This is a genomic window from Alistipes sp. AM16-43, from assembly GCF_003435745.1.
Taxonomy (GTDB): Bacteria; Bacteroidota; Bacteroidia; order Bacteroidales; family Rikenellaceae; genus Alistipes; species Alistipes onderdonkii.
This window is the reverse complement of record NZ_QTUQ01000006.1, coordinates 46,430-100,767: the sequence shown is the minus strand read 5'-3', so window position 1 is coordinate 100,767 and position 54,338 is coordinate 46,430. Positions and strand designations below refer to the sequence as shown.

General features: G+C 53.0%; 66 protein-coding genes (1 of these 66 cut by a window edge). 40 read left to right on the top strand and 26 right to left on the bottom strand.

Annotation, left to right across the window (positions count from 1 at the left end; genetic code table 11):
* Window positions 1-274: the 5' end (the start) of a M23 family metallopeptidase gene (locus DW189_RS11740; RefSeq protein ID WP_117508326.1), read on the bottom strand. It extends 725 nt beyond the left edge of the window; the window shows 274 of its 999 coding nt (coding positions 1-274); its start codon is at window positions 272-274; its stop codon lies off the left edge, out of view.
* A 99-nt stretch (window positions 275-373) separates the two neighbouring features.
* Here DW189_RS11740 and alaS point away from each other — a divergent pair, with 99 nt between their 5' ends.
* The 3 genes from alaS to DW189_RS11725 all read left to right on the top strand — a co-directional run bounded on the left by alaS (window position 374) and on the right by DW189_RS11725 (window position 6,077).
* Window positions 374-2,995, top strand: a complete 2,622-nt coding sequence (alaS, locus tag DW189_RS11735) for an alanine--tRNA ligase (protein WP_117508325.1) — start codon at window positions 374-376, stop codon at window positions 2,993-2,995.
* A gap of 25 nt (window positions 2,996-3,020) precedes the next feature.
* Window positions 3,021-4,547, top strand: coding sequence for a 2,3-bisphosphoglycerate-independent phosphoglycerate mutase (gene gpmI, locus DW189_RS11730; RefSeq protein WP_117508324.1), 1,527 nt, complete (start codon window positions 3,021-3,023; stop codon window positions 4,545-4,547).
* A 246-nt stretch (window positions 4,548-4,793) separates the two neighbouring features.
* On the top strand, window positions 4,794-6,077 hold the full coding sequence (locus tag DW189_RS11725) for a phage integrase SAM-like domain-containing protein (protein ID WP_117508323.1): 1,284 nt from the start codon (window positions 4,794-4,796) through the stop codon (window positions 6,075-6,077).
* Between the two features lie 201 nt (window positions 6,078-6,278).
* On the opposite strand, the gene DW189_RS14270 is transcribed toward DW189_RS11725, so the two are convergent.
* From DW189_RS14270 to DW189_RS11720, 3 genes are read right to left on the bottom strand one after another with little or no spacing between them, the layout of a single operon-like run.
* Window positions 6,279-6,761 carry a hypothetical protein gene (locus tag DW189_RS14270; protein ID WP_141417972.1) on the bottom strand — a complete coding sequence of 161 codons (483 nt, stop codon included), beginning with the start codon at window positions 6,759-6,761 and terminating at the stop codon, window positions 6,279-6,281.
* Window positions 6,758-7,585, bottom strand: coding sequence for a hypothetical protein (locus DW189_RS14265; protein ID WP_141417973.1), 828 nt, complete (start codon window positions 7,583-7,585; stop codon window positions 6,758-6,760). Before DW189_RS14265 ends, DW189_RS14270 begins: the two co-directional genes overlap by 4 nt.
* Window positions 7,586-7,617: 32 nt before the next feature.
* Window positions 7,618-8,637: a hypothetical protein gene (locus DW189_RS11720; protein ID WP_117508322.1), complete on the bottom strand. Its 1,020-nt coding sequence runs from the start codon at window positions 8,635-8,637 to the stop codon at window positions 7,618-7,620.
* A 259-nt stretch (window positions 8,638-8,896) separates the two neighbouring features.
* On the opposite strand from DW189_RS11720, the gene DW189_RS11715 reads away from it, so the two are divergent.
* On the top strand, window positions 8,897-9,169 hold the full coding sequence (locus DW189_RS11715; RefSeq protein ID WP_117508321.1) for an HU family DNA-binding protein: 273 nt from the start codon (window positions 8,897-8,899) through the stop codon (window positions 9,167-9,169).
* A gap of 121 nt (window positions 9,170-9,290) precedes the next feature.
* Here DW189_RS11715 and DW189_RS11710 read toward each other — a convergent pair whose 3' ends face one another.
* The 4 genes from DW189_RS11710 to DW189_RS11695 all read right to left on the bottom strand — a co-directional run bounded on the left by DW189_RS11710 (window position 9,291) and on the right by DW189_RS11695 (window position 13,401).
* Window positions 9,291-10,310, bottom strand: coding sequence for a hypothetical protein (locus tag DW189_RS11710; protein ID WP_117508320.1), 1,020 nt, complete (start codon window positions 10,308-10,310; stop codon window positions 9,291-9,293).
* 5 nt (window positions 10,311-10,315) lie between these two features.
* On the bottom strand, window positions 10,316-11,902 hold the full coding sequence (locus DW189_RS11705) for a phage terminase large subunit (RefSeq protein WP_117508319.1): 1,587 nt from the start codon (window positions 11,900-11,902) through the stop codon (window positions 10,316-10,318).
* Complete coding sequence (locus tag DW189_RS11700) at window positions 11,902-12,336, bottom strand: DUF5675 family protein (RefSeq protein WP_117508318.1); 435 nt, start codon at window positions 12,334-12,336, stop codon at window positions 11,902-11,904. Before DW189_RS11700 ends, DW189_RS11705 begins: the two co-directional genes overlap by 1 nt.
* Before the next feature lie 243 nt (window positions 12,337-12,579).
* Complete coding sequence (locus DW189_RS11695) at window positions 12,580-13,401, bottom strand: SOS response-associated peptidase (protein WP_117508317.1); 822 nt, start codon at window positions 13,399-13,401, stop codon at window positions 12,580-12,582.
* 101 nt (window positions 13,402-13,502) lie between these two features.
* Between DW189_RS11695 and DW189_RS11690 the strand changes: the two genes are divergently transcribed.
* On the top strand, window positions 13,503-14,252 hold the full coding sequence (locus tag DW189_RS11690; RefSeq protein ID WP_117508316.1) for a hypothetical protein: 750 nt from the start codon (window positions 13,503-13,505) through the stop codon (window positions 14,250-14,252).
* A gap of 5 nt (window positions 14,253-14,257) precedes the next feature.
* Here the strand turns inward: DW189_RS11690 and DW189_RS11685 are convergent, their stop codons facing one another.
* A complete protein-coding gene (locus DW189_RS11685; RefSeq protein WP_117508315.1) occupies window positions 14,258-15,583 on the bottom strand; it encodes a Y-family DNA polymerase in 1,326 nt (441 codons plus the stop codon).
* Window positions 15,580-16,464, bottom strand: a complete 885-nt coding sequence (locus tag DW189_RS11680) for a LexA family protein (protein WP_117508314.1) — start codon at window positions 16,462-16,464, stop codon at window positions 15,580-15,582. The genes DW189_RS11685 and DW189_RS11680 overlap by 4 nt, the downstream gene beginning before the upstream one ends.
* A gap of 416 nt (window positions 16,465-16,880) precedes the next feature.
* Here DW189_RS11680 and DW189_RS11675 point away from each other — a divergent pair, with 416 nt between their 5' ends.
* From DW189_RS11675 to DW189_RS11620, 15 genes are all read left to right on the top strand, one after another.
* Window positions 16,881-18,524: a tetratricopeptide repeat protein gene (locus DW189_RS11675; RefSeq protein WP_117508313.1), complete on the top strand. Its 1,644-nt coding sequence runs from the start codon at window positions 16,881-16,883 to the stop codon at window positions 18,522-18,524.
* Between the two features lie 225 nt (window positions 18,525-18,749).
* Window positions 18,750-19,130, top strand: a complete 381-nt coding sequence (locus tag DW189_RS11670) for a hypothetical protein (RefSeq protein WP_117508312.1) — start codon at window positions 18,750-18,752, stop codon at window positions 19,128-19,130.
* Window positions 19,131-19,369: 239 nt separating this feature from the next.
* Window positions 19,370-19,576, top strand: a complete 207-nt coding sequence (locus DW189_RS14260; protein WP_141417974.1) for a hypothetical protein — start codon at window positions 19,370-19,372, stop codon at window positions 19,574-19,576.
* 31 nt (window positions 19,577-19,607) lie between these two features.
* Complete coding sequence (locus DW189_RS14255; RefSeq protein WP_141417975.1) at window positions 19,608-19,790, top strand: hypothetical protein; 183 nt, start codon at window positions 19,608-19,610, stop codon at window positions 19,788-19,790.
* Window positions 19,791-19,801: 11 nt separating this feature from the next.
* Window positions 19,802-20,164: a hypothetical protein gene (locus tag DW189_RS11665; protein WP_117508311.1), complete on the top strand. Its 363-nt coding sequence runs from the start codon at window positions 19,802-19,804 to the stop codon at window positions 20,162-20,164.
* A 100-nt stretch (window positions 20,165-20,264) separates the two neighbouring features.
* Complete coding sequence (locus DW189_RS11660) at window positions 20,265-20,900, top strand: hypothetical protein (RefSeq protein ID WP_117508310.1); 636 nt, start codon at window positions 20,265-20,267, stop codon at window positions 20,898-20,900.
* A gap of 1 nt (window position 20,901) precedes the next feature.
* Window positions 20,902-21,423 carry a TlpA family protein disulfide reductase gene (locus DW189_RS11655; RefSeq protein WP_117508309.1) on the top strand — a complete coding sequence of 174 codons (522 nt, stop codon included), beginning with the start codon at window positions 20,902-20,904 and terminating at the stop codon, window positions 21,421-21,423.
* Window positions 21,416-23,575, top strand: a complete 2,160-nt coding sequence (locus tag DW189_RS11650; RefSeq protein WP_117508308.1) for a peptidase domain-containing ABC transporter — start codon at window positions 21,416-21,418, stop codon at window positions 23,573-23,575. Before DW189_RS11655 ends, DW189_RS11650 begins: the two co-directional genes overlap by 8 nt.
* Before the next feature lie 252 nt (window positions 23,576-23,827).
* Window positions 23,828-24,007 (top strand): hypothetical protein, encoded by a 180-nt coding sequence (locus DW189_RS14475; protein ID WP_162508154.1) that lies wholly within the window; start codon window positions 23,828-23,830, stop codon window positions 24,005-24,007.
* Window positions 24,004-24,423, top strand: coding sequence for a DUF2059 domain-containing protein (locus tag DW189_RS11645; RefSeq protein WP_162508155.1), 420 nt, complete (start codon window positions 24,004-24,006; stop codon window positions 24,421-24,423). The genes DW189_RS14475 and DW189_RS11645 overlap by 4 nt, the downstream gene beginning before the upstream one ends.
* Before the next feature lie 6 nt (window positions 24,424-24,429).
* Window positions 24,430-25,680: an ABC transporter permease gene (locus DW189_RS11640; protein ID WP_117508306.1), complete on the top strand. Its 1,251-nt coding sequence runs from the start codon at window positions 24,430-24,432 to the stop codon at window positions 25,678-25,680.
* 11 nt (window positions 25,681-25,691) lie between these two features.
* Window positions 25,692-25,940, top strand: coding sequence for a hypothetical protein (locus tag DW189_RS11635; RefSeq protein WP_117508305.1), 249 nt, complete (start codon window positions 25,692-25,694; stop codon window positions 25,938-25,940).
* A 48-nt stretch (window positions 25,941-25,988) separates the two neighbouring features.
* Entirely contained in the window at window positions 25,989-26,777 is a 789-nt protein-coding gene (locus DW189_RS11630) for an efflux RND transporter periplasmic adaptor subunit (protein WP_141417977.1), read from the top strand.
* Window positions 26,770-27,432 (top strand): ABC transporter ATP-binding protein, encoded by a 663-nt coding sequence (locus tag DW189_RS11625; protein WP_117508303.1) that lies wholly within the window; start codon window positions 26,770-26,772, stop codon window positions 27,430-27,432. Before DW189_RS11630 ends, DW189_RS11625 begins: the two co-directional genes overlap by 8 nt.
* Entirely contained in the window at window positions 27,426-28,817 is a 1,392-nt protein-coding gene (locus tag DW189_RS11620) for a TolC family protein (RefSeq protein ID WP_117508302.1), read from the top strand. The genes DW189_RS11625 and DW189_RS11620 overlap by 7 nt, the downstream gene beginning before the upstream one ends.
* Here the strand turns inward: DW189_RS11620 and DW189_RS11615 are convergent.
* From DW189_RS11615 to DW189_RS11585, 8 genes are read right to left on the bottom strand one after another with little or no spacing between them, the layout of a single operon-like run.
* A complete protein-coding gene (locus tag DW189_RS11615; RefSeq protein WP_232045545.1) occupies window positions 28,740-29,423 on the bottom strand; it encodes a DUF6549 family protein in 684 nt (227 codons plus the stop codon). The two genes, DW189_RS11620 and DW189_RS11615, sit on opposite strands and share 78 nt — an antisense overlap.
* A complete protein-coding gene (locus tag DW189_RS11610; protein ID WP_117508301.1) occupies window positions 29,416-29,619 on the bottom strand; it encodes a hypothetical protein in 204 nt (67 codons plus the stop codon). The genes DW189_RS11615 and DW189_RS11610 overlap by 8 nt, the downstream gene beginning before the upstream one ends.
* Before the next feature lie 20 nt (window positions 29,620-29,639).
* Window positions 29,640-30,095 carry a lysozyme gene (locus tag DW189_RS11605; protein WP_232045546.1) on the bottom strand — a complete coding sequence of 152 codons (456 nt, stop codon included), beginning with the start codon at window positions 30,093-30,095 and terminating at the stop codon, window positions 29,640-29,642.
* Entirely contained in the window at window positions 30,092-30,382 is a 291-nt protein-coding gene (locus DW189_RS11600) for a hypothetical protein (protein ID WP_117508300.1), read from the bottom strand. The genes DW189_RS11605 and DW189_RS11600 overlap by 4 nt, the downstream gene beginning before the upstream one ends.
* Window positions 30,383-30,386: 4 nt before the next feature.
* Entirely contained in the window at window positions 30,387-30,542 is a 156-nt protein-coding gene (locus DW189_RS14470) for a hypothetical protein (RefSeq protein ID WP_162508156.1), read from the bottom strand.
* Window positions 30,520-31,002: a hypothetical protein gene (locus DW189_RS11595; RefSeq protein ID WP_232045547.1), complete on the bottom strand. Its 483-nt coding sequence runs from the start codon at window positions 31,000-31,002 to the stop codon at window positions 30,520-30,522. The genes DW189_RS14470 and DW189_RS11595 overlap by 23 nt, the downstream gene beginning before the upstream one ends.
* 20 nt (window positions 31,003-31,022) lie before the next feature.
* Window positions 31,023-31,313 (bottom strand): hypothetical protein, encoded by a 291-nt coding sequence (locus tag DW189_RS11590; RefSeq protein ID WP_117508298.1) that lies wholly within the window; start codon window positions 31,311-31,313, stop codon window positions 31,023-31,025.
* A 4-nt stretch (window positions 31,314-31,317) separates the two neighbouring features.
* Window positions 31,318-31,854, bottom strand: a complete 537-nt coding sequence (locus DW189_RS11585; protein ID WP_117508297.1) for an exonuclease domain-containing protein — start codon at window positions 31,852-31,854, stop codon at window positions 31,318-31,320.
* On the opposite strand from DW189_RS11585, the gene DW189_RS11580 reads away from it, so the two are divergent.
* The 10 genes from DW189_RS11580 to DW189_RS11535 all read left to right on the top strand — a co-directional run bounded on the left by DW189_RS11580 (window position 31,835) and on the right by DW189_RS11535 (window position 37,185).
* Window positions 31,835-32,179 (top strand): hypothetical protein, encoded by a 345-nt coding sequence (locus DW189_RS11580; protein ID WP_232045550.1) that lies wholly within the window; start codon window positions 31,835-31,837, stop codon window positions 32,177-32,179. The genes DW189_RS11585 and DW189_RS11580 overlap by 20 nt on opposite strands.
* A gap of 12 nt (window positions 32,180-32,191) precedes the next feature.
* Complete coding sequence (locus tag DW189_RS11575) at window positions 32,192-32,893, top strand: hypothetical protein (RefSeq protein ID WP_117508296.1); 702 nt, start codon at window positions 32,192-32,194, stop codon at window positions 32,891-32,893.
* A 71-nt stretch (window positions 32,894-32,964) separates the two neighbouring features.
* On the top strand, window positions 32,965-33,468 hold the full coding sequence (locus DW189_RS11570) for a hypothetical protein (RefSeq protein WP_117508295.1): 504 nt from the start codon (window positions 32,965-32,967) through the stop codon (window positions 33,466-33,468).
* A gap of 11 nt (window positions 33,469-33,479) precedes the next feature.
* On the top strand, window positions 33,480-34,394 hold the full coding sequence (locus tag DW189_RS11565) for a hypothetical protein (RefSeq protein ID WP_117508294.1): 915 nt from the start codon (window positions 33,480-33,482) through the stop codon (window positions 34,392-34,394).
* Window positions 34,391-34,882 (top strand): hypothetical protein, encoded by a 492-nt coding sequence (locus tag DW189_RS11560; RefSeq protein WP_117508293.1) that lies wholly within the window; start codon window positions 34,391-34,393, stop codon window positions 34,880-34,882. The genes DW189_RS11565 and DW189_RS11560 overlap by 4 nt, the downstream gene beginning before the upstream one ends.
* 4 nt (window positions 34,883-34,886) lie before the next feature.
* Window positions 34,887-35,135, top strand: coding sequence for a hypothetical protein (locus tag DW189_RS11555; protein ID WP_141417978.1), 249 nt, complete (start codon window positions 34,887-34,889; stop codon window positions 35,133-35,135).
* 22 nt (window positions 35,136-35,157) lie between these two features.
* A complete protein-coding gene (locus DW189_RS11550; protein WP_117508291.1) occupies window positions 35,158-35,589 on the top strand; it encodes a hypothetical protein in 432 nt (143 codons plus the stop codon).
* Window positions 35,582-35,812, top strand: coding sequence for a hypothetical protein (locus DW189_RS11545; RefSeq protein ID WP_117508290.1), 231 nt, complete (start codon window positions 35,582-35,584; stop codon window positions 35,810-35,812). The genes DW189_RS11550 and DW189_RS11545 overlap by 8 nt, the downstream gene beginning before the upstream one ends.
* Before the next feature lie 12 nt (window positions 35,813-35,824).
* Window positions 35,825-36,490, top strand: a complete 666-nt coding sequence (locus DW189_RS11540; protein WP_117508289.1) for a hypothetical protein — start codon at window positions 35,825-35,827, stop codon at window positions 36,488-36,490.
* Window positions 36,491-36,657: 167 nt separating this feature from the next.
* Window positions 36,658-37,185, top strand: a complete 528-nt coding sequence (locus DW189_RS11535; protein WP_117508288.1) for a hypothetical protein — start codon at window positions 36,658-36,660, stop codon at window positions 37,183-37,185.
* A 98-nt stretch (window positions 37,186-37,283) separates the two neighbouring features.
* Here the strand turns inward: DW189_RS11535 and DW189_RS14645 are convergent, their stop codons facing one another.
* Together DW189_RS14645 and DW189_RS11525 are read right to left on the bottom strand one after the other, a co-directional pair.
* A complete protein-coding gene (locus DW189_RS14645; RefSeq protein ID WP_259295440.1) occupies window positions 37,284-37,418 on the bottom strand; it encodes a hypothetical protein in 135 nt (44 codons plus the stop codon).
* 348 nt (window positions 37,419-37,766) lie between these two features.
* Window positions 37,767-38,222, bottom strand: coding sequence for a YbjN domain-containing protein (locus DW189_RS11525; protein ID WP_117508287.1), 456 nt, complete (start codon window positions 38,220-38,222; stop codon window positions 37,767-37,769).
* A 230-nt stretch (window positions 38,223-38,452) separates the two neighbouring features.
* Here DW189_RS11525 and DW189_RS11520 point away from each other — a divergent pair, with 230 nt between their 5' ends.
* Together DW189_RS11520 and DW189_RS11515 are read left to right on the top strand one after the other, a co-directional pair.
* On the top strand, window positions 38,453-38,968 hold the full coding sequence (locus DW189_RS11520) for a TlpA family protein disulfide reductase (protein ID WP_082426749.1): 516 nt from the start codon (window positions 38,453-38,455) through the stop codon (window positions 38,966-38,968).
* Window positions 38,965-39,822, top strand: a complete 858-nt coding sequence (locus tag DW189_RS11515; RefSeq protein ID WP_117508285.1) for a hypothetical protein — start codon at window positions 38,965-38,967, stop codon at window positions 39,820-39,822. The genes DW189_RS11520 and DW189_RS11515 overlap by 4 nt, the downstream gene beginning before the upstream one ends.
* 139 nt (window positions 39,823-39,961) lie before the next feature.
* On the opposite strand, the gene DW189_RS11510 is transcribed toward DW189_RS11515, so the two are convergent.
* Genes DW189_RS11510 through DW189_RS11490 form a run of 5 tightly spaced genes read right to left on the bottom strand, consistent with a single transcriptional unit; the run spans window position 39,962 to window position 43,663 of the window.
* Entirely contained in the window at window positions 39,962-40,831 is an 870-nt protein-coding gene (locus DW189_RS11510; protein WP_055204387.1) for an SPL family radical SAM protein, read from the bottom strand.
* 7 nt (window positions 40,832-40,838) lie between these two features.
* Window positions 40,839-41,384: a prolyl-tRNA synthetase associated domain-containing protein gene (locus DW189_RS11505; protein ID WP_117508284.1), complete on the bottom strand. Its 546-nt coding sequence runs from the start codon at window positions 41,382-41,384 to the stop codon at window positions 40,839-40,841.
* A gap of 2 nt (window positions 41,385-41,386) precedes the next feature.
* Complete coding sequence (locus tag DW189_RS11500; protein ID WP_117508283.1) at window positions 41,387-42,328, bottom strand: NAD(P)-dependent oxidoreductase; 942 nt, start codon at window positions 42,326-42,328, stop codon at window positions 41,387-41,389.
* A gap of 26 nt (window positions 42,329-42,354) precedes the next feature.
* Window positions 42,355-43,077, bottom strand: coding sequence for a ThiF family adenylyltransferase (locus DW189_RS11495; RefSeq protein ID WP_117508282.1), 723 nt, complete (start codon window positions 43,075-43,077; stop codon window positions 42,355-42,357).
* Window positions 43,070-43,663, bottom strand: coding sequence for a TatD family hydrolase (locus tag DW189_RS11490; protein ID WP_117508281.1), 594 nt, complete (start codon window positions 43,661-43,663; stop codon window positions 43,070-43,072). The genes DW189_RS11495 and DW189_RS11490 overlap by 8 nt, the downstream gene beginning before the upstream one ends.
* Before the next feature lie 174 nt (window positions 43,664-43,837).
* Between DW189_RS11490 and DW189_RS11485 the strand changes: the two genes are divergently transcribed.
* The 7 genes from DW189_RS11485 (at window position 43,838) to DW189_RS11455 (ending at window position 52,395) form a co-directional block, all read left to right on the top strand.
* Window positions 43,838-45,193 carry a Na(+)-translocating NADH-quinone reductase subunit A gene (locus DW189_RS11485; RefSeq protein WP_022331693.1) on the top strand — a complete coding sequence of 452 codons (1,356 nt, stop codon included), beginning with the start codon at window positions 43,838-43,840 and terminating at the stop codon, window positions 45,191-45,193.
* Between the two features lie 2 nt (window positions 45,194-45,195).
* Window positions 45,196-46,344, top strand: coding sequence for an NADH:ubiquinone reductase (Na(+)-transporting) subunit B (locus tag DW189_RS11480; RefSeq protein ID WP_117508280.1), 1,149 nt, complete (start codon window positions 45,196-45,198; stop codon window positions 46,342-46,344).
* Window positions 46,345-46,353: 9 nt separating this feature from the next.
* Entirely contained in the window at window positions 46,354-47,223 is an 870-nt protein-coding gene (locus DW189_RS11475) for a Na(+)-translocating NADH:ubiquinone reductase subunit C (RefSeq protein WP_018697115.1), read from the top strand.
* Window positions 47,216-47,872 carry an NADH:ubiquinone reductase (Na(+)-transporting) subunit D gene (locus DW189_RS11470; RefSeq protein ID WP_055212431.1) on the top strand — a complete coding sequence of 219 codons (657 nt, stop codon included), beginning with the start codon at window positions 47,216-47,218 and terminating at the stop codon, window positions 47,870-47,872. Before DW189_RS11475 ends, DW189_RS11470 begins: the two co-directional genes overlap by 8 nt.
* Before the next feature lie 11 nt (window positions 47,873-47,883).
* A complete protein-coding gene (gene nqrE / locus DW189_RS11465; protein WP_018697113.1) occupies window positions 47,884-48,504 on the top strand; it encodes an NADH:ubiquinone reductase (Na(+)-transporting) subunit E in 621 nt (206 codons plus the stop codon).
* 22 nt (window positions 48,505-48,526) lie between these two features.
* Window positions 48,527-49,789 (top strand): NADH:ubiquinone reductase (Na(+)-transporting) subunit F, encoded by a 1,263-nt coding sequence (nqrF, locus tag DW189_RS11460; RefSeq protein ID WP_117508279.1) that lies wholly within the window; start codon window positions 48,527-48,529, stop codon window positions 49,787-49,789.
* A 389-nt stretch (window positions 49,790-50,178) separates the two neighbouring features.
* Complete coding sequence (locus DW189_RS11455; protein WP_117508278.1) at window positions 50,179-52,395, top strand: sodium-translocating pyrophosphatase; 2,217 nt, start codon at window positions 50,179-50,181, stop codon at window positions 52,393-52,395.
* Window positions 52,396-52,467: 72 nt separating this feature from the next.
* On the opposite strand, the gene DW189_RS11450 is transcribed toward DW189_RS11455, so the two are convergent.
* Complete coding sequence (locus DW189_RS11450; protein ID WP_032134486.1) at window positions 52,468-53,511, bottom strand: DUF2776 family protein; 1,044 nt, start codon at window positions 53,509-53,511, stop codon at window positions 52,468-52,470.
* Between the two features lie 69 nt (window positions 53,512-53,580).
* On the opposite strand from DW189_RS11450, the gene DW189_RS11445 reads away from it, so the two are divergent.
* Window positions 53,581-54,177, top strand: a complete 597-nt coding sequence (locus DW189_RS11445; protein ID WP_117508277.1) for an HAD family hydrolase — start codon at window positions 53,581-53,583, stop codon at window positions 54,175-54,177.
* Window positions 54,178-54,338 lie beyond the last annotated feature (161 nt).

Sequence of the window (54,338 nt, the reverse complement as noted above, 5' to 3'; positions counted from 1 at the left end):
CCACGCGCCGCTGCGAGGTGCGGATGCGGTCTTGCAGGATGCGGTACTTGATGACCAGGTCGCGGTTGTCGCGGATGATGCGGTACATCTTGGGGGTGTAGAAGAAGTACGAGAAGAGCACGTTGGCGATCGAGACGAGGATGAAGCCGATGAGTATTTTCCGGATCAGGCGGTAGGTGCGCAGGCGGAAAGGTGCCGTGACCACGTCGCGCGTCAGCGCCTGCGCTTCCTGTGTCAGCGCCTGCGTGTCGAATCTCTGCCCTTTTTGCTTCATTGCGGAAAAAACTCCGGTTAATAGGATGCAAATTTAACTTTAATTGTGTAATTTTGCAACCCGAAATCACAAACGTGGAAATCGGATAAAATCTTATATATGGAATCGAATAAAATTCGCCGGGCCTTTCTGGACTTCTTCGAGAGCAAGGGCCATGTGATCGTGCCCTCGGCACCGATGGTCGTCAAGGGGGATCCCACGCTGATGTTTACCAACGCGGGCATGAACCAGTTCAAGGATATCTTCCTGGGCAATGCGCCCCGCAAATATCCGCGTGCGGCCGACACCCAGAAGTGCCTGCGCGTTTCGGGCAAGCACAACGACCTGGAGGAGGTGGGGCATGACACCTACCACCATACGATGTTCGAGATGCTGGGCAACTGGTCTTATGGCGATTACTTCAAGAAAGAGGCGATCGAATGGGCGTGGGAGTTGCTCCACGGCGTCTACAAACTTCCCGCCGACCGCATGTACGCCACGGTTTTCGAAGGCTCCGAGGAGGACGGCGTGCCGTTCGACCAGGAGGCCTACGACTACTGGAAGCAGTTCCTGCCCGAAGACCATATCATCCGCGGCAACAAGCACGACAATTTCTGGGAGATGGGCGAGACCGGCCCCTGCGGCCCCTGCTCGGAGATTCATTTCGACCTGCGCGACGAGGCGGAGATCGCCGCCGAGCCCGGGCGCGGGATGGTCAATGAGGGCCACCCGCAGGTGATCGAGATCTGGAACCTCGTGTTCATGCAGTTCAACCGCAAGGCCAACGGCTCGCTGGAGGAGCTTCCTGCGCGCAACGTCGATACCGGCATGGGCTTCGAGCGCCTCTGCATGATCCTCCAGGGCAAGAAATCGAACTACGACACCGACGTGTTCCAGCCTACGATCCAGCGTATTTCGCAGCTTTCGGGCAAGACCTACGGCGCCGACGCGAAGTGCGACGTGGCGATGCGCGTCATCGCCGACCACCTGCGTGCCATCGCCTTCTCGATCGCCGACGGGCAGTTGCCGTCGAACGTCAAGGCCGGCTACGTCATCCGCCGCATCCTGCGCCGCGCCGTGCGCTACGGCTATACCTACCTCGGCTTCACGGAACCTACGATCTGCAAGCTCGTTGCGGGGCTCGTGGAGCAGATGGGGGGCCAGTTCCCCGAACTGAAGGCCCAGCAGGCGCTGATCGAAAAGGTCATCGAGGAGGAGGAGGCCTCGTTCCTGCGTACGCTGGCCACGGGCATCAGCCTGCTGGACGGCGTGGTCGAAAAGACCAAGAAAGAGGGCCGCGAACTGATTTCGGGCAAGAACGCCTTCGAGCTTTACGATACGTTCGGGTTCCCGATCGACCTGACGGAGCTCATCGCCCGCGAACAGGGCGTCGGCGTCGACCTGGCAGCCTTTGAAACCGAGTTGCAGGCGCAGAAGGAGCGTTCGCGCAACGCTGCGGCCGTCGATACCGACGACTGGGTGGAGCTGTTCCCCATTCGCGAGAGCGTCTTCACGGGCTACGACACGCTGACCGAGCGGGTGAAGATCGCCCGTTACCGCCGCGTGACCTCCAAAGGCAAGACCTCCTACCAGCTGGTCTTCGACCGCACGCCGTTCTACGGCAACTCGGGCGGCCAGATCGGCGACATCGGCTATATCGAGAATGCCAACGAGCGCATCGCCGTCGTGGCTACCGAAAAGGAAAACGGACTGATTATCCATATCGTCAAGGAGCTTCCCGAAAACCCTGCGGCCGAGTTCACGGCCGTCGTGGACGCTGCCAAACGCCAGGCCGCGGCCAACAACCATACTGCGACGCACCTCATGCACGAGGCGCTGCGCAAGGTGCTGGGATCGCACGTCGAGCAAAAGGGTTCGATGGTGACGCCCGAGATCCTGCGCTTCGACTTTTCGCATTTCCAGAAGATGACTCCCGCCGAGCTGCGCCAGGTCGAGATGCTCGTCAACCGCGCCGTCCGCGCCAACTATCCGTTGGAGGAGAACCGCGAGGCCACCAAGGAGGAGGCCGAGAAATGCGGTGCCATGATGCTCTTCGGCGAGAAGTACGGCGATCGGGTGCGCATGGTGCGCTTCGGTACGTCGGTCGAGCTCTGCGGCGGTACGCACACCAGCGCCACGGGTAACATCGGGTTCTTCAAGATACTGACCGAGAGCGCTATCTCGGCCGGCGTGCGCCGCATCGAAGCCGTCACGGGCGAACAGGCCGAGAAGATCATCTACGCCGCCGAGGATACGATGCGCGACATCAGCGAATACCTCCACAACCCGCAGGTGCTGCAGGCCGTAAAGAAAATGTTCGAGAGCAACGAGACGCTTTCGAAGGAGGTCGAGGCCATGCGCCGCGAGCAGGTCGCCCAGTGGGCCGAGAAGATCATCTCCTCGACGCCCGAGCGCCACGGGGTGCAGCTCATCGCCACGCAGACCGACCGTACGCCCGAGTTCGTCAAAGACCTGGCCTATAACCTGCGTGCCCGCTCCCCGAAGCTGGTGTTCGTGCAGGGGGCGGTCAACGACGGCAAACCCATGCTGACGGTGATGCTCGGCGACGAGATCACGGCCCAGGGCGTGAACGCCGGTGCCGTGGTGCGCGAGGCTGCGAAGCTGATGCAGGGCGGCGGCGGCGGACAGGCGTTCTTCGCCACGGCGGGCGGCAAGAACCCCGACGGGCTGCAGGCCGCCATCGACAAGGCCGTGGAGCTGATTATGGCCCAGGTAAAGTAAAAGAATAGTTAAAAACCGGATAATTATGAATAACAAGGTATTACTGATGATCCTCGACGGCTGGGGCAACGGCCGCCACGACAAGGCCGATGTCATTTCGACCGTCCATCCCGAATATATCTCGGCCATGACGGCGAAATATCCCCATGCCGAGCTGCGCACCGACGGCGGGAACGTCGGACTGCCCGACGGCCAGATGGGCAATTCGGAGGTCGGGCACCTCAATATCGGCGCCGGCCGCGTGGTCTACCAGGATCTGGTGAAGATCAACCGCGCCTGCCGCGACAATTCGATCCTGGAGAACCCCGAGGTCAAGGCGGCGTTCGAACATGCCAAAAAGAACGGCGTGAACATGCATTTCATGGGCCTCGTGTCGGACGGCGGCGTGCACTCGTCGCTCGAGCACCTTTTCAAGCTGTGCGACATCTCGGCGGCCTACGGTCTCGAAAATACCTTCGTGCACTGCTTCATGGACGGCCGCGACACCGACCCGCACAGCGGCAAGGGGTTCGTCGCTGACCTTGAGAAGCACCTCGCGGCCACGACGGGCAAGATCGCCACGGTGATCGGACGTTACTATGCGATGGATCGCGACAAGCGCTGGGAACGTGTCAAGGTAGCCTACGACGCGCTGGTCAGCGGCATCGGCGAGCGTTCGTCGGACATGGTCGAGGCCGTCCAGAAATCCTATGACGAGGGCGTTACGGACGAGTTCATCAAGCCTTTCGTGCGCATCGACGAGAACGGGCAGCCCGTCGGCATGATCCGCCCCAACGATGTGGTGGTCTTTTTCAACTACCGCAACGACCGCGCCAAGGAGCTGACCATTGTGCTGACGCAGGAGGACATGCCCGCCGAGGGGATGCACACCCTGCCCCTCTACTATTGCTGCATGACCCCCTACGATGCCAAGTTCACGGGGCTGCACATCCTCTTCGACAAGGAGAACGTGCCCAACACCATCGGCGAGTTCGTTTCGAAGCAGGGCTTGCGGCAGCTGCGCATCGCCGAGACCGAGAAATATGCCCACGTGACGTTCTTCCTGAACGGCGGCCGCGAAGCGGAGTTCGCGGGCGAAGACCGTATTCTGGTCGCGTCGCCCAAGGTGGCTACCTACGACCTGCAACCCGAGATGAGCGCCCCGGAAGTCGCTGATAAACTGGTTGCTGCGCTCGGCGAGCGGAAGTTCGACTTTATCTGCCTGAATTTCGCCAACGGCGACATGGTCGGCCATACGGGCGTCTACGATGCCATCGTGAAGGCCGTGAAGGCCGTCGACGGGTGTGTCGCCAAAGTTGTCGAGGCTGCTAAGGAGAACGGTTACGAGGTCGTCATGATCGCCGATCACGGCAATGCCGACAACGCCGTCAATGCCGACGGTACGCCCAATACGGCGCATTCGCTCAACCCCGTGCCCATCGTGGTCGTTTCCGACCGCGTGAAGTCGGTGCACGACGGCATCCTGGCCGACGTGGCCCCGACGGTGCTCAGGTTGATGGGGCTGGAGCAGCCCGCCGAAATGACCGGCAAGGCGCTCGTGGAGATGAAATAACCGGAATCCCGGTAACTGAAAAATCCCGCTTCGTACTGGGTCGGCGTTTTTTAGGTAATGACAGAGAATAGTTCTACTATTCATTGATTGACAGCATATTAGTTGTTTTTGCGCGAACGGATTATTTGTCCATTCCAAACAATTTGCCGGGGACGGGGCTATTTCATGTAGCCTGTTTTGCAGTCCTACATGCTCTCAGATGAGCATCTGCCGAGCACTGACAAATTGGGCGCAAAAGCAACTAATATGTTTTCTATCAAAGTCAAGGGTAAGCCAAACCCGAAGAATTCGAATCTGGTTAAACTTGAGCTGGTCTTTTTCCAGACAGATTATCCGCGTGTCACCAAAGTTCTCGACATCACAGGACAGTACAAGGACTGGGATGAACGGTCACAAACCTTTCGCAACGGCAGTCCGGACGCCTACTCCAAGAACAGGAGCCTGAGCGAGGTCTGCATGCGTTATCAGCGTGTGGCGGAGGAGTGGACAGTATCCGGTCTCTTTTGGTCTCCGGTGGAATTGTCCCACTGTTTCGATCGTCAGCAATCCGCTGTTCGGCAGGATATCCGTATCTGGACGGTAAGCCAGCTCATCGATGAACGAATTACGTATTTCGACAGCAAGGATCGCATCAAAAACGGGCAGATTATTTTGAGCAGCAGCAATGCCCGGAAATATGAAAAATTCCATCGTTCGTTGAAAGCCTTTGTTTCTGCAGTCTATGGGAAAAGCCTGTCATCCTATTTCTTTAAGGATATCGATGCGAAATTTCTCACCGACTATGCGTTTTATTTGAAGCGCCGAGGTGCGGAGAATGGCAACCAGGGATGCTTAGTTTCTCACCTTCGGCTGTTACGCGCCTTGTGCAATTATGCCGCTAAACTCGGAATGCCGGGAGCAGGCATTACAGCATTCGATTCATTGGGCGACATGATCAAATGGCCTGAGACAACCTCCCGCGCCGTATCGGCAAAAACGATCGCATTACTTGAAAACATCGATCGGAGTCTGTTTTCCGCAAAGGAGCAACTGCATCTGGATCTGTTCCGGTTCAGCTACTATACGGGAGGAATGGCTAATGTGGATGTATGTAACCTGACCTGGGATTGCGTTCAGGAAGATAAGATTGTCTACGAACGCATTAAATTTCCGAAGACCGCCAAACCGCTTCTCACCCCCCCCCAGTCGAGGGCCTTGCTCCGAAAATACAAGGGAACGGGCTCTGGAAATTATGTCTTCCCGGTTTTCACGCGCAAACACACCGATTCGGTAAAACGCTATACGCGAGTGCATCAAATTTCAAACCTGGTTACCCGAACGCTTACTAAAGCCTGCCGCATTCTGAAGATCAAAGAGCATGTAACCTGGTATTCGGCCCGGGGCAGTTTTATCTCACGAATGGTCGATGACGGTAATTCCCCGTATGCCGTAGCCGAGATGGCCGGGAACAGTCCGATGACGATCTGGAAGAACTACTACAAAAATACCGAGCGGGAGAAGTTGGCCGAGCGGACGAGGGCTGTATTATAGGCTCTGCCATCATGTAACAAAACAAGGCGCAAGGATTTATTTTCCTGCGCCTTTGTTTTTGAGTAAGTAGCTTCAAAACCACATTCCGGGTGTACACACTTGGATAAGCGTACAGCAAAGCGGAAAAATCAATGCTTTCTTCTCATATTATCGTTTTCTTATATGTCGCCTGTCTAGTAAGATGTAACTTCCAATTATAAATTAGGGCAATTCAATGTCTGGAGTTAGCATAACTTTATAAGTAAAGGACAAGCCTTTCCCTCCCTTGGGTTGATTCTCTCGATTAAAAAATCTGCTATACGGCTGACATTCCATCCATACGAGGAATTTATCTGAACAGGTTTTCCAAATACACCGATCATAAGAATTATTTAAACTCTGTTTATTTGATAAGTATACTTGTTTAGGAGTTCCTTTGTGATAGATAATACTTCCGATATATATCTTTATTGGAGTCAAAGTAGTCGTTGTATCACTCACTTCGTTATCAAAATGCACACCAACTGATACGACAACCTCCAGAGAATCGGTAATACATTTACACGGGATTTCTATCTTCAATCGTTGCCGAGACTCATTAACCGGAATAAGCAAAGGATATTGATCTGAATTCGATTGCTCCTGGCCACAAACCTTAGCTATCAATATTGTAAACAGGATAAAAAGAATAAGTCTGGTTTTCATCGTCTAAAATTTGGGTGAAATTTTGATAAAATAGATTTTATTTTGCCCCCTCCATATGGTACCGGCAAGGTTCGCATATTGTTATAGGCTCCTGTGCTATTCACATAAGCACCAGTTTGAAAATTATTAATCGCCTGCACCATTGAAGGTTGTGAATATCCGTCCCATTGCAAACTGCGAAATGCAGATTCATAAGCCTGTCCAGCTGGAGTATCTTGTCCCATAGGAGTCATAGAACCTCCGCCACCATTGTCGAAGCTCCAATTTGTTGCAACAGAATTACCAAAAACCATTGCTTCAACTTCATTAAATACAGATCGGCCTCCTTGTCCTAACTCATGTTGCACCCCGTGAAAAAACTCATGGGCTGCTGTTTCAATATTTGCAAAGTTTACAGCACCTCCGAACTTCACAGCGAAAATAGTTCCTCCGCCATCCATATTTCTTCTGAATGCACCCGCAGCAGCATCAATGCTCGAATTTTGATTCAATACATTAAAAGCATTCTCGGAGCCAATAAGTACGTCCATCATTGCATTACCACCATAGGCATAAACAGCATTTAAATTTCCAACCATATTGGCAACAAACGAATTTGTTCCTTTGTACTCCATATTGGCAGTGTAAAGCATTTTTTGGTCATTACCATCGTCATCTTGATAGTAGATCCAGACCTCCTCCCCATTAGGGTCAATAAATCGTACCGGATTATTCAAGCAGTACGCATACGGACTCACCGGATGGTATGCGTATGCCAAATCTATAGAAAATAATGATGCAATGCAAATAATCGCAGTCAAAATAAGAAATCGCTTTGTTTTCATAATATGAATGTTTTGAGTGGTTTATGTACTGGTTAAAGTTTTATTCCTCCGGTTTCTTCGAGTATTTTCTTCGCCTCTTCATTTTTCCGGTCGAGCCGCTCGAAATACTCCTCGCCTAGTTGTTCCCAGCCCATAGCAAGCAACTGCTCGTATAACTCTTTGGATTTCTTTTCGAGGGACAGAACATATTCATCCACCTTTCCCCCGGTGCTTTCCAAATACCGGCCTATTGCGATGTCGAGAGACTTACCCATAGTTATCAGGGTATTGTAGTGCCGTGGATAATATTCAAACGACTTGGATGAACATACCCGGGTGAAGTCGTCATACACCCCATATTTGACGGTATAGGCGAACGCTAAATCGGAAAGTTGCGCGGCAACCGTTTCCCGGTCGGTCAGCGGATGGAGATAAACCTTGTTGTGCAGCGCTTTTTCGTTTATCTCGAATTTATCGACGTAGTAGAATTCCGGTGTATATTGATGGGTGGTCAGCTCCACATTCACCCAATCTTCAGGAAAAAGGTTGTCTGCATTCGGGTATCGTATAAAGGTATGGATCGGCGCATAGGCAATATATGCCTCGGCGCCGATAGCTTCGGACAGAATCTTATAATAGTAAGGCAAGGAACGGCATTGCCCCTTATGTGTTCGGAGCAATTTGCTGACAAATTGTTGGGTGAAATCCTGCGTACTATCCATGTCGTTATGGTCATAAATGAACGGTTTATGACCGTTACCCGACCAGGGATTAAAGAAATATTCGATAATGGCCATATTCTTACCGGTCTTGTACTTATCCAGTCCATTTGATTTCATAAAACCATGTAAGAAAATGACGGCAGAATCTATTTTACTACAAAACCAGTCATAATCGAGATTTCCGTCGAGGTACGCCCATTCTGCAAGGAATACGGCGCGTTTTATGCTCAGGGAGGATTTCCCGTCGAGCATATCCGCGATTTCGGCGTAGGCCGTTTCATAGCGGGAGATGTCCGGATGTTGGGCTTGAACAGTCGATTGCTGGACAAGAAAGAAAAGCAGGAAGAGCAATGTTTTTTCATGTCGTAGAGAGGGTTATCCTTGTTATCAAAGATAACACTTAATTTCTTGGGTGCGACAAAAGTTATACATTACAAAAGTTTTGTAATTGACTGTCAGTCAATATAGGATAAAGAAAAAATTGTTGACAAATACTTTCAGGGGGGGGCGGTTAAAATGTCCGGTTTAAGGGATAATCGAAGGGCTATTGTTAAGTAAGAATTTATATTTAACTTCTTTCCTACGACAATAAATCAAAAAATAAGATACTATGACAAAACAAGATGTTGTATCGGAGATCGCAAAATCTACCGGCTACGAAAAGGCGGTCGTGTCGACCGTTGTTGAAGCATTCATGGAAAGCGTGAAAAACTCGATGATTAAGAAAGAGGATGTTTTTCTTCGTCAGTTCGGTACTTTCGTAGTTAAGAAACGGGCGCGGAAAGTTGCGCGTAACATTTCGAAGAACACGACTATCGTGATTCCGGAGCACGACATTCATGCGTTCAAGCCTTCAAAAAGTTTTGCCGCGAAGGTAAAATAATCCGCCAGAATGAGAAAAGAGCCAACCGATTGTTGGCCCTTTCCTTTGTTCACGTTTGCTTTCGACTTTGTTTTTTCCTCCCTTTTTTGAAACTCTTTAGAGAAAAAGGTGGCAAACAAAATTATGTCAGCCACGGATTCTTGTAGGGGTCGTAATCGGTCTGGAAAGTCGCCATCTGCCAGTCCATAACCGGTTGCTTGTCCCGGGCGAGTTTTCGGGGAATCTGCGGATTTAGCCGCAGCTTGGCAGCATCGTTCAACCATTTCATCGAGTCCTCGTAATCGCGCATGCGAACCACCGAGACGTTGTTCGGAGCGATCAGCTTCGTAAGTTCATAGATCGCCAGCCGGAGCATGTGCTTTTTGAGGTTGTAGTTGCGCGGATCGTGCAGTGCGAGGTTCACGCCCGGTGCCGGAATGTCGGCATTCACGTCCATCTCCGGAAGGAACACTTCCCCGCCATAGACCACATAATCGTGCCCCGACAGCTCGTAGGCATTGTACTCCGGCGCGTAATCGGCAATCTCACCCCAACAGTCGGATTTATCCGGTGAAAGATTGTTGTCGAAACCTGCATCTGTCATCAACGTATAGAAAGTTCCGTTGTAGATTACCGCATCCCACAGCGTATAGGTTATTGGTTGCCAGCCCTGCACTTCGACCTTGCTCCACCCTTCGACGCCCGGGATGCGGATTTCTCCGAACTTGTAGCCATGCTCCCGGCGGCAGGTGTAAACCATGTTGTTATATAATACCTCGTCGCCCGGGTAGTAGGTTCCGAACTGGGAGTAAGACTTCAATCCTGGTTGCTCCTGATTGCAGAACGGATTCTCGGCCCAATGAGGTTCATTCGCCGGTGCTGTATATCCGCTGACGGCACGGATGACCTCGTGGATCTGCCCGTCATAATAGATATGCACACCCACGGGATAGGTAATGCACCGGTCGTATGGGGCAATGTATTTCCCCTTGGCCAACTCCTGTTCGACCTCGTAGTTCTCGGAGAGCCGCTCCACGAGGGACTTCTCGGCGGACTCCTCGGCCTGCAGGAAGCGTTCTTCGTTGCCGCGCGTTAGCTGCGCGAGGGCTTCCGGTGTGATCAGCCCCAGATAGTCGTTGTTGTTGAGAAAACGTCTGTACATACTTCCTAATAGTTGAAACCTTCCTGAATAGTTGCCGTCGAGATCACATAGCCCGCCGTGTCGCCGCTCTTGTATTTATACCAACTTTCGCGCAGGTAGTAGCACAAGAGGTAGTCGAGGCAGTCTGACAAATGACCGTAGCGCTCGTATTTCACGCCCGTCTTGGGGTCGGTGGTTTTCTGCTTCGACTTGCTCCCGTCCTCGTTTTTGAGCTGGTAGATCAGATCCTCGGTGAGCTTGCGGCATTTGATGTCGATGGCGACCTCCCAGCCGTTGTAGCCGTCGAAGAGCTCGTTGACGAACTCGCAGCGGGTCACCTGCGGAGGCTGTTTCTTCAAGAGCTTGACACGAGGGCGTAAGACACCTCCGCCGAACGTATCGACGATCACCGTAAAGTTGTTTACGCCGTCCTCGCTCGTTGTCGAACGTTGCAGCCCCGATGGGTCGCCCGTCACGTCCACGCCGCCGATGTGCTTGTCGCGGTATAGTTTCGCGCGGAGCTTGCGGGCCAATGCCGGGGTGTTGTTTTCCTTGTCCTCGGGGCGGCCCAATACCTCTTCCAGGATGTAGACCTTCCTGGCTTCGTAGTCGATCTGGGCCGTAAGCACCGACATGCGGGGTGCAACATTGAAGTCCCAGACAGTAATGAGCGGCCTGGTCGGATCGTAAACCTTCTCCCGCAATCCTGTCACCAAATGGCGCACCCCGTCGAAGCGGTGGTATACGGCCATGTCGTTGGCCTCGACAAAATCCCAGTTGCCGTACAGCAGGCGCTCCTTGGTGGCCTGGTCGCGAATCTTGTTCAGGGCCGCTTCGTAGGTCTGGCGAAAGGCGATATTGAGGTTGTCGAAGACTGAGAACGGAACGTAGGCTTCGCCTTCCCGGCAGACTACTTTGTCTCCGTTCTCGTCCTGCACGAAACGCGAGCGCACCCAGTTGACCGTGGGGTTCGTGGTCATAAGCATCCGCGGTACCATGAACGTTTCGTGTGTGCGCCACCTCAGACGCGAGAACAGCACCTCGATAGCCCGCTCGGAAATCTCCGACACCTCGTCCACCAATGCGACGGTATACTCCGAAGAGCCGAAGCGCTCGAAGTTCGGATCGCTGGGAATGTCGGCCATCTCCTTCATGATGATAATGCTGTCATTCCAAAAGGTAAGCGTCCCTTCGAGGTTGTTGATCTTGTAGTTCACATCCACCCGTAGGCCCCAATCTTTGAGAATCGACTTAATGGTATTCCATGTCGACTCCTTCAACGATTTGAGCGTCTTACGCGCCACCACGGCCGGGATATTACCGAAGCGGATGCAACTGCTTATCAGCCACACGCTGCCGATGTAGGATTTACCTCCGCCGGCGGCTCCCCCGCCCAGGATCAACTGAGGAAGATCTTGTGTGCGGCATTGTTTGCATTGTGGTTTGAATTGAGGATTGTGCTGTGCGTCGTACCCGATGAGAACCTGTTCTATCTCACCGCCGCAGTGCGGGCAGTAGTTGGGCTGGAGGAGTTTCCATAACTCGAACTGCCGGGGTGAGAGTGAAAATTCGATTTTAAGGTTCCGGGGCGCTTTTAGGCGATTGGCTGCCATCAGCAGATCGTGATAGTCATCTCGTTCTCTTTCTCCAATAGGGCATTTAGCTTATCGGACACAGCCCGCGATTCGAGAACTTTGCCTTTGACCTTGTTATGTCCAACGAGGATGCAGCCGGCAGTGTCACCGGGGTCATTGCCCGAATGGATCAGCACCCCCAGGAAATGCGGCACATCATGCAGCAGGGGTAATACCCGTTTGAAGCGGGGGCTGAATTGCATCGTTACCTTATAGGTTCCGGCGGGTATAGCCGTGCGGGCATAGACTTTCTCGGGACAGGCGCAGAGAATGCCTTCGGATGTATTGGGGCAGGATGCGGGGAGTGTGCGAACCGGGTCTTCGAGCGTGTCGCAGAAATAGTGTCCGTCGATATAAAGTTTGCCGATGGTATAGTCGGGTCCCCTGAAAATGCGGTTTAGTGTTAGGTTCATCTTCGGTATCGTTTTATACCGAAGAATAGCTTGGGAAAACGATCGGAGTTTACCGGTTGTCGCTTACTACGAATAGTCGGCCGATAGATGAAATATCCGGACTTAATACTGCCTTGTTATATATTCGGGGAGGGCGAGAATAGCAAGCCGATTATATCGCTATATACAGGTTCTGCAACCTGACAATGCGTCCGTGAAAACGCACGGTCATCAACAGTTACCCAGATACCAGCAGTTCTTCAATTATAATCCGATATTTTGCTGTTCTGCAACCGGCTCGACGATACCTTCGTCGTAAGGGTTCCCATAGTTGAACTTCTGCCTTACGGGCCAGGCCCTCATCTCCTCTTCGGGGTAAACTGTCAGAAGCGCGGCAACGTCCCCCTCCGTTACGATAGCCGGATCGAGCCATAGCTGCTCCTGCTCCGGGGTGAGTATCTTCGGCATCCGGAAAGGATTGTTGCCGCCGTTGTGGATCTTCCGCATCATGGCGTTCGCTGCGGTTGTTATCAGCACGAACGACTGCACTTTTTCCCCACTCTGCGGATTCGTCCACTCGTCCCATAGCCCGGCGATCGAGAAAATTTCCTGATCCTTCAAAGTCGTATAGTAGTACTGCGCCTTTCCGTCGGGCAGTCTGTGCGGCTCGAAGAATCCGGTTACGGGGATGATGCACCGGTTATGCGGCCAAAGCATCCGCCACGGCCACTTCTCGAAAAGGGTTTCGGCCCTTGCGTTCTTGAACAGGTTTTCCCGGTCGAAGCGTTCAACATCTTCTCTCTTCGCCGTCTGCGGAATCAGTCCCCACTGCATCACCTGAAGCTCGTCGCTGCCGGAAACGATCACGCAGTGCGGCTCGGCATAAGCCGGAATGACGTATATATCCTCGGCCAGCCGAATATCGTACACACTGACCTTGTGTTTCGGATCGGCTTCCTGCTTAGCACGCTCCGTCTGTTCCTGTTCGGCGAGGATCTGACGCGCGGCTTCGATAATATCCAGCTGCTTGCCGTATCTTTTGGCCACGGCCGCAGCATTTGCTGATAAAGATGTAAAAAAGCACATAATCTTGTTTTTCAAAAGAGTGTGACAAACTTTGTGCCTTCGTCATATCATTGAGGCGATTGGTCATGTAATAGGGACAGTCATTACAACGTTTATTGATTGTGAAAAATACAACTCTTTTCCGCAAAGTCCTCTGGTTCGAAAACCGGGGTCGTTTCGACATCGACTACTTCGAGATGCTGCAACCGCGCCGGGAGGTGTCGCATAAGCCGCGCTACAAGAGCGGTGTGTTTCGCTCCGACAAATGCGGCCGGGAAATCCAGTACGAATCCGGACTGGAGCTAGAATTCATCATGGAGTTGGAACGCAGCGGGGAGGTTTCATTCTACTGGGAGCAGCCCGCCGCAATCCCCTATTGGCGTGGAAAACTCAAAACCCGCACCTATCCCGATTTCGGAATCTACCTCAAATCCGGGCATTTCATCCTCGCCGAGATCAAGCCCCTGGGCGACATGCTCGACCACCGGGTGCAGGCCAAAGCCGAGGGGATCATGGATTTTTGCAGCCGGCACGGCTTCGGGTTCCTTCTCACGGACGGCAGGCACACCCCTGTGCATCTGCTCCGTGGGCGAGTGAACCGAAGGTTGGAAAAACAGCTTAAAGCGGCTTTGGCCACAAACCCGATCCGGGCGGATCAATACAAGGCGATCAAAGAAAGCTGTGAAGCCACTCCGAGCCAGCTCTATCGGGCCATCATCCGCCTCGACCTGAAATATTCGTCCCGCCGTTTCAAACTGCAGTGCGGAAACCAAAGCCCGATCTTCCGGCAGGTCTATTTCGAGCAGAAAAAGTACGACGACCTGTTCGAAGAGCGGTTCCCGTCCCTGTTCGGGCCAGGCATCAAGTCCTGATGTAGTTACAGGGTAATGTCGATCCGATCGCTCCATTTGGTCGTGGGGCATTTCGAAAGCATCTCGCGCCGCAGGCGGGTGTTGTTGCGCCCTGTAAGCTCCGCGCCTAATACTATAAGACGGCTATCGAGGTTCAGCGGCCCGTTCACTTCGTCCACCGCCGCCTGCAAGCGCCGCAGTTGTTCCATATCGGGCCTTTGATGGAACATGTTGAGCTGCACAGCCTCGGCCGGGATCAGGTCGGAGAGGGTGACCGTTGCCCGCTTGAACACGTAGGGACGTTCGCCCGGCGCATAGTGCGGCCAGATCGCACGCAGGATCGTCAGGGCATAAGGGATCATCTCGAAGGTGTTGTCCGTCGGCACGGGAAACTCGATCTGGTAGCCGCGGAACGTCTGGCGCTGGTATTCGTTGAACGGGTTGGTTTCGATGCCGACGTAGATGCGCCGGGCATAGGAGTGCTGGTTGCGGAGCTTGCGGGCCGAGGAACTGAGGTAACGGATCACGGCGGCTTTCACCTCGTTGAAATCAGAGGTCATTTTCCCGAATGCCCGCGACGTGCATATCTCCTGCTTGTCCGGCGGCGCCAGCTCCAGACTGATGCAGGGGGTTCCGTTCATCTCGCGCCATAGGCGGTCGCCCACTACGGTCATGTTCTTGCGCACCCACTCGCGGGGCAGGACGGAGAAGTCGTAAGCCGTGCGGACACCCATTGCCGTCAGCCGCTTTTCGTACCGCCGGCCGATGCCCCACACATCGCCGATCGGCAGTTTTTTTAACGCCTCCGTGCGCTTCTCCTCCGTGTCGATAATATAGAGTCCCCGGCGTGCGTCGTCCGTCTTGGCGAGTTTGTTGGCCGCCTTTGCCAGCACCTTTGTCGGGGCGATGCCCAGGCAGATTGGGATGCCGATCCCGCGTCGGGTGGTGCGGATGATGTCGCGCCCGAGCTTCTCGAAGTCGAAGCCTTCCATGCCCGTGAAATCGAGGAAGGCTTCGTCGATGCTGTATATTTCGAGGTTGGGGACGTACGAGGCCCAAATACTGTGCATCCGGTTGCTCATGTCGCCGTACAGTTCATAATTGGACGAGAACGTGACGATACCGGGTTCCCGGATGGTGTCGGCAATCTGGAACAGCGCATCGCCCATCTTGACGTATTTCTTTGCTAATCTGTTCATTGCTATCGCACAGCCGTCGTTGTTCGAGGCCACGATAATGGGCTTTCCATAGAGCCACGGCTGCACGGATTCCTCACAGGAACAATAGAAAGAATTTCCGTCAGCAAGACCTACCATCTGCCGGGGATTCAGGGGCAATAGTTTCTGACTCATTTCTTACCTCCCTTCTTTACCCTTAATTGCCGGATGGAGTGCGTAACGATGCCCCAGAGCAGGCGTTCATTATCGTCGGTGATGCGGAGCGGGGCGAAGTCCTTGTTGCCGGGCATCAGCCAGACCTCCCCGTTGTCGCGCACCTCGACGTATTTCATGGTGAAGCCGTCGGGCGTGACGCATACGGCCAGGTCGCCCCACCGGGGTTCGAGCATCCGGTCGACGATCACCGAATCGCTGTCCTCGATGTCGTCGTCGATCAGAGAGATTCCTTTCACCCTGCCGAAGAACGTGCTCACGGGATTGGGGATCAACTCTTCGTTCAGGTCGAGCAGCCCTTCGACGGGAACATAGTTCTCCGGGAAATACGAGGCTTTGATAGCCCGCCGCTCGAACAGCGCGGGTTGTTCCTTCTGAGGCAGGCGCTCGATGAGCCGGGTGCGTCGTTTTTTGAACCGCCGGACTTTGATGACGACCGTAACGATACCCAGCACCCTCGCTTCGGTATCGCCGTCGACCGGAAGCGTTTCGTCCGTTCCGCCCCCGTGGAGCCACACCTCGCGTCCCTTGCGGCGGACGTACTTGAGCACCCGCTCGCCGCAGACCTCGCAGAGCGCCAGGTCGCCGGAGCGCGGCGCAAGGCTCGTGTCGAACAGGATACTATCGCCCTGCTCCAGTTCTTCCTCGACCATATAGTAATCCCGCACACGGGCATAGTAGGTCGCACCCGGATTGAGTATGAGAACTTCGTTCAGGTCGATGCGGTCACCAATATAGTCCGTGGCCGGCGAGGGGAACCCCGCGGGGATTCCCTCGCTCACGTAGGGCACGGAGCTGACTTTCGACGTGACGAGTCCGTATATATCGAAATGACTGTTCATAGGTACGGTTCTGGCGCAGGGGTACTGTGGCAGCACGCAATGTCTTAGGACATTGTGTAGTCATTTCAACAATATTTAAGTCGGTAGTAGTTCGGCGTTTGCCGGATGTGTAAGAAATATAAAGTTGCGTCTTATCCTCAGTACCCTTCTGCGGAGGCTACATGTAAGAGGAACAGAAAATATCGTGCCTATGTTGCATGGAGAGGCGGTTCAGGCGAGGATAGCTGTTAATGCATAAACTTTCTTCGGGCAGGTACACGGAATACCTTTGGATGTGTCGGAGCAGAACGCCGAAAGTGTTCGTACCGGATCTTTGAGCGAACACACCATCATTTAAGAAAATGCTGGTAAAACTTTTATAATATGAGTGAGATTAGAAGCATTTTTTCGTATATTTGAGAATAAACCTAAGTATTATGCGTCGAATACTTTTGTATGTTCTCTATACTTTGCTCTCAACGAGTTGTTCTACATTCTCTGGAATACCAGAAATTATTATTCATGCGGAAGAATTAATGCCACAGAATCCTGATAGTGCTTTATTTCTTCTCGGCTCTCTCAACACCGGGAATATCAATTCACAAAAAATCCGCGCGAAATATGCCGTTGTTTATTCTCAGGCACTCGATAAAAATTATATTGACGAGACAAATGATTCACTAATTACTATTGCCGTCAAATACTATAAAAAACATGGGAATATAAAAGAGAAGTTCATGTCATTGTATTATCTTGGACGTATACAATATAATGCAGGACATTATACCCGTGCAATGTTATCGTATATGGAGGCAATCCCCTTAATAGAACAATTGGATGACGATTACCTATCGGGGCTTTTATTTTCTCAGATAAGCCAGATATATGCCAATAATTTCGAGTATGCGAATTCCTTAAATGCAGCCGAAGAAGCTTATAAGTATTTTTTACGAACAAAATATGTTTCTCATCAACATTATGCTTTGTTGGATATAGGGTTGGCATACGCAAATAATGGACAGAAGGATAAAAGCATTGATATTCTAAATCAGGTCGTTCAACTTGCCCGGGAAAATGCAGACACGATTTTGTTGGCTTCCTGTCTGAGTAACCTTGCTTTGCAATCGATCGAATCGAGAGACTGTGAAAAAACGAAAAAACTATACCACGAAAAAGCATCAGTTCTTGGTGAACCATTGGATATGAGAGATAATGCTTGTCTGGCCTATGTTTATGCCCTGGAAAGCAAAAGAGACAGCGTTAGTTATTATATGAATAAAGCATGGCCTTTGGCTTGCGACAAGATTGATACCGTTGCGCTTTTCTTCCGTTCTTTCCAAATTGAGAAGGTAAGGGGAAATTATCGATTAGCGCTTGAGAATCTCGAAAAAAGTGTTCAGATTCAGGATAGTATAGTGCGCGAGACACTTCAACAATCCGTGGTTTCGGCACAGAAAGATTATTTTCTCAACCTTTCTGATTTTAGGGCCTTCAAACTCAAAACTGAAAAACGATTATGGATCTTGGCTTTTGCCTTCCTTATATTCATTGTAATAGTTGCTATTACCTATCTCCATCGGAGATTACAACAGAAAAATCTCGAGATCAGTAAGTATATGAATATGACCTTTGAGATTCAAGACACTCTACGAAATCATGACACACAAATGTCGCAATTAATCCAGCGCCTTTTTAATGATAAATTCGAACTTATCGATAAATTAGGTTGTACATATTATGAACGCCAAAATACTCCGGCCGAGAAGGAAGCTATCTTTAACGCCGTTAAGTCAGCCATTCAGGACTTAGGTTCGGATAAGAAGACAAAAATGGATTTGGAACGTATCGTCGACGCATGCAACAATAATGTCATGTTCAAGATAAGGGAGCAAATGCCGAATTTAAAAGAATCGGATTATGAATTGCTCTGCTATTTCTTCGCCAGATTTTCCTATCGGGCAATCAGTATCTTTACACAAGATAAAGTCGAAAATATCTATAATAAAAAGTCGCGTTTAAAATCCCGGATTTCAAATTCCGAACCGCGAGACATGCAATTATTTTTAGAGATGCTTGGTTAAGTCTCTGATTATCAATACATCTATCAAACACCCCCCCCCGTGCATATTTAATGCGCTGATATTCAGTGTATTAAATGTTTGATAGATTTTTCCCGTCCATTACATTGATAATGTATTGATTATTAATATTTTAATCGCCAGTTTGGATGGAATTTTTTGATAGGATATGTGTGCTTACGGATTCAAAAAATAGTAATTTTGGATAAATCCCAAACCACACAAGCCATGAAAAAAATCATTCTCATTTGCTGTACGCTTTTTCTCTTCTCGAATGTATGGTCCGCCGCAATGTTAGACGGGAAAGCGAAAGAAACAACTGTTTTTATTGCTCTTATCAAAATATACAAAGGACCGCGACCGCGCAGTATGGAGTTTGTCCCTTCCTGCGAATATGTGGGTACCGTCGGTAGTCTGAAAATCGACTTCGGGTATAATCCCGGACAATATACCGTATTGGTCGTCAATGGAATGACTGGAGAACAGTGGTTCGAGATGGGTGATACCGATAAGATGGAAATGGACATATCTGGTGATCCCGGTAATTATTCGATTGACATAGAAACAGAATCGGGAGATACATTCACCGGTAACTTCACGCTCCAATAGGGATTACGGGATAATCCTTCATTGGATTTGGGCTTGCAACCCAAGCCCAATGAAAAAGCCTTCTCTCAAGAGAAGAAAAACCGAGTTGGAAGCTCACAAGTTTAACCAAACCGAAAGAAGGCACTTCAAAGATAGTAATTTTTCAGAAAGTTCAATGCGGATTTTTTGAAATGGCAGTCTGGCAACCTGTCATACCCAAAGTTGTCAAACAACCAACTAAAATTTCAAATCTTACGATTATGAAAACGATGAATTTGGAACAAATGGAGCGGGTGGTTGGAGGAGCCTACTCTACTGGTAAGTGTGTTGCAGGTATGGTTTCTACAACCATTGCCTGGGCCGGGTTGGTTTGTGCTACAGGTGGCGCATTTGCCCTTTTTGCCGTTGCTGCTTTAGGGTTTGGCACCTCCATGAGTGGCACAGCCGAAAGTTGTGGGTGGTGGTAACCCAAGTTAGTAATTCAATAAAGAATTCAATATGAAAACATTATCAATTAACCAAATGTCTGACATTTCAGCAGGCGGTTGTGGCTGGCAGTGGGCCGGTCTAGGTGTTGCTTATGCTGGTCTTTTCGTCGCTGGCGCATTAAGCGGTGGATTTGGATGGGCTGTTGGCGGCTACATGCTCGCCATTGTTGATCTCGGAATTTGCGCAATGTAAACTCAAAAAAAATGACACGCCAAAAAAGAATAGCTATTGGGGGGATAATAATATTTATTGTTATTATTCTATTTTGTATAGATTACTCTAAAAGTATTCTGCAGAATAAAATGTTTGCATTAATGCTTGGACTCTCTTTATTAGGGCTTGTTTGTATTTTCATGTCATCCCATTGGGTGATTAAACAAAATCGGCGGCTTTTATTGGCAAAAATTGTCCTGATGTTATCCGTGGCAATGATATGTGTGGGAGTTGTGTTAATGATTGTAGAACATGATTTCAAATCATATTTTTTAATGATTTTAGCAATGATGTTTACTGCTATCAGTATGATTGGGAATATATGTAACTTCTACAAGCAAAAACAAAAATAGCATTCTTCGAATAGTGTCATTATGTATTTTAACTGCTGTACATTTTATCTCAAATGTACAGCAGTTAATTAAAAAATCCAATGAATTGATCCGGAATTATATGAAGACATTCCTGAATGTTTACTCGTTAAATATGCTATTTATTCTCTTTAGCTTTATCTTGATAATAACATATCTTCAACAAGAGTATATTGTTATACCACACCTCAGCAATATGCCTATGGTGGATGAGACACTAAAAGCTAAGATATTTGAGGGCTATTACAAACACCGTTGGCTAATGTATCTGATTCCTCTTGCAATCTTGTTGATCCGAGTTTCATTAGTTGGGATGTGTTTATTCCTCGGCAGTTTTTTTATTGAACGTCAGCAGGAGATTAAATATGCAGATGGCTGGAATGTCGCATTAAAATCGGATATTATTTTAATTCTTTCAAGCGTAATGGTCTGTACTATTGCTGTTATGTTTGGAGCGGAACAAGCTGAGGTAGTGGGACGATATTGTTCATTAGCCTTCCTTGTAGATCCGAATATCACTGAACAATGGCTGTTGGTGCCGATAGCCGCACTGAATATTTTCGAGGTAGTCTATTGGTTCTTTATGGCCAAATTGGTGGCAGTGCAAAGCGGAAGCGGTTATTGGAGCTCATTCAAATTCGTGTTGTCTACTTATGGCGTCGGCTACCTGTTTTATATCGTTTTTCTGATGTTCCTGCTGCTCTATCTGACCAACTAAAATGAAGAAGAAAATAATATTGCTAACCCTTGCCCTGATTGCGACGGCGATCGTCGCACTCTTCGTCATTCAGATTGTCAAGTATAACCGCAAACTGGCTCCGATCCGATCTTTGCCCAAGGTCGAATTGCTGACATTGGATAGCCTTGCGTATAATACGAAAATGCTGGCGAACACCGGAAAGCCGAGCATCATCGTCTGCTTTCACCCGGAATGCGATTTTTGTGGAATGGAAGCCGATGAACTTATCAAACATTACAAAGATTTAGGCGATGTGAACCTGCTGTTCGTCACGTTCGCTTCAAAAGAGGAAACGACTGCGTTTCTGGAACAGCATCCGCTCGACGCCATTCCTAATGCGAAGGTGTTGCTCGACACCAACTTCGATTTTTTCATCACCTTCGACGTGGAATCCCCACCGATGAGTTTTATATATGACTGCAATCAGCAACTCGTGAAACGACATAAAGGAACGGTTGCCGTAGATCAACTCAAACAATACCTGGCTAAATGCCATGAATAAGAAACACATACATAGCTTGCACGTCAAACAGCACGATTCGTCGGATTGTGGTGTCGCCTGTCTGTTATCGCTGATTCGTTATTACGGCGGAGATTCGACGATTCAACACCTGCGGGAGATCAGCGGTACATCGCAGACCGGAACGACATTGCTCGGACTCTATCAAGCTGCAAATGCGATCGGGTTTAAAGCTGAAGGAGCGGAGGCAAACGGCATTACGGATCTTATTGAGCATGGAAAACCGACGATCCTTGCTGTTTTGATAGACGATAATTTCGAGCATTACATTGTATGCTACGGGTTTGAAAACGGACAATTTGTGATCGGCGATCCGGCGAGCGGTGTGGAGTTGTACGCACCGGAGAAACTGGGGGAAATCTGGACTAAAAAATGTCTGTTGTTGGAGCCGACTGAAAAATTTACCCTAAAGTCGGATATTCGCCAACGGAAACAGCAATGGCTGAAGAACCTACTGCGTGAGGATGCCGGAATACTTACTGCAAGTGTAGTCATCGGAATCGTTCTTTCTGTGCTGGGCATGGTGATGGCGGTCTTTTCGCAGAAATTGGTCGATGAAGTACTTCCGGCGCACGATACACGTAAACTGATTGTCGGATTGGTATTGGTGTTTGTGTTGTTGCAAGCGCGGGTATTTATCAGCGCCTTACGCAGTAAATTGCTCATCACGCAGAGCCGTGATTTCAACAACCGCATCATCGATTTCTTTTATAATAGGTTGCTGAATCTACCCAAAGTATTCTTCGATATGCGGAAAATCGGTGATATGGTAGCCCGGTTGAACGATACGCGACGCATACAGACGGTTATAAGTTCTTTGGCTGGCGATACGATTATCAACGTGTTGATGGTCGTCGTGTCGCTTGTCTTTCTTGCCATCTACTCGTGGCAGATCGCTCTGATCGCCTTTTTGTGTATGCCCGTATTTTTCTGGGTGATATACCGACACAATGCGACCATTATCGCTCAACAGCGTGAGGTTATGGCAGGTTATGCCATGACGGAAAGCAACTTTATCAGCACGATCAATGGCATTGCGGCGATCAAGAACTTCAACCGGCAATCCATTTTCCAGAAGATCAACCAACTGCTCTATGCAGTTTTTCAAGGAAAGGTTTTCGATTTGGGGAAAACGCAAATTCGTATCGGGGTGCTTTCTGGTGTGGCAAGTGTCGTCATTATGTTGGGACTGATTGCGTATAGTTCGTTTCAGGTATTTAACAATACACTTTCTATCGGCGAATTGATGGCGGTTGTTGGAATTACCGGCTCGCTGTTCCCGGCCGTGGCAAGTCTTGCTTTGATAACGATCCCGATTAATGAGGCAAAGGTCGCCTTCGACCGCATGTTCGAGGTTGTCGGAATAAACGAACCCGGAAAAGAGAATTATAGCGTGAGTATGCCCGATGCTGTACATTCGTTGGAAGTCGATAAACTTTCATTTCGCTTTGTCGGCCGCAAGAAACTGCTTGACACAATCTCAATGCGCTTTGAGCGAGGTGCAGTTTCATGTATTGTCGGGGAAAGCGGTTGCGGAAAAAGTACATTGTGTCAAATACTTCAACGATTCTATTCACCAGAGACCGGAACAATCCGTCTCGACCAGACAGACATCGAAGCCTATTCTTCGGAACAATGGACGCAGATGGTTTCCGTCGTCCCGCAGGAAGTTTATATCTATAATGGAACTGTACTCGACAACATCTGCTTCGGGGCTATTCCGAAAGACATAAACGAGGTTTTCGAATTTTGCAAATACTACGGACTCGACAAGTTTATTGCGGAGTTGCCGCAGGGATTGATGACACAGGTCGGAGAAGAAGGTATCAACCTGTCAGGCGGCCAGAAGCAGCTCATCGCCTTTGCCCGCGCATTATACAAACCCTCGCAAATTCTTTTGCTCGATGAAATGACGGCAGCAATGGATCGAAGGACGGAACGAACTATCTGCGATCTGTTGGTGCAGCTTAAAAACGAGCATATTATCGTGTTTGTAACCCATCGTCTGGAAACCGCAAAAAAAATCGGGGACATCATTTATGTTATTGCCGACGGGCATATTCAAGCTGCGGGGACACACGAGGAGATGATGCGGACAAAAAACTTTTACAGCGACTATTGGATAAACAGTTAATGGAGCCTGTCAAAAAACTCCTACAATATTAATTTCTTAATTTTACGTATTATGAAAACTTTAAGTTTTGAACAGATGCAGAACGTCAACGGAAGTATGTCTTCCTCTTGTGCATGGGGGCTTGCAGGTACGCTTGTGCTGTGCGGAAGTGCCTTAGCATGTATGTCGAACCCGTTCACATGGTGGGCTGCTGCAGAATTTACTTTTGCAGCAGCAAGTTCTATGGCAGGCGTAATGGATTGTGCGAGATAAATGGTACGCTACTTATTTTCTTTAATAGCGTTGTTTTTTGGGATTAGTGCAACCCTTTATGCCATTTTTGTTTTATGCAAACAATTTGCAGAAAAAGATGGCTTAATCATTTTGTGCATTGGTATTGGATTCATTGCTATTGGAGGAAGAGAACTTTATCAAAAATTGCGAACCAAATGAAGAAGTTTATTTTTCTGATTGCTATTGCAATCGGCTCCATGGTCTGTACGGCTGCCAGGGCACAGACCACTAAAGAGGCTTATAAGCAGGAACTTCGCACCTACATGGAATCCAGCGGCTCGACGGCTTCGTTCGACACGATGGTCAACCAGCTCTTCATGATGGCGGGCGGCATTCCGGCAGAAAAGAAAGCGGAAATCCGCACGCAGGCATTCGACAAGTTGGTCGATCTGATGACTCCCGTTTACCAGAAAAATATTACACTGGAGGATCTGAAAGAGATTAATAAATTCTATCAAACTCCTGCCGGGAAACGAATTTCCGGGGCACAACCCAAGATCGCCGTTGAATCGACGCAGGTAGGACAGCAATGGGGAATGTGGCTGCAATCTGCAATCCAGACCGCGGCAAAGTAACCTGTTATGTTTCAGTCCGAAGCTATCCGGGAGGTTTTCAATTCCATCCGCCAAAATAAAATTAGAACGATTTTGGCCGGATTCGGGGTTGCATGGGGTATTTTTATTCTCGTCATACTGCTCGGTGTGGGGCAAGGTTTTCAGAACGGCGTAATGAGTATGTTCGACATCTTCGCCCAAAAGAGTATGTATGTTTACGGCAACCGGACTTCACTGAAATACAGGAATATGAAAGAAGGTATGGAGGTGCTTTTCGACAAAGAGTATCTCCATGCCTTGCATAAGCGATATGCTGCCATTAATGCTATATCGCCTGAAATTATGCAGCCTAATATGGGTATAACCTATAAAGAAAAAAATACGTTTGCTACAATTACCGGTGTGGAGTCTGATTATTTTCATATCAAGTTATTACAGCCCAAATCCGGCGGCCGGTTATTCAATGCATTCGATATCCGTCAAGGACGTGATGTCGTTATTATCGGGGAAGGTATTGAGCAGACATTATTTGGCAAGAAAAGCTCATTGGGGTGCAATGTCAATATCGGTGGGACTATCTTCAAAATCGTCGGGGTGTTGAAAAGCGATAATCTTTTTTCTATCCAGGAGCGCAACTCGGTTTATATTCCATTCGGCTCTTTTACTCGCAATATTACCAAAAATGCGCATTTCAATTCCTTCTGCATGATGCTTAATTCCCGGACAGACACACGTAAATTCGAAACCGAACTAAAATATTATATTGCTTATAAATCCGGATTTGATATTGAGGATACGCAAGCTGTCTTCATCGCCAATATAGAAGCACAGACTTCGAGTTTCGAAAGTCTGTTCAATGGTCTGAAAATATTGATCTGGGGCATCGGCATTTGCTTTTTATTAAGCGGCATTGTCGGTATCTGTAACATCATGTTAATCATCGTAAAAGAACGTACGAATGAGATCGGCATCCGCAAAGCTGTCGGAGCGTTGCCGACGACTATTATCAATCTTGTGCTGTCCGAAGCCGTAACCATTACCATGCTGGCCGGGGTTATAGGCATTATACTGGGTACAGGCGTTCTCTATTTAATCGATTTGGCTGTTCAATCCTTGGCGGATACATCTGTTATGGCTCAAACTTCAATCGATATACCGATCATCCTTTTCGCCGTTTTAGTACTGGTTTTATCTGGTATTATTGCAGGTCTGTTCCCTGCTATAAAGGCAGCTCAAATCATGCCGGTCGATGCCATACGCTATGAAAACAGAGGATAAACACTACTAATATGAAAATTTTTAATACGATAGCTGTTACCGTTTTTTTAGTTGTTGTAGGCGTCATAGCCTATAATGTCATATCTGATTCACATCGGAAATATTACGTAACGACAAGTCCGTCTAAACAGCGTGTTGAAAACAAACTTTTCATCCCTGGCAGTGTTTATCCGATCAAAGAGATTGAAATAAAATCTCAACTTTCGGGAGTAATCGATGAACTCTATGTGAAAATCGGAGATGAAGTGCATCAAGGCTGACCAATAGCAACAATCCGGTTGGTCCCGAACTCTTCAGATATTGAACAGTTGGAAAATAACCTTAAAATCACACGTATCGAATACGAAGCACAAAAGATCGACTACGAGCGGAACAAACAGCTTTATTCTCAGCGAACTATATCAAAAGTGGATATGGAGGCTTCGGAAAAGGCTTACTTTGTAAGTGAGGAAAAATATCGTTCGGCACAAAATCAACTCAATATTCTTCGTCGGGGTTATGCTTCCTCCAAAGACATCTCGAATACGGTCAAATCGAGTACTGATGGGATAATTATAGATATTCCTGTCGAAGTGGGTTCTTCGATCATCGAGCGTAATAACTATAATGTCGGCACAACGATCGCAGTCCTTGCCGAGATGAATCGCTTTATCTTTCGGGCTCAAATTGATGAGCAATATCTCAAATACATTTCCCTCGGAACAAAAATGAGGCTCACGTTCAACGCCTACGACTCATTAACTGTTGATGCGGCAGTAACGAAAATTGCAGCAAAGGGTACGGAAACAACCGGAATCGTCAAATTCGCAGTAGATGCAGAATTCGATATTACCCCTAAAATGCCCGTGATACGTTCCGGATACTCCGCCACTGCCGAGGTGCTGTTACAGCAGGCGGAAAATGTATTGACACTTCCTGAAAAGTGCCTGACATTCCGGCAGGATTCAATCTGCGTTTATGTCCTGGATTCCTTAACGAATAAACCGGTACAACGGCTTGTTAAAACGGGTATTTCCGATGGAAGTCTGATTGAAATCGTGGAGGGGCTTACCCTTAACGAGAAAGTCATAACCAATTATTCTGACCCAGATGATTGAGTTGAAAAATATCAGAAAATCGTACACAACGCAATACACCCGTCTTGATGTCCTAAAAGGGGTGAACCTCTCTGTTTCAGATGGAGAAATCGTATCCATAATGGGATCATCAGGTTCGGGGAAATCCACGCTTCTGAATATCCTCGGATTATTGGATAATTATGATGAGGGCGCGTATTATCTCGACGATAAACTCATGCGAGACCTTTCGGATATTGATGCAGCATATTATCGCAACCGAATGCTGGGGTTTGTGTTTCAGTCTGCTAATTTGATTACCTATAAAAACATTGTGGAAAATGTCGCTCTCCCGCTTTTGTACCGGGGTGAGAAAAAACAGGCGAGAAACAAATTGGCCATGGAGTGTCTCGATCGGCTTGGCCTGAAAGAATGGTCGACACATTATCCTAATGAACTGTCCGGCGGACAACGGCAGCGTGTAGCGATTGCAAGAGCAATTATAACCGATCCGAAAATTCTCCTGGCTGATGAACCTACGGGGCAGTTGGATTCCTCTACCTCAGAAGAAGTGTTGAGTATATTAAAGGGTATCAATCAAGATCTTGGTACTACGGTTATAATTGTTACTCATGAACAGTATATCGCTGAAAAAACAGATCGGATAATTCACATTAAAGATGGGGTGATATGCTGAAAAAAATATGTAGTTTGGTTGTAGTCGGCCTTCTGATTGGAACCTTTCGTTTGCAAGGACAGACCGTATGGACATTGGAGCAATGTATCTCCCATGCACAATCCCATAATGTGTCAATAAAACAGCAGGAATTGGATATTCAGGATGCGCAGATTGCATTGCAACAGTCCAAACTCGACTACATCCCGTCGTTGGGGGTAAATAGCGGCTATAACCTTTCCATGGGACGGGTGCTTGACCCCACGACCTATGAATTTATCGAGAACAATACCGTACAGGATTTCAATGCTTCGGCTTCGCTATCTACGGAACTGTTCGCTGGTTTTAAAAAATTATATGCCAAGCGCCGTGCCGCTCTCAATTTGCAATCGGTACTCAATGGAATTGAAAAAGCAAAAAACGATCTCGCCTTAAATGTTACAGCCGCCTATTTGGATGTTCTTCTCGCCGATGAAAACATTCGGATCGTCGAAAGTAAAATTACCTTGTTGCGAACTCAGGAGGTGCAGACACGACAATTAGTGGATGCGGGGAAAATAACGCTGGGTGAGTTACTCCAGATACAAGCTCAGATTGCTGATGCCCAAGGAGAGCTGCTTGGCGCCCAAAATAGCAGAGAAACCGCAGCTTTGAACATTTGTCAGATGCTTGAAATAGGTGATTACGAATTATTCAGAGCCATTTCTCTTGATGATGTTGTCATTTCGGCAGAGCAACACTCGTTCGATTTCGAGGAAGTGCGGAAATCGGTCGTGATGTTACCACAAATCCGAAAAGCACAAATAGATATACGTGTTGCAGAGAAAGATATAAGTATTGCCAAAGCCACTATGTCGCCTACTTTATCCCTAACTGGAGGTTACGGGAGCAGTTTCTCCGATGCGCGCCAGAAGATGCGTACCGATGCAAATGGTAACCCGATAACTGATATAAACAACAACCTGCTTTATGCCAACTATCCATTTATAGATCAAATACGTGATAATGCCAGCTCTTATATATCTTTGAGTCTGAATATTCCCATCTTCAACTCCCGGCAAGCCAAAAATAAAGTACGCACGAGTCGCATTTCGAAACAACGAGCAGAATATAATTTACTTCTCGCACAAAAACAATTGGATAAAGATGTTCAGCAATCCGTGATCGACGCCAGAACTGCTTTACAAAAATACTATTCTTCAGAAGCCAATGTGGAAACGAACGAAGAGTCGTTTCGGTATGTACAACAAAAACTCGATGTGGGGGCCGCAACTTATGTCGATTATCAAATAGCAGTTGATAATATGATGAAAGCGAAGTCGCAGCTTTTACAAGCAAAATATGAATATATCATGAGAAAACAAATCCTCAATTTTTACATGGGGGAACCCATCACCCTCAAGTGATTTCATTTTCCGATGCAAGATGTATTCAGAGTATTTAATCTGAACATAGGGATTGTCACTGGATATGGTCTGATGTACTGCTTTCACGCGTTTCCAGAATATCCACCGTCTTTTATACTCGACCCATACGGCCTGTCGAAGCGTTACCGGAACCCGAATCTCGCCCCACAGCCTACCGCCCTCTATGACGCCCCGCATCTGGATATGCGGGGTAAGCATCTCGACCCGCTGCGCGACTACCGGGACGGTATCGCGGACAATTATCGTATCGCGTATAATAGCGTCGATGGGTGCCGCAACTTCCATCCGATGCTTTGCCGCCGCTTCGAGATTGCGGATCTTCACGCCCATGGCCCTTATCTTCGCCAAGTCCCCGGCCCGATACCGCTCGAACTCATCCACCGAGAGCCGCAGGGCCTTTACATCGACAGCTGTCGTCGCCGAGTCGATGCGGAATCTCCGCACGTCTGAAAGCAGCGCCTCGCTGTTCTGGCGGTGGCGATCCCTATCGGCCTTAAGCCGTACCGAGCGCCAGTGCTGGACATATACGACCAGACAGAGCGCCAGTACGGCGTACCCGGCAAAGCGTGTGAGCAGCCTACTCATAGCGGCCTGCGGATTCTGCAGGAATGTACCAGAGTGTTTCGTCCATGTAGGGATGGTAAAGTTGTACCATATATCCCTTGTCGTTGCGATCCTCGGCGGTGAGGTCTTCGACGATGACGGCCTCGCGCCCTGCCAGCCCCGAGAGGCGCATACGTGCAAGCCCTTCCGAGGGTACGATTGTGATGTGTCTGTCCATGTTTATTTTTCGTATAAAAGTTAAAATTCCATTTTGCGCCTGCGTTCGAGGCTGGGCAGCACCTTGCCCTTGTATTTGCGGAAGGAGACGTACTCCCCGTATATATCCCGGTCGCCGGCTTCGAGCTTTTCAATCAGCCGGCTTTTGGGATGTTCTCCATAGCCTAAGAGCCGGTATTCGCCAACGTTGTAGGCCAGCACGCCCAACAGGAGCGAATCGCTTCCGAAGCGGCGGAATACCCGGCACTTCTGCCGTAGGTCACTCCGCAGTAGGGAGTCGGCCCGCTCTTCGGTTATTCCGGCTGTAAACTGTTCTCCGGGCCGTAGGCGGTGTCCGTAACCGACATAAGGGTGATGCTGTGCCGAGTGCATTCCCTCCGCCTGTTTGATGAGGGCTACGGCTTGCTCGAAGCGATCCTGCGCCTGCGCCCCTGCGGATAAGACGAGTGCGGCACAGAGAATAATACGACGTATCATTTCTGCATCATCAGTAGTTCGCGGATGTCGCCCCGCATCTCCCTCAGATCGGACTGCATGAGCGCGAGCTGCGTCATCGTGGCCTCGAATACGGCCTTGTCGAGTTTGATGGCGTCAATCTTCTCGTATTGGTTCTTGATACGCAGTTCGAGATTATCGCAGCGCACGGTCAGCTCGTTTATCCGGGCGATGTTGCCCACATGCTGAATGTAGATCGTCACGATAAACGACAGCATAACGGAGAGCATCTTGAAGTTGCGGAGGATAAATTCTTTGAAAGGTTCCATAGCATTATTGTTGAATTATCAGCGAGAAAGCATCCCGCAGGACGCGGATCAGCGGCTCGGCAGCCGCGCTGTTCCAAAGGCCATACGCCGCCATGACGACCAGCAGTGCCATGTAGACCCAAAAGGCGACCTCCTGCCTATCGATCTTCTTCCTGGGCATGTGCGGGTGCGGTTTGAGGTACGATAACGTTGAAGACGATGTTGCCGTCGCTGCCCTCGATGCGGAGGCGGCTCTCCTGAGCATGTTTGATCGGGTAAAGTTCCATCAGGGCCTTGGCGGCATTCACCGACACGGCCCGCAGGGGCGCCGGAGAGAGCGGCGCCCCGAAACGGTCGAGGTAGTTCTGTGTCGCAGCCTCGGCCATTACGGCTTTGAGGGTCTCGCCGACCTGGAGCTTCACGGCGGCCGTCTCCATCTCGTACTGTTCCGTTGAGATCATCTCCTTGACGCGGGCCATCACGCGGGGCTGGAGCAGCAGGCTGCGGGCCTGTGCCGAATCCCGCATCGATGCGGTGCCGCCGAAGATCTTACGGTAGCATTTGAGGATCTGCCCTGCGAACTCCATTCCTCCGTGGACATAGAGGTCGCAGAAAGCCTCCTCCTGTGCGGTCAGTTCCATATTCTGTTGTGTATCTTCGTTCATGGTGTCTCTTTGGGAAGAATAGGCGTTTGTACGGTAGGTTGTTGAGCAAACGATGCTTTCTGCGCCAGCAGTTGCTCCATCAGCACCTCGTAAAAGACGTCGGCAAGGGCGTTGGCCGCAGCTTCGGCATCGGCAAGGGAATTTATCAGCCGCATGTTGAAACGGATATCGAGGTCGTAGCCCGAGATCACGGCCATCAGCTCCGTGCCGTCGTAGTTCATCGCACCGTAGGTCATGCGCTCGTCCGTGCGGAAGGTCACACTCTTTGTCAGTTCGTTACTATCCATCGTTTCAGATTTTAAAATGGGTACGTGTTTTCTCGGCCTGCGGTGTGCCGGCGGCACCGTTCGCACAGCCCAGCCGTGCGGCATATAGTGCGGCTACCTCACGTGTGGCCGTAACGTCGGCATCGGCATCGTGGGCATCTGCGAGTTCCACTCCCAGCCGCTCGGCAATGAGTTCGAGTTTGTAGGACCCGACCGACGGATCACGCGCGAAGGCCATGTGCCCCAGGTCGAGCGTGTCGATATACCGGGGCTGGAAGTTGCCATAGAAATCCACCGTGCCGGCGAACGCCTGCGCGAACTGCGTCATCAGACCGGCATAGGCCATCATCTGTTGCAGGAAACCGATGTCGAAAGGGATATTCTGGCCGATCAGCACAGGTTTGTACTGCGGGCCTTTGGTGAGGGTATTCCTTACGGCAAAAGCGATTACTTCATTGGCCACCGTCTTCAGGTCGGCTCCCTCGCGCCGAAGCTGCTCCAGCGTGATTCCTGTGGTGTCGAGCGTATATTCTGCTGAAGATGTGCAGACCCATTCTCTCATCGGACGCAATGTTCCCGACAATTACCGGGATAACGATGACCCAGATCCCGACCGGCTCGCTATCAACGATGAAGTCGGCGAAGTCATCGAGGTTGGAACGACACCCGACATCAATCCCGAAATGTTCCGCCGCCGTGTCAAGAGCCTGATGCTCGCGGGTCTGTCGCAACAGGAGGCCGAGAAGTTCGTGGCTTCGACACCGCAGAAACTGGAACTCTTCTATGACGTTAGTCTCGGAGCTTTTGCCATCGATGCTGAGGCGGTCGGCAACACTCCTTTGTACAATCCTTACACGGGGAAAGAAATCCCCGACGAAACCGAATAATAAACCGATCCTATGAAAACGAAATTTTTATCTTACAGCCACTCGAAACTCAATCAGGTCGTCCGGCATTGTGCCGAGCTGGAAAAAGTCGGCGAGGGCGTATATACCTACCTCAAAAGCAAAGATCCGTACCACGAAGAGGACGATCAGATCGCCATCGTCCTGCAACTGGACAATGTTTTCTTCGAGTACGCCGCCTACAGCAGAAGAGTCCTCGCCGGCCAAAATGTAGCCGAGGCCGGAGCGCAGTTCCTTGCGGTTTTCCACCAGATTGTCGAACGAACCATGCAGGAGGGGCAACACCTGCAGCTCCTGTTCGTGCGTATCTACGAAGAGCTTGGTCTCGATGCGGAGCCCCTGATCCGCTATCGAGAAGAGTACCGGGAGCGCCTGCGGCAAGAGGACGAGGAGAAAAAACGCCGCAAAGAGGAACAGCGACGGCAAGCCGAAGAACGGAAGCAGGAGCGATTGCGGAAAGCAGGGGAACGGTTCGTCGCTGGGGAGTTTATCCCCTGCGAAGACTTTATCTGCCTATGCAAACAGCTGCAGGTTCCCGTATCGCTTCGCACGCATGGAACTTTGCGCAGGTGTGTGGAAGAACTTTCCTTGAACAGTATCAGCTACACCCGTACGAGTGGCAAGTGCGGCCCGAAACTCGACGGCTGTTTCGCCCTGGTCAGAGTTCTGCGCGCTAAACTTACCGAGAAAGAATAATCTCGTTAAAAGAACATTTATCTGCACGTCGTGCAGCGGGCACGACCTAATTTCAACTAAAACCGAAAAATATGCAAACATTCAAAAAAGGACAGCGGGTCTGGTGGAACGACCCGATTCATGAAAAGTCCGGCGAGTACGACGTACTCGACCCTCAAGACAAACTCAATGCCGGCAAACCAGAACAGGAATGCAGTATCCTTATCGGCAATGGAGAGGATACATGGGATTCTCCGGCCGAATATCTCACTATCGTATTCCCGATATCCTTTGTGGATCGGGAGCAGCTCGCCATGCAGGAGCACCGCAACAGTATACGCGACAAGGAACTGGTGGAGCACATGCAGGAACTCGTCGCCCAATTCGAGAACCAAGCCTTCGAGGCCGAAGGGAATTCGGTTCGTATCGGCGACGAAGACCACGACGTCTGCTGCGTTTACGGATTTCTTGTGTGCGATGGCACTCTTTACGCCCGGCTGGATTACGGCGACGACAGACAACGGACGGTGCCGGTTGCCGATTTATGTGTCGTAGAACTCTTCGATGCTTTCTGTTTGTTGGTGAGAAACGCTTAATCCCTGCACCGATGAGTATATTATGCAGTATTTGCGGCGGCACGCAGATTCGGTGTGCCGCCGTCATCGATCCCAACACGAAAGAGTTTATCGAGTTCGGGTATAGCGCCCTTTCCGACGGGCAATGCGATGATTGCGGGAACGTGATCCTGACCGATCCCGATCAGGTCAAATCAAATATTGACAGGATATGGACCGAATATATCTCCACTCACCGCACCGTGCCCAATTTCGTCCGGTGCGAAGTCGTTCGCACCGGTGATTATGGCGGCTGCGAACAGGCATACATCCGTATCGGCGGATCGGAGAATACGGTCGGCGGATCGGACACCGTTGCTGTATGCCGCGACATCAATGCGCTGAAGGCTCTCGCCGTACCCGACCCCGATTCCGAGCGAGGCTTTACCCTCGTCGGATGCCAGCACTTCGAATTCCAGAAAGTATTGGAGAACCGAACCTACCGGATCGAGATCGACGGGGAGTGTATTCCCGTAACCACGGAAGAGGTGCTGAAGTTCTACCCGAAGCAGCACAGCCTAACGCAGGAAAAAATTGAGCGATATGCGGCCACCAACACGTCCCGGATCAAGTCCTACCGGACTTGCGATCGGTGGCTCGATGCCGCGCTCGTCCGACGGCTTCTGGATGAGGAGCACCTGATGAAGCCCGGTGAAAGCGACAGCTTCAAAGTGCAGCTTCGCTTCCAGTGGTTCGCGCGAATCAGTAAGGAGAGAGACAGGCAGTACGCCCCGTTCTGTTATACCGTGAAGGCATACTGTCTGGACAATATTCAGACTTTCACGCGCCGCTATACCGAACTCGAAAAGGCATTGCTGCACTGTCTGAATGAATTTAACGAAAACGCGAAAATTCCTGATCGCTACCGATCCATTGATGAATATTTAACACAAACACAGAAGCGATGAACTCTACCAGTACACAAATGCAACAAACCCTCCGCCAGTTGGAATCGACCATGACGGATATAACTCCCGAAAAGAGCCAAACTAAGACCTTGTGGACATGCAGCGTTTGCGGCGGCACGGATGTGGCCTGCGATGCTCGTATCAATCCTAACACGGGTGAGGTATTCTGCGTTTTTGACGATCCGGACGCTACGTGCGACAAATGCGGAGAGGTCGAACTTGACGTGGTGGAAACGAATGCGGCAGAAGAATATGCTGGCAAAAAAGAACTCTTCGCCTTCATTTGGCCCTTCCAACTGATGCCGCGCAACGCTACCGACGAGCAGATCGTCACAGCGTATGAGAAAGGCCCGTTGCATAGCATCGATGATGAAGACGACGATGAACTCTACGAGGTTCGCAAACTAACCCCTGACGAACTGGCCGCCGAGATCAACGATAACGACTGTGCGTTTGGGCAGTATTATGTACGCTTTATCGAAGTCTGACGCCATGGAAAAACGTATAACTCTGGATCGGAAGATTCAAGGCATACTGGATAGAGGGCCCATGGCGGCCCTCTATTTTGCTGTTGCAGCCAACGTACTGCGGCTGATCGTCGAGCAGAACGACGACCGGTTCGTTCACGACTTGTTCGGCGGTCTGATTGATTCGGCGACCATACGCCACTGTGTAGAAGAGATCGATAAAACTCTTAATCAACAACCGAATAATAACCACTTGCAAGGAGTGGAAAAGTAAAATCAATTCACAAGATCGAATTATGAAAATACAACTTTTAATCGATGCCTACCGCAAGAACGCCGCCGCGTTTTATGCCGCTGTCAGCAACAACACACTTCGTAAAAATACGAATGCCCCGACAAAGCCTGATTATCAGGCCGAAGTCATCGTGCCCATTCTAAACGAATTGGTTCGTTTGTTACCCGAATTTCGGCTCAACCCGCCCGATGAATTGTATGTCATGCGCTGCGATTTCTATTACATTTATTACAGGAAATTTATGGTCGGCGGGTTACAGCCTGACGAAAATTACAATCTCACGTTCACACCCCTTAGTAAAAAGAAGCCTATTGGGCCGTGTGTCCCTATACGCAGCATGGACGAACTGGTTGCTCAGGTTCGGCAAGCTATGGCAATAAAAACAACTCCGAAACAAACAGCGAATCCCTTAAAAACCGAGAACCATGAATAATTCCCGCCGCGCCCTCATTGGTGAAATCAAAGACAGCCTGGATGAGATTCGGGATAGAATCGATGAAGTCCGGGATGAAGAACAGGAATCTTACGACAATCTTCCCGAATCGTTTCAGGAAGGAGAATTGGGTGAAAAGATGCAATCGGTAATCGATACCCTCGATGAAGCAATGTCATCCATCGATGAAGTTGCTGAATATCTAGATACGGCTGCCGCCTAAAAATAATCCGCCATGAACAACCAAACATTTCACAAGCAGAACGAGTCGCGCATCCGGCTGCTTATTCTGGCCAAACTGCTCCCGTGGCTCTTCATCGGTCTTATCCTTATAATTGGCCTTATCAGGGATTGCTCCGGGTCTGACGTCGATCCGATGGACAACAGCTATATGAAGAACATCGGGGTTGTCGATCATGTCTTCGTGGTCGATTCTACAAGGAATGGATTCCGGACAGTTTACACGACGGTGAAACCCGTAACCGATGCCCGATTGCAGGAGATTCGCAAGCGGGAAAAAATCCGAGACGCTTTCGCGCGGTTGCAACACGACGCGCCGATCCATTTCGGGGGATCACTGCTCTACACCGATATTTACGATTTCGCAATTTTTGCCAAGCAGTACGATGTCGGTCCCGATGTCATGTTGCACAACATTTTCGTAATGGGATATGAGAAGATGAATCTGTACATCGGCCCGAATCCCGGTATAGAAAATTCAGCGCGCTGGATGAACCGGCAAACCGAGCAGGGGAACCAATACCGGGGTTCTCGTGAAGTTTTTCGCTGTTCTACCGACGCACCGACAATCTATCGATATTGGAAGTGTCGGGCTCCGTATGATATTTCACTGACAGACGAGCGGTTCAGCCATTTTTCCGAAGAGGAAAGGCTGTATTAGTCCTGTGCATTTTTGTTGTCTATACTACACTTAAACCCTTGTAAAATAACTGATTGATAAGTTGTTTCGCATCGTTTTTCACAGTATATTCGCAGGATTTTACACAAAAAATGACTGAAAGGAGATTGTTAATTGAAAGAAAAAAGATTGCATTATGATATAGGTATATGACATTGGAACATTCGCAACTCAAATTTGCGAAATCGGAATCCACGGGAGAGCTGATCGGCTTCGTCTCGCGGCATTCCAAAACACGTCAGTTGAGAGGAGTTCGTGAAGACTCGAGATTCGGGAAACAGATATGCGTTCTTTCGGAAGATTTGAAGGGGACTGTTCTGCCCAACATTTTGTACGCAGTAGACCTCAAACCCATGCACAAACAGCACGGTTATGTGGTGGTCGCAGCGACTCCGGTTTTGTTTAAAGTGGTCATCGAGACGATCATCGTGCCTAAGACGATCTATCAGGTGACCGTGACATTCGGCAACAAGAAGATTTTTTTCGATCCCAAGGACGGAAAGAGCTTCAACAGCCGAACCATCGAAGGGATCGTAGGGGTGTTGGAGAACAGGCCGGACATCGCCGACAAGGAACAGGTGCTCGCAACCTTCCGCAAACAGGCACAGGCACTGGTGCGAAACATGGAGACGGATGGCTATCTTTATATTCAACCGAAGAATCCGGGGCTAAAGTAGTATGTGCAGAGCAGGGCATGCCGCCCTCTCTTCTTATTGCAATGGTAAAAATCAAGTCCCGGAGTGACAAGTATGTTGAATTGAAAGAGGCGGATTACTTATTGCTTGTTGAGAATACGATCTTGATCGAGGCGCTCAAAATCGCTGGAATCGAGTCCATGCCCATCTACAAAGCCGTGCGCCGAATCATCGACGACAAGCGGGTGGAAGTTCACATCAAACCAGTCAGCCATCGATATTCCTGAAAGAACTTTTCCCAAAGAATGAGGCCCGTCTGCTATGCAGATGGGCCTCATGTCGTCTGATAAGGAGGGGCAGAGCATCCAAAATATGCTGTCTATACCTCTTTGAAATATAATTGCTATAAATCAGCAAAATATACGAAAATTCATTGTACTTTTGCTCTTGACATTTTTACAGTATTAACCGTCGTCCATGCGGTCTGTTATGTAGGATTCCGGTCTGTCGGCAAAACTCGTTGCTGATATTTAATCAATTATACTTAAAAACCCTGCCTCTCAACTGAGCGGGATTTTTTATTTCCTCCGAGAATGGCTCGCGTGCCGGTGCGTTGGGAGCTATTATTCGTCGACCCTGTCGTTGAATTCCTTAACCCATGCCGGAAGGAGACGCAGGGCGTGCGACATCTGGTATTCGGTATTTGCCTGGCTGTTGGTGACGAATTCCATGGCCAGCGTAAAGACGTTCCTGTTCTCGTTTCGGGAGACCGAACATTTGCAGACGAACTTGTTCTGGTTTATGTCGTTGGCGATCTCCATCAGCTTGTCGTAGGGGGTGACGGTGCCGAAGTTCGCCAGCACTTCCACATAGGCATAATCCTCGTTTTCGATCTGTTTTACGATAATGTTGTAGAGGATTCCCTGGATTTTGAACTCGATGTCCGAGTCCTTGTCCAGGGCCGGGGCATAGCCTTCGTGTTTGAGGTAGGTGAAAATGTCGTTCCGGACGGTCTGCTGGGCAAAGAGCGCCGGGATGCCGGCGAGCAGCAGGAGCAGGGTGAGTGTGAATTTTTTCATATCGGGTTGTTAAGGGTTGTCTCGAACAAAGATAATGAAAATTCCGGCTCTTTGCCGGCATCACGGTTTGAAAAATTATCCCCCGCGTCGGGGGAAATAACAGGAGCCCCGGATGTTGTGAAGGGATTTTCGGGACAGTGTTTGCGGAGATCGGATTCTTTTCTACTAAAAAATTAGTAGTTTTGGGAAAAATCGTTATCTTTGCTTCTGACAACCAAAAACACGTTCCCATGAAACGACTCTCCGTCCTTTTGTCTGCCTTCGTTTTCCTTGTGTTTCCGCTCTTTGCGCAGTCCGGCTTCCGGACGGGCGCCAAAGTTCCTGCCATTACGGTCGAGATGCTCGACGGCCGGGAGGTCAAAATCTCGAAATGCCGGGGCGACGTAGTGCTTTTGTCCTTTTGGGCTACCTGGTGCAAACCCTGCCTGCGCGAGCTCAACGAGATGCCGGAGAAGATACTCCGGCGTTTCGAGGGCCGCAAATTCACGATGATTGCCATCGCAAAGGGCGAACCCCGCGAGCGGGTTGCGGAGAAGGTTGCCCAGCTGCGCAAGCAGGGCGTGGTCTTCCCCGTCGGGCTCGACCCCTATGAAAAGATTTCGCAGCTGCTTGGCGACGAGCGTATTCCGCAACTGGTAATAATCGGGCCCGACACCAGGGTGCGTTATCACGAAGTGGGGTATACGCCCGAACGGCTGGATGAAGCGGCTGAAATTATCGAAAAACTTTTAAACGAGCAGCCATGAAACACATGAAACATCTGTTTATCGCACTTGCGGCCGGTTTCGCCGCAACTTTCGCCGCAGCCCAGATTCCGATGCCGGCCTGGGAACTCTCCGAGGCCGTTGAGCGGCAGAGCGGCGTAATGAACTACACCAACGAAAAATTCGACTTCCGCCGTCTGCCCATGCATCGCAGCATCTCGGAATTTCTCCACCCGGGCGATACCGTGCAGTACCGGACGTTCCTTTTCGACGTCACTGTCTGCGACGCCGGGGGCCCGGTCTCGCAACTGCGCTTCCAGAGTGACCCGCAGGTCGTGCGCAAAGAAGCGGATACGGTCACTTTCGTCGCTGCGGACAATGCGTGGCTGCAAGTCGTCGCCCTTGCACACCTGCCCCTCGACGCATCGGACGAGCTGGTTCGGCATGCGGTGGATTCGCTGAAGGACATCCGCACGATTACCGACGGCATGGACATTCTTCCGGCCAAACAGTGCGGGATGTCCTATGCCCTGCAGTACCTTTTCGGCAGGGCGGGAATCGACGCGGAACCGCTGCTGTCTTGGCAAACCTACCTGTCGAGCGACAAGGCTGCCGAGCTGTTCGGCTATTGCTGCGAACCTGTCCGGAAGATGCGTATCGGCGGGGATATCGAGCGTTTTGCCCGCAAGGCTGAATTTTCGGACGAGTATATCTACCTGCTGGAGGGAAACGGGGAGCGGAAGATGCCGGTCGCCTTTTTCTGCAGCGACGGTAAATTTTGGGCGAAAATCGGCCCCTGTCAGTATCTTTCGTTCGATTCGGTCATCTCCGTCTGGCGCCACGATAAGAAGACGACGCATGTCGGCGTATACCGGCTGAAAGGGAAGTTCCGGTAGTGCGGAAACCCGCTCCGCTCAATACCCGGATGCAGGAGCGTACAGTGTGACCGCATCCCGGCGTCTCCCATATGGAGATGGGATGTCCTGCCCCGGATAATTTTCCCAAAGTACGGCCCTGCGGGAACGGAACGGCTGTTCAGAACAGCGACCCCTGTTCGGGCAGGGTGGGGGCGTAGAACCGCATCCGGGTTTCGAGCCCCAGTTTCGCGCACAGGTTCCGGAACGTGTCGTCCAACTTCCGGTAACTGGGGCTGAAGCATTCGTAGCGGTTGCCGAAACAGGCTTCGTAGCGTGCTTTCAGCCCGGGGAATTCCCGGTCGAGGGTTGCGTGGAAATGCTCTCGCGACCCGCTGCGGAGCGTTACGCCGAACATCGGGAGGATATACGATGCCCCCGCGTCCTTGGCCCGGCGGACGATGGCTTCGACATTTTCCCGCGTGTCGTTGATCAGCGGCAGCAGCGGCATCATCGTGACACCCGTATAAATGCCCTTGGCAGCCAGTGCCGCCATTGCGCGGAACCGCTCCGAAGAGGCCGGGGCGCCGGGTTCCGTGCGGACGCTGAGCGCGTCGTCGGCACAGGTCACGGTGAAACTCACCGCCGCGTAGGTGGCGGAAATTTCCTGCAGGATGTCGGCATCGCGCTCCGCCAGGGAGCTCTTGGTGATGACATGCACCGGGAAGCGCTCGTCGGCGATCATGCCCAGTGCCCGGCGGGTCAGCCGCAGCTCACGTTCGACGGGCATGTAAGGGTCGTTCATCGACCCCGTGCCGATCGTGGCGCGTTTTTTCCGCCGGGCACGCAGCTCGGCGGGTAGCAATTCCAGTGCGTTGCGCTTCACGGCTATCTGCGCAATGTCCCCGATCCCGTAGCAGTCGCTGCGCGTGTCGCAGTAGATGCACCCGTGCTGGCATCCCCGGTAGAGGTTCATGTTGTAGGCGATGCCGAACCACCGATCGGCCGTCCGCAGCTTCGAGAGGATCGTTTTGGTTTCGATATACCGCATGGGCGGGTCAGTAGAGCTCGATGAATTCGTAGGTGTTGCCTACGGCCGCCAGGTAACGCAGGAATTCCTCACGGGAGATCACCACCGTCGCCCGGTTGTCGTTAGGGTGGAACGAGTAGGCCGGCAGCCGTTGCAGGCTGGCGTCGAGGAACAGGTGCACGTGCCTGGCCGGGTCGTTGATCAGCCCGAAGGGCGACACCGAACCGGGACGCAGTCCCAGCCAGTGCTCCATGCGCTGCTCCGAAGCGAACGACAGTTTGCCCTGCCTCAGGCGGTGTTCCAGGTCGTGGATGGCCAGGTTCCGTTCGCAGTCGAAACATACGAGGTAGTGGCGGTTGCCTTTGTGGTTGCGGAAAAAGAGGTTCTTGCAGTGCTTCGACCCGTCGTCGCGCCAGTAGCGGCGTGCGGCCTCGATGGTCGGTGCCTCGGGGTGTTCGTACCACGTGTAGGCGATGCCGCGGGCGTCGAGCCAGCCGAAAACCCGCTGCCGGCGTTCGTCCGGCGTCGGGGCGGTCGTTGCGGCGCCGGGGCTTGCCGGTTCCATTCCTTCCATGGCTATCGGGCCTTGCAGAATTCTTCGATATTCTCCGCGATGCAGCCTACCAGCACGTCGACGGCTTCGCGCGGCGACCATGCGTTGTGGGGCGAGAGCAGCAGCCGGTCGGGTTCGCGGATGCCCAGCAGCGGGTTGTCCGCGGCCAGCGGCTCGCGTGAGAATACGTCGAGCGCGGCGCCTGCGACCGATCCCCGGTCGAGGGCTTCGGCCAGTGCCGCCTCGTCGACGATTCCGCCGCGGGCGACGTTCACGAGGATGGCCGATTGCTTCATCACGGCCAGCTCCGGGGCGCCGATCAGCCCCCGCGTGTGGTCGTTCAGCGGCGCGTGCACCGAGACCGTGTCCGCCCAGCCCAGCAGTTCGGGAAGCGACACGGCGGGGTAGGGCTCTTCGCGCACGGCGCCCGAGGTCGAGGTGTAGCGTACCTCGCAGCCGAAGGCCGCGGCGAGCCGCGCCACTTCGTGTCCGATGGCGCCGAGCCCCACGACACCCCACTTCGAGCCGTAGAGCTGGTGCGTGGGTTTGGCGAAGTGGAACTGCTGCCCGGCGGCCGAGTAAGCGCCGCTCTTGACATAGCGGTCGTAGTAGACGATGTGCCGCCGCAGGGCGATGGCCGCCCCGAGGGTGGTTTCGGCTACGGAGTGCGTCGAGTAGCCCGCGGCGTTCCTGACGGCGATGCCCAGCTCAGCCGCGGCGTCGAGGTCGATGTTGTTCATGCCCGTGGCGGCTATGCAGATCAGGCGCAGCCCGGGGAGTGCGGCGAGCGTCTCGCGGCGCATCACGACTTTGTTGGTGATGACGATTTCGGCATCGCGGCAGCGATCCGCGACCTCGTCCGGCGCGGTCGTGCTGTAACCCGTGTACCGGCCCAGCTCGTGCAGGCGGGTCAGGTCGGCACCCCCGAGGGTGTACTCGTCCAGAAATACGATGTTAGGTTTCATTGGCGTATGTGTTTATGGTTTTGTTGTCAGTCCATTTCCCCGATCAGCGTGCGGATCGCCACCGAGGCGCAGCCGATGCCGAACAGCGCCGGGATGTAGGAGATCGTGCCGACGTTCGACTTCTTGTTCTGCTCGTCGCAGAGGATCATCGCCCCCTCGCGCATCGCCTCGGGCGAGAATACCGCCTTGAAGCCGCTGCGGACGCCCAGTTTGTGCAGCCGCTTGCGGAGCATGTGCGCCAGGGGGCAGTGGTGGGTCTTCGAGATGTCGGCGATCTCCATCTTCGTGGGGTCGGTCTTGGCGCCGGCGCCCATCGAGCTGACCAGCGGCAGCGAACGGTCGAGGGCACCCTTTATCAGCGCCAGCTTGGGCGAGAGGGTGTCGATGGCGTCCACCACGAAATCGTATGCGGCGGCGTCGAGCAGCGTGTAGGTCTCCTCGTCCCGGATGTAGCGGTTGACGATGGTCAGCCCGATCGCGGGGTTGATGTCCCGCAGCCGGTCGGCGAGCACCTCGGCCTTCTGCCGGCCTACGGTCGAATGCAGGGCCACCAGCTGGCGGTTGATGTTGCTCGGCGCCACGGCGTCGGCGTCGGCGATGGTCATGCGTCCCACGCCCGCCCGGGCAACCATTTCGGCGGCATAGGCGCCTACGCCGCCCAGTCCCACGACGAGCACGTGCGCCTGCCGGAGCAGGTCGAGTTTTTCCTTGCCGAGCAGCAGCTCGGTGCGTTCAAGCCAGTTATCCATTTTGCGGGGCGAATATCCGTTCGTAATTTTCGGTCGTCGCCCGTTTCAGGGCTTCGACGGTGGTGCCTCTCACCGCTGCCGCGTGCGCGTAGACCTCCTCGATGCCGGTGTCGCTGTCGTCGGTTTCGAGGAAGAGCTGCCCGGGGGGCGTTTCGCGCAGCGCTTCCAGGGTCTTGGGCGACGAGAACGTCCGCACGCCGAACGAGAGGTAGTAGCCTTTCTCCAGTGCGCGGCGTGCCTGCTCGGGCGAGCCGATGAACCCGTGGAATATGACGGCACGGGGCTCGCGGGCGGCCAGTTCCAGCATGACGGGCTCGAAGGCCCTGACGCAGTGCAGCACTACGGGCAGTTGCCGGTCGCGCGCCAGTGCCAGCTGGGCGCGGAAGGCGGCCAGCTGGCGCTGCCGCCCGGCGCCGCGGGCGTAGTCGAGCCCCGTCTCGCCGATGGCCTGTACGTCCGCCGGGAGCGTGCCGAGTGCGGCGATGTTCTCTTTGTCTGCATCCCACGGGTGGATGCCGGCGGTGCGGAGCTCGATGCCCCGGCCTGTCGGGCGGTGGGTGTGTATGTTGACGAATTGGGAGGTCATTGCGACAAAAGTACAAATTTTAAGTAAATTAAAAAATAATAGATAATGCATACGGATTTTTCGGAAAAAATTCGTACTTTCGCACGCGAATTATGCTGTTAGCAGGCTAACAACAAAAACCGGCCCGAAATTTAACCCAAAAATATCCAAACATAACAATCAAAATCTTTAACCATGTCGAAAATCATTACACTACGCAAGGGTCTCGACATCAATCTCCGGGGAAAGGCTCAGGAGTCTCTGGCCGATGCGCCGCAGGCTTCGGAGTATGCCCTCTCGCCGCTCGATTTCGAAGGCGTGACTCCCAAGTTGCTGGTTAAGGTGGGCGATGAGGTGAAAGCCGGTACGCCGCTGTTCTTCAACAAGTACAGCGAGCGTGTCCTCTTCACGTCGCCTGTCAGCGGGACGGTTGCTGCCGTCAACCGCGGGGAGAAGCGCAAGGTGCTCTCCGTAACCGTAACGCCGGATGCCACGCAGAGCTACGAAGAGTTCGCCAAGCCCGACCTCCAGAAAGCGTCCCGCGAGGAGATTGTCGAACTGCTGCTCCGTTCCGGCCTCTGGCCGATGATCGTGCAGCGGCCCTACGGCATCATCGCCGACCCGAACGACACGCCGAAGGCCGTTTTCATTTCCGCCTTCGACTCCGCGCCGCTGGCCCCGGATTACAACTTCGTGCTCCGCAACGAGCAGAAGAATCTCCAGGCCGGCATCGAGGTGATGCGCCGCCTCACGCCGGGCAAAGTGCACCTCTCGGTGCGTGCCAAGGCCGAGGGGCAGATGCCCATGCTCAAGGGTGCCGAGCTGCACACCTTCGCGGGCAAGCATCCCGCGGGCAACGTCGGCATCCAGATCCACCACATCGACCCCGTGAACAAGGGCGATGTCGTGTGGACGGTCAATATCCAGGATCTGGCCATCATCGGCCGCCTGTTCAACGAAGGCCGCGTCGACATGACGAAGATCATCGCCGTAGCCGGCTCTGAGATCGAAAAACCGCAGTACTGCCGCGTCGTCGCGGGCGCCAGGGTCGATTCGATCCTCCGGGGCAACGTGAAACCCCAAAAGGAGGGCGACCATGTACGCATCATCTCGGGCAACGTGCTCACCGGCACGAAGACTCCGGCCGACGGCTTCCTCGGTTTCTATGCCAATCAGCTCACGGTGATCCCCGAGGGCGACAAGTACGAGCTGCTGGGCTGGGCGATGCCCCGTTTCAACAAGTTCTCCGTATCGCGCTCCTATTTCTCGTGGCTCTGCCCGAAGAAGGCCTACGACCTCGACACCAACATGAACGGCGGCGAGCGCCCGTTCGTCGTGACGGGGCTCTACGAGCAGTACCTGCCGATGGACATTTACCCGATGTACCTGCTGAAGGCCTGCCTTGCCGGCGACATCGACAAGATGGAGAACCTCGGCATCTACGAGGTCGTGGAGGAGGATTTCGCCCTGTGCGAATTCGTAGACCCCTCGAAGATCGAGATACAGCAGATCATCCGCGACGGTATTAACTTAATGATTAAGGAGGCATAACGATGAGCGCATTACGCAATTTGGTAGATAAGATCAAGCCCACGTTCACCAAGGGTGGCAAGCTGGGCTTCCTGGAGTCGACGTTCGATGCGTTCGAGACATTCCTGTTCGTACCGAACACCACGACGCAGAAGGGCGCGCACATACGCGACTGCAACGATATGAAGCGTACGATGATCATGGTGGTCGTCGCCCTGATGCCGGCGCTCCTGTTCGGGTTCTATAACACGGGTTACCTGCATTTCCTCTCGCAGGGCGTGCAGCCCGAATTCTGGGCTTCTCTCTGGTTCGGGTTCCTCAAGGTGCTGCCCATCATCGTCGTTTCGTACGTCGTCGGCCTGGGCATCGAGTTCGCCTTCGCACAGGCCCGCGGCCACGAGGTCAACGAAGGTTTCCTCGTGACGGGTCTGCTGATCCCGATGATCATGCCGGTGGACATCCCGCTGTGGATGGTGGCGCTGGCCACGGCCTTCTCGGTCATCTTCGGCAAGGAGGTGTTCGGCGGTACGGGTATGAACGTCTTCAACCCCGCGCTGCTTGCCCGCGCCTTCGCGTTCTTCGCCTATACGCCCTCGATGTCGGGCGCTACGGTGTGGATTGCAGGGCTCTCCTCGGGCGAGGGCGTGGTGGACGGCTTCTCGGGCGCCACGGCACTCGAAAACCTGAGCACCACGGGCCAGATGGGCTACTCGGCCATGGATGCCTTCCTCGGTTTCATTCCGGGGTGTATCGGCGAGACCTCGACGCTGGCGATCCTCCTGGGCGCCGCGATCCTCCTGTTCACGGGCGTCGCTTCGTGGCGCACGATGGTTTCGGTATTCGTCGGCGGGCTGGCGATGGGCTATTTCTTCCAGGCGATCGGCACGACGACCTATCCGGCATGGTACCACCTGATCATCGGCGGTTTCGCATTCGGTGCCGTCTTCATGGCCACCGACCCCGTGACCTCGGCCCAGACCAATACGGGCAAGTATATCGTGGGGCTGCTGACCGGTGCGCTGGCAGTGCTGATCCGCGTGGTCAACCCGGCCTATCCCGAGGGCATGATGCTGTCGATCCTCTTTATGAATGCGCTGGCTCCGCTGGTGGACTACTACGTGGTCGAGGCGAACATCTCGCGCAGAAAGAAACGTGTTAAACTGGCGAAATAGGGGAGATATATGGCAACGAAAAAATTCAAATGCACAGTCTGCGGCTATATCCACGAAGGGAAGGCCGCTCCCGAAACATGCCCCGTTTGCGCGGCTCCCGCTTCGGCGTTCGTCGAGATCGAGGACGCGAAGAAGAAGGGGATGCTGAGCGACAAGAACGGCAACGCATATATTATAATGTATTCGACCGTGATGGTCGTGATCGTGGCGACGCTGCTCGCCGTGGCGGCACTCTCGCTCCAGAAGCGCCAGTATGCCAACGAGCTGAACGAAAAGAAATCCTCGATCCTCTCGTCGCTCTCGGCGCAGGATCAGGATTACGATACCTTCATTGACGCCTACGTCGTCGACGCCCGGGGCGAGAAGGTCGAGGGACAGGACGTATTCGAACTGCTCAAGGACTTGCAGGGCGCTTTCGACGACGGCAAATTCCCCGTGTTCGAGGCCAAGGACGGCCGTGTGGTGATCCCGGTTACGGGTACCGGTCTCTGGGGCCCGGTCTGGGGCTATGTGGCGCTCGAAAAGGATATGGACACGATGGCCGGTATCATCATGGCCCACAAGGGCGAGACCCCGGGCCTGGGTGCCGAGATCGCCACGCCGAAATACCAGGCGCTGTTCGTCGGCAAGAAAATCTTCAAGGGCGACGAGTTCGTTTCCGTGAAGCTGCGTAAGGGCGGCGCACAGGATCCCGAGCACGAAGTGGACGCCATTTCGGGCGGTACGAAGACTTCGGACGGCGTGACGGCGATGCTTTACAACAGCCTGCACCACTACCTGCCGTTGCTCGAAGCCAAGCGCAAGGCCGCAATCGAGGCGATCGTATTTGCCCCCGTGCGGGAAGAGTCTAACCAAGAAAACGTAGAAAACAATGAGTAAGCAAGAAAAAGAGCCTTTGTTTTCGGCTAAGAATATGAAGTTCCTGACGGGGCCGTTCTCCGCGAACAACCCGGTCATCGTGCAGATCCTGGGTATCTGTTCGGCGCTGGCCGTCACCGTGCAGCTCAAGCCCGCCATCGTCATGGCCCTCTCCGTGACGGTCGTGACGGGTTTCTCGAACCTGGTGATGTCGCTGCTGCGCAACGGCGTGCCTTCGCGCATCCGCATCATCGTGCAGCTGGTGGTCATCGCCGCGCTGGTAATCCTGGTCGACCAGGTGCTCAAAGCCTATGTCTACGAGGTGTCGAAGCAGTTGTCGGTCTATGTCGGCCTTATCATCACCAACTGTATCGTCATGGGACGTATCGAGGCTTTTGCACTGGCCAACAAACCGTGGGCGTCGCTGCTCGACGGTATCGGCAACGGCCTGGGGTACGGCCTGATCCTGGTGATCGTGGCTTTCTTCCGCGAGCTTTTCGGCTCGGGCACCCTGATGGGTTTCCGTATCGTTCCCGAGAGCTGGTATGCGGCCGAGGGCGGCTGGTACTACAACAACGGGCTGATGCTCTTCCCGCCGATGGCGCTGATCATCGTGGGCTGCATCATCTGGGTGCACCGTTCGCGCAATAAGGATTTACAGGAAAAATAGGAGGGTAACGTATGGAATCATTGAATATCTTTATCCGGTCGATCTTTATCGACAACATGGTCTTCGCGTTCTTCTTCGGCATGTGTTCCTACATCGCCGTTTCGAAGAGCGTAAAAACGGCCCTCGGCCTCGGCGCCGCCGTTACGTTCGTGATGGTGATGACCGTGCCGCTGAACTACCTCCTGTATGAATTCGTACTCAAGGCAGGTGCCCTTTCGTGGGCCGGGCTGCCCGATGTGAACCTGGACTTCCTGACGTTCATCGTTTTCATCGCCACCATCGCCGCTTTCGTGCAGCTGGTGGAGATGGCCGTCGAGAAGTTCTCGCCGACGCTTTACAGCCAGCTGGGTATCTTCCTGCCGCTGATCGCCGTGAACTGCGCCATCATGGGCGGCTCGCTTTTCATGCAGCAGAAGGTCGATGCGCTGGAGCTGACGTCGCTCTGGCAGTCGATCGTCTACGGCCTGGGTTCCGGCCTGGGCTGGTGGCTCGCCATCGTCATGATGGCCGCCATCCGCGAGAAGACGACCTACTCGCAGATTCCCGCGGCGCTCAAGGGCCCCGGTATCGCGTTTATCATCACCGGCCTGATGGGTATCGCCTTCATGATCTTCTCGGGTATTCAGTTCTAACCTTAAAAGAGATTCGGAAAAAATGGAATTGACTATTATAGTTGCAATCATTGCCTTTCTGGCGGTAACCCTCCTGTTGGTAGGGCTGCTTCTCTTTGCAAAGGCCAAACTGACCTCGTCGGGTGAAGTTACGATCGACATCAACGGCGGCGAGAAGGTCATCACGACCGAAAGCGGCTCGACGCTGCTCGCAACGCTGGCCAACAACAAGGTCTTCCTGCCTTCGGCCTGCGGCGGCGGCGGTTCGTGCGGCATGTGCAAATGCCAGGTGATCGAGGGCGGCGGCGACATCCTGCCCACCGAGACCGGTTTCATCACGCGCAAGATGGCCAAGGAGCACTGGCGCCTGGGATGCCAGGTCAAGGTGAAGGAGAACCTCAAGATACAGGTTCCCGAAGCCGTGCTCGGCGTCAAGAAGTGGGAGTGCACCGTGGTCTCGAACCGCAATATCTCGACCTTCCTCAAGGAGTTCGTCGTCAAGCTGCCCGAAGGCGAGAACCTCAAGTTCCGCAGCGGCGGCTACATCCAGATCGACATCCCGAAATACGATGCCATCAAGTTCTCGGACATGGACGTCGACGAGGCCTACCGTGCCGACTGGGACAAGTTCAAGATGTGGGATCTGGTTACGACCAACCCCGAAGCTACGTTCCGTGCCTACTCGATGGCCAACCACCCGGCCGAGGGCAATATCATCATGCTCAACATCCGTATCGCCACGCCGCCGTTCGACAAGGCTACGGGCGGGTTCATGAAGGTGAACCCGGGTATCTGCTCGTCGTACATCTTCTCCCGCGAGCCGGGCGACAAGGTGACGATCTCGGGCCCCTACGGCGAGTTCTTCCTGCCGGACAACCTGCCCGACACGCAGGAGCTGATCTTCATCGGCGGCGGTGCCGGTATGGCTCCGATGCGCAGCCACCTGATGCATCTGTTCAAGACCGAAAAGACCAAGCGTCCCGTGTCGTTCTGGTACGGTGCCCGTGCGCTGAAGGAGGCTCCCTATGTGGACGAGTTCCATGCCATCGAAAAGGAGTTCCCCAATTTCAAGTTCAACCTGGCGCTCGACCGTCCCGATCCCGAGGCGGATGCCGCAGGCGTGAAATACACCCCGGGCTTCGTGCATAACGTGCTCTATGAGAATTACCTCAAGAACCACCAGGCGCCCGAGGACTGCATCTACCTCATGTGCGGCCCCCCGATGATGATCGCGTCGGTGGTCAAGATGCTGGACGACCTCGGAGTGCCGTCGGAGAATATCCTCTACGACAACTTCGGCTCGTAGCGGTGCGGTGATTCCGCTGAACGCCGCAGGCGCATAAACGGGAAGGGGCGAAGATTCGAATCGTTTCGAAGGCTTCGCTCCTTTCCGTTTTTCGTTGCCGCAGGGCGGGGGGGGGGGAGTGCGGAGCTGCCGGGTGCCGTTGCACGCATGGCGCGGAAGCGCCGCCCGTTTGCGGACGATACGGATTTCCTTCGGGAATGACACGGAAGCCCGACGCTGCGGGCCCCTGCTCGCTGGCCTCGCGCTGTCCAGGAGGGGGGGGGAGTGCCCGTGCCGGGATTTTTTGTGCTGCATATCGGCCCGTCCGGGAAAGTACAGTATCGGGATAAATTATTATATTTGTATTAATAACCGATTCGACAAACTCTAAAAACCTTAATTCTATCGAAATGAACATTCCTTTGATTTTCTGGATCGTCCCTGCCGCTGCTGTCATTGCCCTGGCCGTAGCCTGGGCATTTTACCGCAGCATGAAGCGCGAGGACGAAGGTACCCCGCGCATGCGCGAGATCGCCGAGCACGTGCGCAAGGGCGCCATGGCCTACCTGCGCCAGCAGTACAAGGTCGTGCTGATCGTATTCATCATCCTGGCGCTGTTCTTCGCCTACCTGGCCTACGGCGCTGGGGTGCAGAACCCCTGGGTGCCCTTCGCTTTCCTGACGGGCGGTTTCTTCTCGGGGCTTGCCGGTTATTTCGGCATGAAGACCGCGACCTATGCTTCGGCACGCACGGCCAACGCCGCACGCCAGTCGCTCGACCGCGGCCTGAAAGTCGCCTTCCGCAGCGGCGCCGTGATGGGGCTCGTGGTCGTGGGGCTCGGGCTGCTGGACATCTCGTTCTGGTATGTTATCCTCGAACGCTTCGTGGAGGTGTCGGGGCCGCAGAAACTCGTGGTCATCACCACGACGATGCTGACCTTCGGCATGGGCGCCTCGACGCAGGCGCTCTTCGCACGCGTCGGCGGCGGTATCTATACCAAGGCGGCCGACGTGGGTGCCGACCTGGTGGGTAAGGTCGAGGCGGGGATTCCGGAGGACGACCCGCGCAACCCCGCGACCATCGCCGACAACGTGGGCGACAACGTGGGCGACGTGGCCGGCATGGGCGCCGACCTCTATGAGAGCTATTGCGGTTCGGTGCTCGCCACGGCAGCGCTGGGCGCGGCGGCGTTCGCCACGGCCGACGGCATGGCGATGCAGCTCAAGGCCGTGCTGGCGCCGATGCTGATCGCGGCCGTGGGGATCGTGCTCTCGATCATCGGCATCTTCTTCGTGCGAACCCGGGAGGGCGCCTCGATGCGCGAGCTGCTCCGCTCGCTGGGCGTGGGTGTCAATTTCAGTTCGCTGCTGATTGCCGGCGCGACGTTCGGTATCCTCTACCTGCTGGGAATCCAGAACTGGCTCGGGCTGTCGTGCTCGGTCATCACGGGGCTCGTCGCCGGTATCATCATCGGACAGGCTACCGAATATTACACTTCGCACTCCTATAAACCGACGCAGAAGATCGCCGGAAGCGCCCAGACCGGGCCGGCCACGGTCATCATCGCCGGGGTCGGGTCGGGCATGATCTCGACGGCCATCCCCGTCCTGACGATCGGTGCCGCGATTATCCTCGCCTATCTGTGCGCCATTGGCTTCGACATGGAGAATATGATGGCTCCGATGAACATGTCGCTGGGGCTCTACGGCATCGGCATCGCCGCCGTCGGTATGCTCTCGACGCTGGGCATCACGCTCGCCACGGACGCCTACGGCCCGATCGCTGACAATGCGGGCGGCAATGCCGAAATGAGCGGCCTCGGCCCCGAGGTGCGCAAGCGCACCGATGCGCTGGACGCGCTGGGCAATACGACCGCTGCCACGGGCAAGGGCTTCGCCATCGGATCCGCGGCGCTGACCGCACTGGCACTGCTGGCATCCTACATCGAGGAGATCCGTATCGGGTTGCTGCATAACGGCATCACGATGCTCGACCTGCCCAACGGCACCTCGCAGCTGGTCGAGAAGGCCTCGATCCTCGATTTCATGGAGTATTACCAGGTCACGCTGATGAACCCGACGGTGCTGATCGGCATCTTCATCGGCGCCATGATGTCGTTCCTGTTCTGCGGCCTGACGATGAACGCCGTGGGACGTGCCGCCGAGAGCATGGTGAACGAGGTGCGCCGCCAGTTCCGCGAGATCAAGGGCATCCTCACGGGCGAAGGCACGCCGGACTATGCCCGCTGCGTGGAGATTTCGACCCGCGGTGCACAGCGCGAGATGATGTTCCCCAGCCTGCTGGCCATCGTCGTGCCGGTAGCCGTCGGTCTCGTGTTCGGCGTGGCCGGCGTGATGGGCCTGCTGGTCGGCGGCCTCAGCTCGGGTTTCGTGCTGGCCGTGTTCATGGCCAATGCGGGCGGCGCGTGGGACAATGCCAAGAAGATGGTCGAGGAGGGGCATTTCGGCGGCAAAGGCTCCGAATGCCACAAGGCCACCGTGGTGGGCGATACCGTCGGCGACCCGTTCAAGGACACTTCGGGCCCGTCGCTCAATATCCTTATCAAGCTGATGTCTATGGTTTCCATCGTCATGGCCGGGCTCACGGTGGCCTGCCACCTGTTCTGACCCATGTGACGATAAAGGCAATAAGAAAAGCCACCCGGGGAAGGTGGCTTTTTTTATTGCCTTGCAGCGGGGCTATTTCTTGCTCGCGCCGCTTTCGAGGATCGAGACGATGGAGTAGAGCGTGAAGCAGATGGCGCCGAAGCCCGCCAGCACGCGTGCGGGGACGAAATACTTGGGCTCGGAGAGTGCCGCCTCGTAGAGGAATGCTGCGAGGAACAGGCAGGCCAGGGCCGTAAGCACCGGGATGATCGGGATGCGGTTGGCCAGCGGGAAATCGGCGTGCCAGATCTTTGCCAGCAGGATGACCTTGCTCGATATGCTCCAGCAGATCAGTGCCAGCCCTATGAGCACGAAGCCCACGAAGCTGATCGCCTCGCCCCGGAGCGTGAAGATGAGGATCAGTCCCAGCGCGAAGGCCAGGCCGCCCATCGCGAGCACCAGCCCCATCCACCGGCGGCGTTCTTCCATCGTATAGCTGCCTCGTGCCTGGCGTGCGATACTGGCTACCAGCGCGATGAGCGACGTGCAGACACAGGCGATGCCGAACATGACGCTTCCCGCCACGACATGCGCCGGGAGCGTTCCCAGCGCGAAGAGCAGGATGCACCACACCCATGCCCCGGCGGCTATGGCCGACACGATGAAGATCAGCAGCGAACTCTGCCCGCGGGTGAAGCCTGCGGGGTTGACCGAGAAGGTGCTGTCGCCCGAGTTCTTGGGGATCAGGCTGAACCGCGTCGAGGAGGTGGCCGCCGTCGAGACGCACGCCGTGATGAACCCCAGCCCGCAGATTACATGCCCCGTGACGAACGCCCCGGTCATGTGCGACTGGATGATGAAAAGCCCGCAGATGACCGTCATGGCGGCGACCGCATAGCCGATGGCCGGGAAAAGGTATTTCGCGGCGGCGGTATAGGTGCCGATGATCTGGCGGATGATGGTGGCGGCGGTGCAATAGAGCGCGATGCAGATCGAGCCCAGGAAAAAGAGCACGGGGCCTGCCGTGAGCCGCGAGGGGTCGTCGCCGGCGGCGAAAACGTAGGCGCCGTAGGCGAAACAGAAGGCTGCCATCGCAAGGGGAATGGCGCGGAAGAGGATGCTTATGCCATAGTTCATAATCGGAGTTTTTGTTATGCGCCAGCCTGCAAATCATGAACCAAACGAAAAAATGGCTATCTTTGCCCCATGGAAAATATCGTTTTCGACCTGGGCGGAGTACTTTTTGCCCGCGACAGAAGTAAGTGTACGCAAGAATTCCACGACTTTTTCAGTTTCATCCGTTCGGAGCCCATGCCGGCTTTTTGGGAGGATTACGACCGGGGCGTACTGACGCTCGACGAGGTGACCGGCATCCTTTCCGGGGTCAACGCCTGCCCGCGTGCGAAATGCGAGGAGTACCTGCGCCTGTCGATCGACATGCAGGAACCCGTGAAGCCTACCGAACAGCTTGTCCGCGACCTGAAGGCCGCCGGCTACAAGTTGTTCGTGCTTTCGAACATGTCGCGCGAGTTCATCGACTTCCTGCGCCGTTTCCCCGTCTACGGGCTTTTCGACGGCGAGGTGGTCTCCTGCGAGGAGGGCGTGGTGAAACCCGAGCCGGAAATCTACCGGCGACTGCTCGGCCGCTACGGACTCGATCCTGCGCAGACGCTCTTTATCGACGACCGCCCGGCCAATATCGCTGCTGCAGCGGCGCTGGGTATCCGCGGGCAGCTGTTCGACCATTCGGCGCCGGCCGCAACCTGCGACCTGCTGCGCCGTCGGCTGCTGCCCCGAAAGTAGGGAAGCGCGTCAAGACCATATCCGGGTACTCCGTCCGTATGGCCGTATCCGAGGCCGTTCGCTCCGCCGGCACGAATCGCCGGCTTCCCCTTTTGCAGCGGTTTTCCCTGTCCCTTGATCCGATCCGTCCGATGATTGAAAAATAAAAAGGGCCGCTCGTC

What these genes read in the sequence shown, in the direction of transcription:
- DW189_RS11675 (WP_117508313.1), top strand. Translation starts at nt 16,881, where the DNA reads ATGCGTCGAATACTTTTGTATGTTCTCTATACTTTGCTCTCAACGAGT.
- DW189_RS11605 (WP_232045546.1), bottom strand. Translation starts at nt 30,095, where the DNA reads ATGATACGTCGTATTATTCTCTGTGCCGCACTCGTCTTATCCGCAGGG.
- DW189_RS11635 (WP_117508305.1), top strand. Translation starts at nt 25,692, where the DNA reads ATGAAAATTTTTAATACGATAGCTGTTACCGTTTTTTTAGTTGTTGTA.
- DW189_RS11470 (WP_055212431.1), top strand. Translation starts at nt 47,216, where the DNA reads ATGAGTAAGCAAGAAAAAGAGCCTTTGTTTTCGGCTAAGAATATGAAG.
- DW189_RS11660 (WP_117508310.1), top strand. Translation starts at nt 20,265, where the DNA reads ATGAAGACATTCCTGAATGTTTACTCGTTAAATATGCTATTTATTCTC.
- DW189_RS11485 (WP_022331693.1), top strand. Translation starts at nt 43,838, where the DNA reads ATGTCGAAAATCATTACACTACGCAAGGGTCTCGACATCAATCTCCGG.
- DW189_RS11545 (WP_117508290.1), top strand. Translation starts at nt 35,582, where the DNA reads ATGAATAATTCCCGCCGCGCCCTCATTGGTGAAATCAAAGACAGCCTG.
- DW189_RS11685 (WP_117508315.1), bottom strand. Translation starts at nt 15,583, where the DNA reads ATGAGTCAGAAACTATTGCCCCTGAATCCCCGGCAGATGGTAGGTCTT.
- DW189_RS11615 (WP_232045545.1), bottom strand. Translation starts at nt 29,423, where the DNA reads ATGAGTAGGCTGCTCACACGCTTTGCCGGGTACGCCGTACTGGCGCTC.
- gpmI (WP_117508324.1), top strand. Translation starts at nt 3,021, where the DNA reads ATGAATAACAAGGTATTACTGATGATCCTCGACGGCTGGGGCAACGGC.
- DW189_RS11445 (WP_117508277.1), top strand. Translation starts at nt 53,581, where the DNA reads ATGGAAAATATCGTTTTCGACCTGGGCGGAGTACTTTTTGCCCGCGAC.
- DW189_RS14470 (WP_162508156.1), bottom strand. Translation starts at nt 30,542, where the DNA reads ATGCCCAGGAAGAAGATCGATAGGCAGGAGGTCGCCTTTTGGGTCTAC.
- DW189_RS14270 (WP_141417972.1), bottom strand. Translation starts at nt 6,761, where the DNA reads ATGAAAACCAGACTTATTCTTTTTATCCTGTTTACAATATTGATAGCT.
- DW189_RS11655 (WP_117508309.1), top strand. Translation starts at nt 20,902, where the DNA reads ATGAAGAAGAAAATAATATTGCTAACCCTTGCCCTGATTGCGACGGCG.
- DW189_RS11650 (WP_117508308.1), top strand. Translation starts at nt 21,416, where the DNA reads ATGAATAAGAAACACATACATAGCTTGCACGTCAAACAGCACGATTCG.
- DW189_RS11450 (WP_032134486.1), bottom strand. Translation starts at nt 53,511, where the DNA reads ATGAACTATGGCATAAGCATCCTCTTCCGCGCCATTCCCCTTGCGATG.
- DW189_RS11710 (WP_117508320.1), bottom strand. Translation starts at nt 10,310, where the DNA reads ATGTACAGACGTTTTCTCAACAACAACGACTATCTGGGGCTGATCACA.
- DW189_RS11640 (WP_117508306.1), top strand. Translation starts at nt 24,430, where the DNA reads ATGTTTCAGTCCGAAGCTATCCGGGAGGTTTTCAATTCCATCCGCCAA.
- DW189_RS11670 (WP_117508312.1), top strand. Translation starts at nt 18,750, where the DNA reads ATGAAAAAAATCATTCTCATTTGCTGTACGCTTTTTCTCTTCTCGAAT.
- DW189_RS14255 (WP_141417975.1), top strand. Translation starts at nt 19,608, where the DNA reads ATGAAAACATTATCAATTAACCAAATGTCTGACATTTCAGCAGGCGGT.
- DW189_RS11500 (WP_117508283.1), bottom strand. Translation starts at nt 42,328, where the DNA reads ATGAAACCTAACATCGTATTTCTGGACGAGTACACCCTCGGGGGTGCC.
- DW189_RS11505 (WP_117508284.1), bottom strand. Translation starts at nt 41,384, where the DNA reads ATGGAAGGAATGGAACCGGCAAGCCCCGGCGCCGCAACGACCGCCCCG.
- DW189_RS11595 (WP_232045547.1), bottom strand. Translation starts at nt 31,002, where the DNA reads ATGGAACTGACCGCACAGGAGGAGGCTTTCTGCGACCTCTATGTCCAC.
- DW189_RS11645 (WP_162508155.1), top strand. Translation starts at nt 24,004, where the DNA reads ATGAAGAAGTTTATTTTTCTGATTGCTATTGCAATCGGCTCCATGGTC.
- DW189_RS11555 (WP_141417978.1), top strand. Translation starts at nt 34,887, where the DNA reads ATGGAAAAACGTATAACTCTGGATCGGAAGATTCAAGGCATACTGGAT.
- DW189_RS11590 (WP_117508298.1), bottom strand. Translation starts at nt 31,313, where the DNA reads ATGGATAGTAACGAACTGACAAAGAGTGTGACCTTCCGCACGGACGAG.
- DW189_RS11515 (WP_117508285.1), top strand. Translation starts at nt 38,965, where the DNA reads ATGAAACACATGAAACATCTGTTTATCGCACTTGCGGCCGGTTTCGCC.
- DW189_RS11680 (WP_117508314.1), bottom strand. Translation starts at nt 16,464, where the DNA reads ATGAACAGTCATTTCGATATATACGGACTCGTCACGTCGAAAGTCAGC.
- DW189_RS11525 (WP_117508287.1), bottom strand. Translation starts at nt 38,222, where the DNA reads ATGAAAAAATTCACACTCACCCTGCTCCTGCTGCTCGCCGGCATCCCG.
- DW189_RS11520 (WP_082426749.1), top strand. Translation starts at nt 38,453, where the DNA reads ATGAAACGACTCTCCGTCCTTTTGTCTGCCTTCGTTTTCCTTGTGTTT.
- DW189_RS11535 (WP_117508288.1), top strand. Translation starts at nt 36,658, where the DNA reads ATGACATTGGAACATTCGCAACTCAAATTTGCGAAATCGGAATCCACG.
- DW189_RS14645 (WP_259295440.1), bottom strand. Translation starts at nt 37,418, where the DNA reads ATGGCTGACTGGTTTGATGTGAACTTCCACCCGCTTGTCGTCGATGAT.
- DW189_RS11600 (WP_117508300.1), bottom strand. Translation starts at nt 30,382, where the DNA reads ATGGAACCTTTCAAAGAATTTATCCTCCGCAACTTCAAGATGCTCTCC.
- DW189_RS11550 (WP_117508291.1), top strand. Translation starts at nt 35,158, where the DNA reads ATGAAAATACAACTTTTAATCGATGCCTACCGCAAGAACGCCGCCGCG.
- DW189_RS11575 (WP_117508296.1), top strand. Translation starts at nt 32,192, where the DNA reads ATGAAAACGAAATTTTTATCTTACAGCCACTCGAAACTCAATCAGGTC.
- DW189_RS11565 (WP_117508294.1), top strand. Translation starts at nt 33,480, where the DNA reads ATGAGTATATTATGCAGTATTTGCGGCGGCACGCAGATTCGGTGTGCC.
- DW189_RS14265 (WP_141417973.1), bottom strand. Translation starts at nt 7,585, where the DNA reads ATGAAAACAAAGCGATTTCTTATTTTGACTGCGATTATTTGCATTGCA.
- DW189_RS11455 (WP_117508278.1), top strand. Translation starts at nt 50,179, where the DNA reads ATGAACATTCCTTTGATTTTCTGGATCGTCCCTGCCGCTGCTGTCATT.
- DW189_RS11620 (WP_117508302.1), top strand. Translation starts at nt 27,426, where the DNA reads ATGCTGAAAAAAATATGTAGTTTGGTTGTAGTCGGCCTTCTGATTGGA.
- DW189_RS11610 (WP_117508301.1), bottom strand. Translation starts at nt 29,619, where the DNA reads ATGGACAGACACATCACAATCGTACCCTCGGAAGGGCTTGCACGTATG.
- alaS (WP_117508325.1), top strand. Translation starts at nt 374, where the DNA reads ATGGAATCGAATAAAATTCGCCGGGCCTTTCTGGACTTCTTCGAGAGC.
- DW189_RS11540 (WP_117508289.1), top strand. Translation starts at nt 35,825, where the DNA reads ATGAACAACCAAACATTTCACAAGCAGAACGAGTCGCGCATCCGGCTG.
- DW189_RS11570 (WP_117508295.1), top strand. Translation starts at nt 32,965, where the DNA reads ATGCAAACATTCAAAAAAGGACAGCGGGTCTGGTGGAACGACCCGATT.
- DW189_RS11585 (WP_117508297.1), bottom strand. Translation starts at nt 31,854, where the DNA reads ATGAGAGAATGGGTCTGCACATCTTCAGCAGAATATACGCTCGACACC.
- nqrF (WP_117508279.1), top strand. Translation starts at nt 48,527, where the DNA reads ATGGAATTGACTATTATAGTTGCAATCATTGCCTTTCTGGCGGTAACC.
- DW189_RS11560 (WP_117508293.1), top strand. Translation starts at nt 34,391, where the DNA reads ATGAACTCTACCAGTACACAAATGCAACAAACCCTCCGCCAGTTGGAA.
- DW189_RS11625 (WP_117508303.1), top strand. Translation starts at nt 26,770, where the DNA reads ATGATTGAGTTGAAAAATATCAGAAAATCGTACACAACGCAATACACC.
- DW189_RS11715 (WP_117508321.1), top strand. Translation starts at nt 8,897, where the DNA reads ATGACAAAACAAGATGTTGTATCGGAGATCGCAAAATCTACCGGCTAC.
- DW189_RS11705 (WP_117508319.1), bottom strand. Translation starts at nt 11,902, where the DNA reads ATGGCAGCCAATCGCCTAAAAGCGCCCCGGAACCTTAAAATCGAATTT.
- DW189_RS11475 (WP_018697115.1), top strand. Translation starts at nt 46,354, where the DNA reads ATGGCAACGAAAAAATTCAAATGCACAGTCTGCGGCTATATCCACGAA.
- DW189_RS11700 (WP_117508318.1), bottom strand. Translation starts at nt 12,336, where the DNA reads ATGAACCTAACACTAAACCGCATTTTCAGGGGACCCGACTATACCATC.
- DW189_RS11495 (WP_117508282.1), bottom strand. Translation starts at nt 43,077, where the DNA reads ATGGATAACTGGCTTGAACGCACCGAGCTGCTGCTCGGCAAGGAAAAA.
- DW189_RS11480 (WP_117508280.1), top strand. Translation starts at nt 45,196, where the DNA reads ATGAGCGCATTACGCAATTTGGTAGATAAGATCAAGCCCACGTTCACC.
- DW189_RS11490 (WP_117508281.1), bottom strand. Translation starts at nt 43,663, where the DNA reads ATGACCTCCCAATTCGTCAACATACACACCCACCGCCCGACAGGCCGG.
- DW189_RS11695 (WP_117508317.1), bottom strand. Translation starts at nt 13,401, where the DNA reads ATGTGCTTTTTTACATCTTTATCAGCAAATGCTGCGGCCGTGGCCAAA.
- DW189_RS11510 (WP_055204387.1), bottom strand. Translation starts at nt 40,831, where the DNA reads ATGCGGTATATCGAAACCAAAACGATCCTCTCGAAGCTGCGGACGGCC.
- DW189_RS11725 (WP_117508323.1), top strand. Translation starts at nt 4,794, where the DNA reads ATGTTTTCTATCAAAGTCAAGGGTAAGCCAAACCCGAAGAATTCGAAT.
- nqrE (WP_018697113.1), top strand. Translation starts at nt 47,884, where the DNA reads ATGGAATCATTGAATATCTTTATCCGGTCGATCTTTATCGACAACATG.
- DW189_RS14260 (WP_141417974.1), top strand. Translation starts at nt 19,370, where the DNA reads ATGAAAACGATGAATTTGGAACAAATGGAGCGGGTGGTTGGAGGAGCC.
- DW189_RS11665 (WP_117508311.1), top strand. Translation starts at nt 19,802, where the DNA reads ATGACACGCCAAAAAAGAATAGCTATTGGGGGGATAATAATATTTATT.
- DW189_RS14475 (WP_162508154.1), top strand. Translation starts at nt 23,828, where the DNA reads ATGGTACGCTACTTATTTTCTTTAATAGCGTTGTTTTTTGGGATTAGT.